The following is a 57,671-nucleotide window of genomic DNA, read 5'->3' as shown; positions in this document are numbered from 1 at the left end:
CCCTCTGAAACCGAGCAACGCTTGATGATTCGCTTATTAGCCTATGCACTAAATAGTTGTGATGGCTTAGAGTTTACCAAAGGCTTAAGTGCCGACGATGAACCTGAGCTTTGGCATGTAAACTACAGTGAAGAGATAGAGCTGTGGATTGAGCTGGGCCTGCCAGATGAAAAGCGTCTTAAAAAAGCCTGCAATAAAGCTAAAAAAGTGGTGCTTTATACCTATGGCGAAAACAACCAAGCTATTTGGTGGCAAAAACATCAACCTAAGTTGTACGATTTTAAAAACTTAAGTATTTTTAGCCTTGATTACGCCGCTACTCAGACACTTGCAGATTTAGCTGACCGCAATATAAAACTTACCATTACCGTTCAAGATGGTGATGTGTGGGTCAGTTCTGATACGGCTAATATCGAAATAAAACCACAACAGTTAATGTAAATTGTAGGTAAGGGCGTATGAAAATAAACCACGTTATTGTATTACACGGCCTTTATATGTCGGGCTTTGTTATGCGCCCGCTCTGCTCTCGTCTTGAACAGTCTGGAGTTAAAGTACTGAATCTCACTTACAATACGCTCGACCCTAACTTAAGCACCATATTTAAACAAATTGATGAGTTTATTGGTGATGAGCCCTCTGCATTAGTATGTCACTCTATGGGCGGATTAATTGCCCGCGCCTACTTAGAGGCAGGCACGCCAGCGAGTCACCATGTCACTAAAGTGATTACGCTTGGCACTCCCCATCAAGGCAGCCACATAGCGCAAAAGATGAAGCAAAAAGGGTTTGAAACCTTTTTAAAAAACAGCGTCGAGTTTTTACTCACTAAAAATGGTAACTGGCCGTTTAAGGCCAAGCTTTATAGTATTGCTGGCGATTTGCCCATTGGGTTAATGCCGTTAATTGTCAAAGGCAGTCAGTCCGATGGCACCGTTTTACTAGACGAAACCAAGCTTAAAGGCATGGCTGAGCATAAAGTGTTTCATTTAAGCCATACCAGTATGATTTATTCTCGCCAGGTGCTTGAATACATTATTAAGTGCCTTAACGAAGCGGCCTAGTCTTCGCCCGCCTCTGCTATTTTATAACTGATTAAAAATATCACCCCCAAAATAAGTGGCATGGGTGCGGCAATGTAGCCAAACGTGTCGGCATTGGCAAAACTTGCGCCTGCTAAATGCGCCACCAGCCCCAATACAAATGCTATAACGGCTATACCTACCACTATTAACTCTGCTTTATTTTGTTTTACTGTTTTTGCATCCATAATCGCTCTCCAATAAATTTAAGATATTTATTTTGCTTGAGTGAATTATGCGCTACAGCCATAAGCATTTACTGATTTAGATCAATACATCAAATAGCCAATATTCAACCTTGTAGAAAACTTGTTTTAGATCATAATTTATCCATGTTTTGTCTTTATTTTATTGTTAAGGGGTAGAATTTTAATAAATTCAACCCATCTATATTGTATGAGTGATTTATTGCGCTGCACGTTATTAATAGTTAAAACCTATTGCATTGACTGGTTTAAACAATTTTACTAATTAATAGCACTGAGCAATAATGATCATCAGTTCATAAATAAATGATTCATCAAGGAGCAAGGTATGTCACAGGTAAATGCAATTGGTTTAAACAGCGCAAAAAGCGAAGACATTGTTAAGTCACTCAATACATTATTGAGCAGCTACCAAATTCAATACATGAATGCGCGCGGTTTTCATTGGAATATTAAAGGCCGTAACTTTTTTGAATTACACATTAAATTTGAAGAGATTTATAATTTACTACTTGAAAAAGTAGATGAAATTGCTGAACGTATTTTAACGTTAGATGGCGCGCCACTACATGCGTTTTCTGATTACTTAGAAGTAAGTGAAATTAAAGAAGCTAAAAACATTAGCGATGGTACCGCAGCCGTAGAAAACCTATTAGCTGGCTACAGCACACTAATTAAAATGCAACGTGAAGTACTTACTCAAGCAGGTGATGCAGATGATGAAGGTACAGCGTCATTAATGGGTGATTATATTTCAGAGCAAGAAAAACTAGTATGGATGTTAAAAGCGTACTTAGACTAAGCTAAAAAATAAGCCCTCAAAAGGGGAGGGCTACAAATAGGGAGAATCGTAAATTTCTTTGCGATTCGGATACTATATTAGCGCCCCCTATTGACTAAACAACGCCACTGTTACCAGTGGCGTTGTTTTTGGTTTAAGCGGAGCATAAATAATTTTAAAGCAAACTAGCCCACCCTTTTCGCGCTGGCATTAAAAAGCCCCAGCAACGGCTGGGGCTTTTGTTAATACCAGCTCCTTAATTAAGTGAAGCTGGAAAAACTACAATTGTGCAGTATTAACTGCTTAAAATTTACTTCTAAAACCAATATAGAAGGTTTGTCCGATTGGGTCATACGTACCTGCGTCGGTTTCAGTACCTGTGCTTGAGCCACTTACACCTGAAAGTATACGCGGAGGCTCTTTATCAAATAAATTGTTAGCGCCGGCGTATAGCTCTACCGCGTCACTTATATGATAGCTTGCTTGTACATCGTGGTAGGTTACTGAGCCAATACCCACGCCGCCAGCAGGTATACCAAAGCCACTTAAGAATTGATCATCAAAGTCAGCAGCCCCTATGTAGGTCATGCTCCAGTTAAAATCAAAGTCATCAAGCTTATAGCCTAAGTTCCAGTTAGCTTTGTGTTCAGATGCGCCAATTTCACCAGCAAACTCATCTTTATCCGCACCCGGTAACGGAATAGTGTAACCGTCAATCAAGTAAGTGTATGCAAGGCGAGTTCTAAATGCGCCTGGGCCAATATCGGCAGAGTAAGTTAGTGTTAAATCAACACCTTCAGTTCCTAAACCACCACTATTTGATACACCACTGTCAATAAACTCAAGTGAACCTGCGCTATTATTACCAGAAGGGCCGCTACGACGAGTTATAAAGCTACAGAAGCTATCGTCACCACCGCCATAACATTGGTCTAAAATAAATTGGCGCGGTGTAGATACAATCGCATCTGTGATTTCTATATCAAAGTAATCAAGGGTAACGTCAAGGCCCGAAATTAGCTCCTCTGGGGTAAATACCACACCCACAGTCACAGAGTCGCCCACTTCTTCTTTTAAGTCTGGGTTACCACGGTTAAAACCACTAATACCCTGTAAATCAGACTGGTTAAGGGTAAACTCACCGTTTGATGCAATATTATTTGCAACACCCGCATCGGCACGACACGCATCACCTACAGCCCCACCGCCACTGTTTGTAACACCTATACATGGATCGTTTAAACCACTAGGGAATGTTTGCGAAGGCGGTGAAAATAACTCATCAATATTAGGCGCACGTGTAGAACGAGCACGGGTAGCACGAAGGCGTAAGCTATCCATCACTTCCCAATCAACACCTACGTTCCAGCTTTCTGTATTACCTACTGTTGAGTAGTCAGATAAACGGACTGCCGCGTTCATTGTTACCGCATCCAGCACAGGAATGTTAGCCTCAACATAGTATTCAGTTACATCAAAAGAACCTTCGGTTGCAGGAATTGCATTACCGGCATTTAAGCCCGCTTGCTGTAGGGCATCAAATTCACTGCGAGAAAACTCTTCGCGGTATTCAAAACCAGCCGCAATACCTACCATACCCGCAGGCAGCTCAAATAAATCACCTGAGACATTACCGCCAATAATTTCTTGCTCTACCGACGTAGAAAGCGTACTTGGTGCACTTACAAAATCAATTGCACCTTGCGATAGTGAATTAAATCCGTAAATGTTTACTGGCGCACAATTAAAGCCACGCGCTGTTGCATCAATACAAATCGCTTCATCGGTAATGCCATCCGCATCTAAATCTTGGCTATCAATTACCGCCTCTAAACCTTGGCGAAAGCTTTGTACATTTACTAAGCCACCTGATACTTGCGACTCTTTCGTTTTACCGTACACATAGTAGGTATCGTAAAACCAGCTGTCGTTAATCTCACCCTGAAAGCCCACAGCTAAGCGGAATGTATCACGCTCTGCACGGGCACCACGGTTACCTACATCACTTAAACGTTTTGCAAAAAAGATATCTCTAGCACCATCACCGTCGGTGTCTGTTGCTGCATTGTAGATATCATCTGGCACAAAGGCATTTCTGAGCATTTCGCCATTTACGTCAAACTCAATTGGCACGCGGCCATTGGCATAAATGTCATCTGAGGCAAACGGAAAAGGCTCTAACTCTGAAATAGTGGTACTAGATGCGTACGTCCCTTCAAAAAAGAAGCTGTGTTTATCTGTTAGCTCGTAACTACCATTTGAGGCAAATAAGTAGCGCTCTGTTGGTATAGCAATGGTACGTACGCCGCTTCGGTTAAAGCCGTTGGCATCTATACCGTCACCGCCATTGGTGCTAAACGAGTCTTGTAAGTTGTTGTTTGGATCGTAAGTAAAGCGTGTATCGCCTGCATCAAAACGCCCTTGCGGCGGAAATGATGAGAAAAACGGATTAACGGCTTCAAAAATAGAACCCGGGTTTGCCGCCGGATCGTCTTCAAAATAAATACCTGAAAATTGGTCTACTGCAGAGCGCTCACGATCGCGCGAAAACACAGCACCTTGGTCTGAGTAGCCTAAGTGGAACATGGCTTGACCTTTGCCATCACCCGTAGTTAAACCCGAGGTAAAAGAAAACTGGCGCGATTCATCATCGCCTTCGCTTGATTCGCCGTATTGGCCTTCAAACTCTACGCCTTCAAAGTCATCTTTTAGTACAAAGTTAACTACACCTGCAACCGCATCAGAGCCATATACTGATGATGCGCCACCGGTCATAATTTCCACGCGCTCAATAAATTGACTAGGAATGGTATTTAAATCAACTGCTGAGCTACCAGGTACACCCGATACATAACGGCGCCCATTCACAAGTACTAAAGTACGGTTTGAACCTAAGTTACGCAAATCAACAGTAGCTACCCCCGCGCTTGCCGTCGAAAAGTTAGAGTTAGTACGGCTAATAGCTGGAGAGCCAAATGCTGGGTTTTCTAGCAGTAGGTTTTGGATGTTTAAAGAACCCGATGCATCAATTGCCTCGCCACTTACAACCTGTATAGGTGCAGACGACATCGCCTCGGCTGAACGAATACGAGAACCCGTTACTTGCACGCGTTCTATTTTTTCTAGTTCGTCTTCTTCTGCGGCTATACCTTGAAAAGAAAAGCCAGCAAGCACTGTCGCACTAAGTGCTAAAGACAATGAAGATTTTTTAAATGTACGACTATCTAAGTTATTTATTTTTTTCATACTATAATGTCCCTGAAATGTTATTTTTGTAACTGGTTGGTTACAAACATTTCAACATTAAGTGGAATAATTTTAAGACACTATGCGCATTATTTAATAGGCACTTAGTCAGGTACAAGCAGCAGGATATATGGGATGAAGGTACTTATCCCAGATTGTTATAAATTAGATTAAATTTTTTTAACATTTTTTATTAAATACACGGTCTTTATAACTACACACTCTAGAGATGGATTTTTTATGATTACTTACTTTCATGCACTAATTAGAGTTAGCACGAGCAAATTTGCAACATTCTTAACTCAGCAGGTGCAAGCTCACCGTCACTTTGATTCGCAAACGCAACTGCCCGAGCAGCGTTTAGATCAAATAGATACCTCTCGTTTTAATGTGCTTTTTTACGAATTATCTAATTTAAATGATCCTACTCAAATAGTGCACCTAACTGAATTGGCTAAAACAATGAAAGTGGTGGTGATTGCTAGGTCGGCTGAATTTGCTAATTTTGCGTTTGAAGTCGGCGCAGTCGATTTTTTAACAGTCGATGCAACCGCTTCAAGGCTTGAAAAATGCTTCGATAAGCTTATTCATTTATGCCCATTAGCCACACAAGCCGAGCGCTTGTTTAAAGCCGCATCTGAAAACGAGCAACCCATTGCTGCACATATTGTTGTTAAAGATGTAGGAAAGGTACGTTTAATAGATATTAACGATATTGTATGGATAAACGGTGCGGGTAATTATGTAGAGCTGCACTTTAATGGTAACAGCGCCCCCGTTTTACACCGTGAAACCATGAAAAACATTGAGCAACAGCTAGAGCCTGAAGGTTTTATACGTATTCACCGCTCCACGCTAGTTAGAAAACATGCCATAAAAGAGCTTATGCCAACAGACAGCGGCGACTATAAAGTGAAGCTTAAAAACAATATCTCGTTAAATTTATCAAGAAGGTACAAAAACTGCCTAGAGAGCATTATAAGCCCCGTAGCATAGGGGCTTGTAATGACTATTTACCAGTAGGTTTTAATGTATTCATCGTCTGGGTGATGATGTAGGTAGCTTTCTGAGTCTTTATAAAAGTTAACTTCAATATCGCTGTTGCTCCAGACCTTCTCGAACATATTTTTAGCAATAATGTTTGCATATAAGTAATCTACGCGTTCGTAGCCACGCTCTTTTACGCTGGCAAAGTACGCCTCTAACGAGTCCATGCTATCTACAGTTATTAACTCAAATTCTTCTAGATTAACCACAACACACTTTACCGCGCCTTTGGGGTGCATACTTAGTTCGTTCACCACGCCATTCGTTAGTAAAGTAATTCCTTCATTATTAAAACTACCCATTAGCTTTAAATACATGGTGGGTGGCTGAGAGCAAATATAAAACTCTCCATGTGCTCCAAACATAAATAACCTTTTATATATCAGTGCTTCATTAAAGCTTAATACATTTTGCGTATTTTGCAGTTAATTTATAAGCGCAATAAAAAAGGCCATTTCGAGGGCTTTTTCTTCAAGGCTTTTAAAACGCCCAGATGCGCCGCCATGCCCTGCATCCATGTCGGTTTTGAATACCAGTATATTGTTATCGGTTTTGAGTTCTCGCATTTTTGCTACCCACTTCATAGGCTCCCAATACTGTACTTGAGAGTCGTGCAAGCCTGTGGTGACTAAAATGTGCGGGTAATCTTGGGCGCTAATATTATCGTACGGTGAGTACGCGGCTATTACATCATAAAAGTGCTCATCGTTTGGGTTGCCCCATTCATCATACTCGTTAGTGGTAAGTGGAATACTTTCATCTAGCATGGTGGTTAACACATCTAAAAATGGCACATGACACCCTACACCTAAGTAAAGCTCTGGCGCTTGGTTTAATACAGTGCCCATTAACAAACCACCTGCACTGCCGCCAGAGGCAAATACTTTATTTTTATCACCGTAGCCTTGCTCTACAAGAGCCTTTGTAATATCAATAAAGTCGCTAAAGCTATTTTGTTTATGCTCTTTTTTACCTTGCTCGTACCAATGGCGTCCTAGCATTTCGGAGCCTCTTACATGTGCAATCGCATACACAAAACCGCGATCTAGCAAACTCAATGAGGTACTCGAAAAGCTCGGATCTATCGTGTAACCATATGCACCATAGCCATATTGAAACAGCGGGTTAGTGCCATCTTTGGTAAAGGTGTCTTTTCTATAAACTAACGAAACAGGTACTTGCACGCCATCGCGTGCTGTCACGAATAAGCGCTCAGAGGCATAAAGTGCACTATCAAACCCGCCCAGTACTTGCTGCTGTTTTAACAATGTTTTTTTGCCCGTGGCTAAATCAACATCGTACAACGTTCCAGGCGTGGTTAGACTTGAATAATAAATACGTACCGAACGCGCCTGTGGCTCGGGGTTCATCGCCACAGCGGCATAGTAACATGGGTCGCTAAATTCAAGCGCCATGCGCTCTTGAGCATGGTTAATAACAACAAAGCGAGCTTGACCTTGCTCGCGCTCAGTTAATACTAAAAAGTCGTCAAATATCTCTACGCCTTCAAGCAACACATGCTCACGGTGCGCGGTGTGCTCTTGCCACTGCGTTTTATCTGCAATCGTTTCGCTTGTTGCCGTCATCAGTCTGAAATTTTTAGCTTGCCAGTTAGTTACTATGTAATAAGTATCGTCGTGTTTATCTATATCAAACTCATGCCCTTCTTCGCGCGGTAGTAATGCGTTAAATTCACCTTGCGGGTTATTGGCATCAAGCACCCAGGTATCGTTTGTTTCGGTGGTGGCCAAATCTATAATAATAAGGCTCTCGTCACGGCTTTTACCCAAGCCCATAAAAAAGCTTTTATCGTGCTCTTCATACACCATGACATCTTGGCTTTGCGCTGTGCCTAGTTCATGCCTAAACACCTGAAAACCCAGTAACGTTTGTAAGTCTTTTTTAACGTAAAATACGGTTTTATTGTCGTTAGCCCAAACAACTTGCCCTTCGGTGTTTTCTAAAACATCGCTGAGCATTTCACCTGTTTGCAGGTTTTTAAAATGTACGCTGTAAATTCTGCGCCCTTCGGTATCTTCGCTGTATGCCATTAATTGCTCGCATGGGCTTAGCGCGACTTCACCTAGTTCGTAAAATTCATGGTTTTGAGCTAAAGCATTTACATCAAGTAGTAACTGCTTGTTATCGGTGTTAATACTTGTGCTTCTATAATGACGCGAATACTCATCGTCACCACGTACCTCTGAGTGATACCAGTACTTGCCATCTTTAACCGGCACCGTGTTGTCATCTTTTACGATGCGCCCTTTTAGTTCTTCAAAAATACTGTTTTGAAGTGGCTTTATTGCGGCTAGTTGCTCATCGCAGTATGTATTTTCGGCCGCTAAATGGGCGAGTATTTCTGGGTTTTCGCGCTCATCATCGCGCATCCAGTAGTAGTTATCGGTGCGCGTTTTATTGTGCATAGTTAATTGATGAGGTTGCTTTTTAGCAACAGGAAAACGAGCTAATGATTGAGAAGAAAATTCACTTAAAGACACAACAAAACCGTATAAAAAATAACAATGCAGGCAGTTTATCATAAAAATAAAAAAGCCCACTCATAGAGAGTGGGCTTGAGGTATAAGTCCAAATTTTAAAATTACTGCAATTTTATTCTTGTCATTACACCCATGGGAAGATGGTTTTTATTTTAAAAGCGTTAAGAGACCTTAGTCCAGGCCATTGCCCAGCTTTTTCCGATACCAGGTTCAAAGCTTGGGTCTTTATCATTATTGGTTCTGCAAAATTGGCTAAATGGCCATGCCTTACATTGGTATATACAACCTGTTTTAGGCTGCAGTACGCGAGTACCCGCGTTGTATTGCTCGCCCCCATTAGGGTATACAAAATCATATGCTTGGTTGGTGCACTTAGCGGGGGTATCGCACTTTGCAATGCAATGAAAATCAACCTTTGCCTTATTAATACCGCTACTTTCTAGGGCAAATATTTCGTTATCTCGATAGCCAACCACTAACCCTTGCTTGGTCATTCTACCTGCACTTACCAGGGGCACATGCACGTTTATATACTCAGCAACTAAGCGTGGCCAAGCATGAGGCTCACCTTGTTCTAAAGAGGTGATTTTATAATCAAACGATAAATCAACAAGCACTCCTTGCATGTCTGAAAAGGTTACACTAACCACATCCCCAATGAACAATTGAGTATGATGGTTTAAACAACCTATAGTTGACCATTTTCCACAGGCCAACGACGTATGCATAAACACAGTAACACCTTAAGAGTCACAAAATTTTATCCATATCATATGGATACACAAAAACGACACTGAGGGCAAGCAATGCCGTATAAAAATTATGCAGCAGCCCCGCTATCGTAGTTTACACCTTAGACCGGAAACTTTGCGTCTTAGCCTTTCGACTAATTTGCCAACAGAAAAAAGTGATTATAAAACGTGCGCAAAGCTTATTCAAACAAAAGAATGTAACCGAGATTTTTATATAACCCTAAATAACTAAAAAGCCAACTTGTTAAAGTTGGCTTTTAATAGTTTAAGAGGTTTGGTTTATAGGGGCTTTTCGCCTAACTACTTTTCGAAAAGCCATTTTAAACACGCCGCCAATATCGCCTAAAATAATGTACAAGCACGGCACCAATATAAGGGTGATTAGTGTTGCAAACATTACCGCAAAGCCTAGCGCTACTGCCATAGGGATTACAAATTTAGCTTGTAAACTGGTTTCAAACATTATGGGCAGAACCCCAGCAAAGGTTGTAATAGAGGTTAATAATATTGCCCTAAAGCGTGCACAACCGGCTTCTATTACCGCGTTTTTAACGCTTACACCCTCTCGGCGTACTTGGTTTACGTAGTCGGTCATTACCAGCGAGTCGTTTATTACTACGCCGGCCGCGGCTATTAAACCAAAGCCCGACATTAAGCTAATGTCTAAATCAAACCAAAAGTGCCCCCAAATAGCCCCCGTTAAACTAAACGGAATAACCGACATAACAATAAGCGGCTGGGCATAACTTTTAAGTGGTACAGCAAGCAATATATAAACTAAAATCATGCCGCCTACAAAAAACAGCAGCTGCTCATTAGCTTGCGCTTGTTGCTCTTCTATTGCGCCACCTAGCTCTGATTTTACACTTGGGTATTCTTCTTTAAGTTGCGGCAGTAAGTTTTCTTTTACTTGCGAAACTACTTCGCCTGGCTCTATAACTTCTTCATCAATACTGCCGTACACATAAACAGTACGATAACCGCCCTCACGGCGAATATAGCTTATACCCGGCGTTTCGGTTAATTCAACCACATCGCCTAAAAGTACTTCACGCCCTTGCGGTGTAGTAACTACTGTGTGTTTTAGCGATGAAAACGCTTCGCGAGTCAGTTTAGGGTAACGTACCATTACTCTTACTTCTTCGCCGTTACGTATTACACGCTGTGCTTCACCACCATAAAAACTAGCGCCTACTTGGTTTGCAATGTTAGCAAGGTCGAGTCCTAAATCGTAAGCTACAGGTTTTAAGCTCATTTGCACTTCTTTGCTAGCAGGGTCAATGGTCGAGCTTATATCAAACAAGCCTTTTTGTTGCTGCAATAGCTGAATAAAACGACGGCCTGCCGCATTAAGTGTTTCTATATCAGAGCCAAACAGTAAATAACCAAATTCGCCTTCGCCAGTGCCGCCACCGCCGCCAACATCATCTTCAATAGTGAGTGATTTAATACCGGCAATGGTTGGCATAGCTTCTCGCCAGCGGCGCGAAAGTTCAAACGCGTTATAAGGGCGTAAGTCTTCATCAACCAACGGCGCAAGTAACTGAGACTCCGTTCTGCCTTGGTTAAATACCAGTACATCACGAATTATTTTTTGGCCAAATTCACGCTCTGTTTCTTCATCAACTCTTAACACCATGGCTTCTACTTCACGAATAGCTGCAATAGTTTGTAAATCAGACACATTGTCATTCATTTCTATTTGAATTTGCGGAAAATCATGCGGCACTTTAGGAGTGGGTACAGTGCGTACTTTATTTGATGTGATCAGCGCAATGCTTATAAAAAACATAGCAATAAAGCCAAACAATACTGTCCAACGCCAATCTACACAACGCGATATAAAACGCTTATAAGGGCCATTTACAAAACCAAAAAAGCGGGTATTAAACCTATCGCGCCAGCCCCCTTTTTTAATAGGTGAAAAGTGCGTGTGGGCAATGTGCGCCGGTAAAATAAGTTTTGATTCAACTAAGCTAAATACTAAACACAGCATAACTACTACGGCAATACCGTAAAAGAAGGCGCTTTCTGGCCCGCTTGAAAGTGTAAACGGGGCAAACACCGCAATGGTTGTCAGTACACCAAATGTAGCAGGGGTTGCTACACGGTTAGCACCACGGACGACGTTTTCAACTCCGCCTCCGCTTTTTTCAACCTCAGTATAGGCGGCCTCTCCTATTACTATGGCGTCATCTACCACAATCCCGAGCACCATAATAAAAGCAAACAACGAAATAATATTAATGCTTATACCAAATAAAGGCATTAGCATCATGGCGCCTAAAAAGCACACTGGTAAGCCAATCATTACCCAAAGCGCTAATTTAAAGCGCAAGAATAACGAAAGCATAATAGCGACTAATATTGCTCCTTGAAACAAGTTAGCTTTCATCATATCAAGGCGCGCATTTAGGTAGTATGTCATGTCCATTAATGGCTCTAACCTAACGCCCGGTGGCAGCTGGGTATTTTTTTGTTCAATAAATGCTTTAACCGAATCGGCAACGGGGATCATGTTTTGATCTTGCGTTGCCTTTACCGACATATACACTGCGTTTTCGCCATTAAATTTAAAGTAGCGCTCGCCTTCGGTAAATTGGTCTTTAATAACAGCAATGTCTTGAAGCAATACCTTAGCGCCGTAGTCGCCTATTTTTACCGGAATTTGCCTAAACTCATCGCCGGAGTAATACTGGTTTTCAACCCGAACAGAAATAATCCCTGCATCTGTTGTTAGTTGCCCCGCCGAAAAATTAGCAGAGTAATTACGCACAGCGGTCATTACATCGCTTAGGGTTAAGTTGTATTGGCGTAAAGTGTCTGGGTCGATTTCAATGGCTATTTCATCAAGCGGCACATCGTTTTCTACCAACGACACGTTAGATAGCTGTAATAACTCATCTTCAATTTGATTGGCAATTGGTTTGAGTTCTGTCAGCGGCAAATCGGCAACTAAGGTCATCCCTATAACATCTTGCCTAAACTCAATCTGACTTATGGTGACCGGTTCCATACCTGCAGGAAAGGTTGCAATACCATCAACACGCAGCTTTACCTTATCAAGTACATCGGTAAGCTCTGCATCGGTGTTAATTTCAAGGCTTGCTCTACCGCCATTTCTAAAGGCGCGGTACACGCCCTTTTTAATTTCGGTCACATCCTTTAGTGATTCTTCAATTTTTATAAGAATGCTTTCTTCAATTTCTTGTGGTGAGGCACCGGGGTAATTTGCCTCAACATTAATGTAGTTAATTTCTACATTAGGAAACATTTGGCGCTGAATGGTTAAGTAACTAATAATCCCCATGATGATAATAAAAACCATCATTAGGTTGGCTGCAACAGAGTTTTTAGCAAAATAAGCTATTAACCCTGTTTGTTTTTTTTCAATTGATTCGCTCATTAATTTACACCTTACAACTGTTGCGCATCAGCGCTACTTTCGGTGTTTGTATTAGCGTTACTTGGCTCGCCCATGCCAGCCACTTTAACCTGCATGCCTTTTTGTGGGTACTCAGGTAACGTGGTAACCAACTTATCATCGGCGTTAAGTCCGCTGCTAATATAAAAGTACTCGCCTTCTTCTCTCACTACGGTTACTTTGCGCGGTTCAAGCTCTTGGTTTTCGTTAACTATCCACACCGTTTGGTTATTAACTAATGATTGTGGCAAACGGTAAATATTATTAAGCATGGCGCCTGCAAAATTAACCTGCACGTAGCTGCCAAATTTAATAGCCGGTTGCTGTGTTTTTAAGCCGTATGGGTCTTCAATACGTACCACTAAGCTGCTCATGCGCGTCGCGTTATCTACAATACCTAGGTCGCGGTCAATCACGCCTTCACGTGTAAAACTGTTTAAGCCTTTTTGAATAATAGTGGCCTTAATGCCCTTAATTCGCTCCGGTAAAAATACGCTATCAAAACCAGCAATAGGAATAATAACCTCTGCTGTTTCTATATTATTTAAATCGGCCACTTGTGCGCCCATAGCCACAAACTGGCCTACCCCCACATTACGACTTATAACAAGCGCATCGTAAGGTGCTTTTATATCGCAGTTTTCTAAATCGCGTTGCGCTCTTTTTAATGCGGCTTGCGCCGATTTAACCGCTGCTTGGGCGCTTAGCACCTGCGGTTTACGTAAAAACAAGTCGGTACGTGCCTTACTCGGAAAACGCTTTGCTTCGTCTTCGGCTACTTTTGCCTGCGCTTGCTCTTCAATTAAGGCCGCTTTGGCACGCGCTAAATCGGCTTCGGCTACCAATACGGCTGCTTCGTAGTTGTCTTTTTCAATGCTAATAAGTGTATCGCCACGAGAAACCACGCCACCCGCTACAAAGTTAGGGTGCCAGCTAATTACTTCGCCCGACACCTGCGCCGCCAACTGCGTATTTTCTAATGGTTTTATTTCGCCATAGCTGTTTATTATTACTTGATGATTATTAGCTTCTACAGGCTCAACTTGCACGGTGGGGCGTGTATCTACTGCTGTTTTACTTTGATCTTCTTGTGCAATAGCGTTTATTCCCATAAAGCCCACTACACCAATGGCTAATGCTACAAATGGGAACACCCATCTCAGTGAATTTGATTGCATATCCTAATTACCTCATATTTCTACTAACACTATAATAACAGAGCGCAATAAAACATTAACCTGACATTTGTAAGCAACTGTTACAAATAAAATTGGGAACTAAATATAGCTGTGTACCCGTTAACAAACACCTGCTATTCATCGCATTTATTATATTTTGTTACAAACTTTTACCATTTAAAATCAAAAGATTACAGGTTTGGGCTATTATTTCATCGAGAAGATGTGCGAACAAATTTTAATTTACGTACAGTCACACTAAATAAATAACAGCGAAAAAGATTATTACAATGAAATTAACAACCCTTGCGCTAACACTTAGTGTAGCGCTTAGCGGCCACGCACTGGCTAGCGATAAAAAAGAAGACAAAAAACCACAAACCCTAAGCGAAATGGTCGAAGGACAAACCGAATTTTCAGGTATTTTTAATTTATACCAAGACCCAAAAACCGGTGAGCACTTAATGGTGATCAGCGAATCGCAGCTTAACACCCCTTTTGTATACTTTGCTCATACAGTGGACGGTGTCACTGATGCTGGGCATTATCGCGGTGCCTATAGAGAAACCAAGCTTATTGAGTTTAGAAAATACTTTGACCGCATAGATATAGTTAGCAAAACCCCTCGCTATAAATTTGATCAAAACAGTGCCATTGCCAAAGCAAGCAATGCCAATATTAGCGAAGCCGTTTTAGCCAGCATTAAAATAGAAAAAGAAGAGCAAGGAAAAATAGCCTTTATGGTCAACAAGCTATTTTTAAGTGAGGCGCTACACAAGGTATCGCCAACGCCAAACCCAGCCGATAAAAAAGCTAAAAAACGCTTTAAAGTGGGTAAATTAAACAGTAAAAAGTCGCGTATTGTTAAGCAGCGTCCTTACCCAAATAACTTAGATGTGGTTGTAGATTACGTATTTAGTAATGCCAGCCCCACCGTGCGTGGTACAAGCGCAGTAAGCGACCCGCGCAATGTCTCTGTAAAGGTGCAGCACTCTTTTGTTGCATTACCAAAAAACGACTATAAACCACGTAAAGATGACGCGCGCATAGGCTATTTCACCAATCAATTTGATCTAATGACCTCGACCGATTGGGCACCGTATGAAGATGTTATTAAACGCTGGGACCTACAAAAGAAAAACCCTAGTGCTGAGCTTTCTGAGCCAGTAAAGCCAATTACCTGGTGGATAGAAAATACCACCCCAGTAGAGTGGCGCGACACAATACGCGATGCCGTACTTACCTGGAATAGCGCTTTTGAAAAAGCCGGTTTTAAAAATGCACTAGAAGTTAAAGTACAACCCGATGACGCAACCTGGGATGCTGGTGATATTAACTACAACGTATTACGTTGGACATCATCACCTAAACCGCCATTTGGTGGCTACGGGCCAGCTCTTGCCAACCCGCTAACCGGTGAAATACTTGGCTCAGACATTATGCTTGAGTTTGTGTTTATGAAAAACCGCTGGATTTACGACACGCTTTACACACAAGGCACAATGAGCCACGGCGAAAACCTGCACACAAGTGGCGATTTAAATTGCTCACTAGGCCATGAAATTCAACAAAACCTATTACTTGCTAAAGGCTTAGCAACAGGTGCCTCCATTGATGACAATGAAATGATTCGCCAAGGTTTAACTCAGCTAATTCTTCATGAAGTAGGCCATACACTAGGCTTAAACCACAATATGAAATCGTCTATTTTGTGGGATGAAAAAGAGGTTCATGATAAAACCAAAACCCAAGGCATAGTTACAGGCTCAGTGATGGATTATGCGCCGGCCAACATAGCCCCCATTGGTGTACAGCAAGGCGATATTTTTCAAACCAAACCAGGCCCTTATGACGACTGGGCTATAAACTATGGCTACAGCACAGCCCTTGAAGATGAAGCCGCAGAGCGCGCACGCCTAAATACTATATTAGCGCGCTCTAGCGAGCATGCGCTTGCCTTTGGTAACGATGCCGACGACATGCGCGCACCGGGTCGCCATATAGACCCACGGGTAATGATAGGCGACCTTTCATCAAACCCTGCAGCCTATGGCGCCGACCGTATGGCGCTAATTAATAAGCTATTTACTGAGCTAAAAGATAAAGCCACAGTAAAAGGTGAGTCTTACCAACAACTGGTTACCTCAGCTAATAGTTTATTTGGCCAATACCGCTCGCAAGCGGGCATTGTTTCTCGCCAAATAGGTGGCGTATATGTTGAACGTGCCGTTGTGGGCGACCAGCATGCTGATAAACCTTTTACCCCCGTACCGCTTGAGCGCCAAACAGAAGCAATGAACATACTTGCTAAATATGTATTTGCGCCAGATGTACTCACTAGCATGCAACCACTGTATAACTATTTACAGCAACAGCGTCGTGGTTTTAGCCATTATGGTAAAAATGAAGACCCTAAAGCGCACAAAATGATTTTAGGCATGCAAAAAACAGTACTTGCGCAATTGCTGCACCCTGCTGTTATGCTGCGTATTTCAGACACCGCGTTGTACGGTAACGAATATAGCCTAACGCAATTTATGGACGACCTAACTGCCAGTATTTTTGTTGATAGCAAAGAGAGCACGTCTATTAGCCGCAATCTACAAATTGAGTATGTAAATCAGCTTATTGCTATTGCAGGCCTAGGCAAAGCCAGTAAACACGACAATTTGGCAAAAACTGCCGCGCTCTATCAGTTAACACAAATAGCTGATACAAGCGTAGGATGGGGAGCCGATACAGCAACTAAAGCGCATAAAAAGTATATTGATTACTTAATAGCTAAAGCGTTAGAAGCTTAACTAACTAAATCAAACAGGCCACGTAATACGTGGCCTGTTTATTTATAAATAAATTGTGCCTTTTAAATACCGCACAGCGTTACCGGTTAAGGTCACTGTATTTTCGCCTACTTCGCATTGTATAAAACCACCACGGCTTGAAGCCTGATACGCGTTTAATTTATTTTTACCTAACTGATGCGCCCAGTAAGGGGCAAGGCCGGTGTGAATAGAGCCCGTAACAAAGTCTTCTTCGCCACCACTTGCTGGCCAAAAATAACGAGACACAATATCGTACTCAGCAGAACTCGCTGTGGCGACCACATCTAGTGGATATAAGGTTTTTAACAAATCAGACTCAGTGGTTAAATCATGAATTTGTTGAGCATTTTCGTATATAGCAAAATATGCTTGGCGGTTTTTAAGCACCTTAATAGGTTGTATAGACAATCCTTTCAACAACGCATCAGGTATAGTTTGTACTTCATCTGGCGCTTGTTTAGGAAAGGTCATAGCAAAACTACCATCGCTATTTTTATTAACAATAAGCTCCCCTACAGCCGCGGCGTTAAAGCGCACTTGGCTAAGGTTGTACTGCTCGCATAAAACATACGCAGCAGCGAGCGTAGCGTGGCCGCAAAAATCTATTTCCATTAATGGCGAAAACCACCGTATTGCAAAACTGCCATCTGCCTGAGGGCAAGTAAACGCAGTTTCAGAAACATTATTTTCAGCGCCAATATTAAGCATTAACTCATCACTAAGCCACGACTCAAGCGGGATCACAGCCGCGTAATTGCCTTTGAATAACTCGCTGGTAAACGCATCAATTTGATGGATGGTGAGTTGCATAGGTTCCCCCCTAAATTAATTAGAGTTTAAACCTGCCACATAGCCATTAAATAATCACTATTAATTTTATAGTTAAGCCATTGCGGGGCGCATTTTATAATATTGCATACATGCAAATTGCACGGCATTTGTAAGTAGTAACATAACAAACATTAAAATATGCGAGGTGCTGGGCATAGCACTGCTTAGCTCTACAAATAAGCCACAGGTACCTGCTACAAACTGTAAGCTAAAGTAGCGGGCGCTTAAATTGCTAATATTGCCACTGCGTAAGGTTTTATACGTTTGCGGCATAACCCGCACTGAGCTCATTACCAGCCCTACGTATGTAAGGGCGTTGAGCACCGATGATGTTTCTAGGCTTTTATTTAACAGCAATAAAAAAGGTAATAACGAAAAGCCAAGCATAGCCACAAGCTGTATACGTTCAGCTTTTGCGGCGTTATAGCGTGCAAAGTAATATAAAATTAAACCACTTAGCGCTCCAGTTACAAAAAATGGTAAAGCAATAAAGTAGCGTTCAAAATAAATATTGTAGGTAATAAAGTAGAGGCTTTGCGCTAAACCAAAGGTCATCATTAATAGTGATAACCCCGACACACTGCGATTCTTTCTAATTTTGCTCAATAGCGGTAAAAAGCTAAAAACTAAAATAAAAGCCGACAAAATAGGTAGATAGTGCGCCAAAACAACCTCGCTCGTTACTTAAATGTTAATATAAAACCCGCCTGAAACAATAAATAAACATATGTTTTTAAAAGGGTTTTAAAGTGAGCGCGCATTGTAATGATGAATACATTTTACTCAACAAATTAGCGTAAACCTATATTAGGCACTGGCAAGATAGCTGTACAAAAAGCGTTACTTTAAGTGAACACCAGAGCCTCTTTGCATTTAAAAGTTACCAACCTTACACCACAGCTTAAACACATTTTACTCTAGAGATCGGCTCGCTCTAAAACAATTATTGTGCATTCATCGCACAACTATGAAATAGAACTGATAATTGTTATCATACGCAGGTCCGTGGCAATTACACAAAAAATAAACTATGAGAAAAACACTTTTTAAAATTCACAGCTGGGTAGCCCTTATAGCGCTTATTCCGCTGCTTGTTATCAGTATAACTGGTAGCGTTTTGGTATTTAAAAGCGAGATTGACGGCTTACTAATGCCAGACAGTCACTTTGTTGTACAACAACAAGCCAACCGCTTACCTATTGATACACTTATAACAAAAACTCAAAAAACCTACCCTGAGTATGTCGTAGGTAGCTGGGAAATATTTAACGATAATACTGCTGATCGGGTTTATTTAATTAAACGCGGTACAGAGGACTGGTATAAATTTCATTTAGATCAATACACGGGCAATATTTTATCGGAGCCAGTAGGTACTAGCCATTACTTTACCGACTGGTTTTTAGACTTACATTACACCTTTTTACTTAACGATTTAAAAAGCTTACCAGGGCAAACTGGCACTGTTTTAGGGTTCTTTTTTGCGGTGTTTTTTTTAGTACTGGGTATTACGGGTCTTATTATTTATCGTAAGTTTTGGCAGCGTTTATTTAGCGTACGCTGGCGTGCAACTCTGCAAATAGTGCTTAGCGACATTCATAAAATGACCGGCGTAATTGGCTCGCCAATTATTATAATTTTAGCCATCACCGGCGGCTACTTTAACGGCGCGGTGTGGTATCACGAAGTAATTGAACACGCAGAAGAAGAGCACTTTGTATTAACTAAAGATTTATACAATGAAGAGATTTCTTTTCAGCACGTACTTGATGACAGCCAAAAGCAAATACCCACCTTTAATGGTACGTTTTTAGTAATGCCGCTTGAGCCAGACGAAAACATAACGTTATTTGGTGAGGTTGATACCAGCAACCCGCTTGCCAGTGAATATGCCAATACCGTGACTTACAATAAGCTAACGGGCGAGCATATGGCTAACTGGGACATTCGCGAAGTGGGTGTAGGTTGGCAAGTAATTGATAGCTTTAGAAAACTACACTTTGGTTATTTTGCAGGGCTCATTAGTAAAATAATTTGGTGTGTTATTGGTTTAAGCCCAGTTTGGCTTGGCGGTACTGGCTTTTATTTATGGTTTACTCGCCGTAAGCGTAAAAAACAGTCTCAAAAAAACCGCTTAAGTAAACACCGCACTGTAAGTGCTTGATTAAAAAGTCACCTCACTGTAATGTTAAAAATCACAGTGAGGTGATATATGAAATATTTAGTTTTTACACTTAGTTTATTGCTAACTGCTTGCAGTAGCACCCCGCCCGAAGCGCCAATTAAAAAAGTACAACTTACCCATATAATAAATCACTCGCTGTTCGAGCAGGTTAAAACACCTAGCGAGCACAGTATTTTTGAGCTGTCGGAGCCTGAAAAAAGCGCATTTTTAGCCTACGCACACTCGCGTTTAAGCAATGTTCGCGCTGATGAAATTATTTTTAATTACCTGCAAAACCAGCTCACCAACTTTAAGTATGATGGCGCCACCCTCACAGCCCAACAAGCGATTGAACGCTCAGAAGGTAACTGCATTAGTTTAGCCATACTTACGCAAAGCTATGCGCAGCTTTTAAATCTCGAAACCAGCTTTCAAGAAATGACAAGCGAACCTGTGTATGCCAAAGAAGGCAATGTAATTTATGTTGCTAACCACTTTAGAACGAAAATTTACGCCCCAAAAAAAGAAACAGATGAAGATATTATTGTAATAATTCGCGCAGGCACGTTAATTGATTACTTCCCCACACGCGGCAGCTTTTATTCAGGCAGCGCTACGTATAACGATTTACTCTCTAATTTTTATAGCAACTTAGCCGCCACGGCACTAGCCGAAAACAATCTCAATAAGGCTTACTCTTTAATTATGCAAGCCAACCGCTTTACCCCAAACGATGCAGAGCTGTTTAATATAGCCGGCGTGCTGCACCGCCGTGCAGGCGATTTAAAAAGCGCTCACATGATTTACCAAACCGCGCTTGATAGAAACGATATAAGTATAAATTTAATTAATAACTATCGAATATTAGCAAAAGAGCTGGGAGATAAAACACTAGAAAAACGCCTAACAAGCCAGCTTGTTGATAAAGAAAAAGATCCCTACGAGCTACTCGTTATTGCTAAAAATAACTTACATCAGGGCAAGGTCACTCAAGCTAAAAAACAACTCGAACTCGCCATTGCAAAAGCCCCTTATATATCGGAGCTCTATTTAGAGCTGGCTAAAATTCGCTACCAACAAGGTAATACAGCGCAAACACAAAGCTTGCTTGAAAAAGCCATCCAGTATGAGCGCAATAAAGAAAGGTTAAACGTATATCAAGCTAAGCTTGCGTCGCTAAACAAGCACAATTAACCATAGGTATTTTAAATTAGTTTAAACGCGGCTTTTGCTAATGCACTTATTACACAAGTGCATTAGCGTGTTATAGCAATTTACTTAAAGCGAGTAGTAAAAGCTAAACCAGCCGCGCATTTCATCCTCAAAGCTATCGCCCTCTACGCGCGATAATCCCATATTAAAGGTTAAATCGTTCACACCGACTGGGCCTAATCCAAAGCTAAAATTGCCTTGATATTTTAAACCATAACTTTGTGCGTATACCACATCATCTACCTGATGCTGTTTGTAATAAAGCCAGGGCATGCCTTCTTTAAAGCTAAAACCACCGCCATAACCCATGTAGCGCTCAGCAGTTGTGCTATAAAATGGCAGCTCTGATGAAAGCACAAACTCACTATTTTGATGCTCGCTAATTAGGTTTGAGCTAAATCCGCCTAGCGCTAAGCTGCTATCTTCGCGCTGCTTTTGAGTAAAATTAATATAAAGCGGCACATCAAACGCTTTACCAAATACTTTGGCCGCTAAATCATAGCCATCCCAATTATTGTTTTTACTGCTGCCATCGTAATACTGGGCATTAACACTTTGCCCTATAGCAAATGCTTGGCGGTCGTACTGCCAGCTTTGTGTAATGCCTATGCGTGCCCATTTATTATAGTCTTGCTTATAATCGGTATAGTTATAAGCCAGCTCTGGCGTTATGCTAAACGCCGCGTATTTAATCGGGTAACTTAAGGCTGCAAAACCACCTCGTGCAGATACTTCTGCATTTTCGCTCGCTTGGTATTGTTTTGCGGTATTTAAATCATAATCAAATACACTCAATTTAAGCTTAACTGGCAGTGCATTATATTTTGCTTGGGCGTATCCACCGTGCAAAGCATCATCATTTAAATCAACACTATAGCCCGCTTGAAGGTCTAACTGTTTAAGTAAGTCACTACTTTTAATATTTATATTTAAAGCACTTGAAGCGGCCGAGTAATACTGTGCGCCTAGCGCTAGGCTCGCATGCTGATCAAGCACATCGTAGCTGCTTTGTTTACCTACATTTTCGCTATATATTTTTGCTTTAGGCAAAGTGTATTGATCAACCAAAAGCAGTGGCGCGCTATTATCAAGTGCTAAATCAGTGATTATTTCACCCTCTAGCGTACTCGGTAGTTGCTTTACATTAGGCCCATCAGCAGTGATAGATAAATAAAGTAATGCCCCTTCGTTTGTTTCTAGCGGGTGGGCAACGGCTTCTTGGCCCTGGGTAAGTTTAGTTAATGTGCTACTTGCAATATGGTAGCTATAAATATCAGTTGAGCCTTTTAATCCGGCTACAAAGTAAATTTTTTCTCCGTTTTTACTAAAGCTGGGTTGGCTTAGGTATTGATACCCGTTTGGCATAGGCACGGCTTGGCGAGTATTATTGGCAATATCTTGTATATACAATTGCCAATTCTCATTCAAATTGGCTGATACATAAGCTAACTGGGTTTCATCAGGGCTAAAAGTTGGGTAGTCGTAAGCTGTTGTTAAGCTTTTAGTAAATAAAGGGGTAATGGTTTGCGTTGTTAAGTCTACTTTTACTAATTCTGAGTAGCCACCACGTACTTGCTCGGCGTAAAGGGTTTCTCCATTGTTTGTAACACTAAAGCGGCGTAAGCCAGCAAGTTTAGTTAACTGCTCAACTTTTCCGGTTTCGGTGTTATAACTAAAAATATCAGACACTTTGTTATAAATACCCGTCTCTTCACGTGTATAAGCATTAAAGTAGAGTGTACTGTTATTTACCCATTGTGGATTAGCAATTCCCGCTCTGTTTATTTGATTTAATACATGCTTTTTCTCACGTTTAAATACACTCGGGGCGTTATCGGGTATATCCAATGCATCGTTTTCTAATAGCGCTTTTTGTGCTTTTGTAAATTCATCTTCAGCTTTAGTATTATCCTGCGTGCTATAAATAATAAGCTTGGTTTTTTTATCTTTATCGCGTTCAACAATCGCAAGTTTACTGCCATCTTTTGAAAGCGCAGGATTACTTGCGTATAAGTTAAGCTTTAACCACAGCTCGCTGTTAAGCGCAGGCTCTGACTGCTCTTTTGCCATAGCTTTATAGGTATATTGTGCAATAAAGCGGCCATATAACTTAGCTGCACTTTGGCCAAATATCCCAGTAAAGGCCTCGTTAAAATCGCGCTTTTTAACTGCCTGCATACGTGTCCAAACAGAATCGAGCATTTGCGCTGAATAAGTTTGCTCTAGCCAATTTAAAAACCGGCTGCCCATTAAATACGCCATAGAGCCAGCCATAAAACCGCCCTCTGTATCGCTTAGCTGGCTATAGCTAGGCAATGCCCCCTGCTGGGCAAACTCAATGAGTATTGACTCAGTGTAGTTATCAAATAGTCGCCCTCGGCCCGTCATTTTTGACTCAAGTAAGGTTGCATAACCTTCGGCTACCCAGCGCGGCATATCACTGTAAGTTAAGTCGTAAATATCCCACACACCCCGTATTTTTTGCTGCCACGTGTTGCGTGTTGGCTGCGCTAAATGCACTAAGTGAATATATTCGTGCAATATCAGTAATTGCTGCCAGCCACTAATATTAGAAACCACCGTATCTGATTGCGGGGGCGTGGTAAACAGGGCCATTAAAGGATTATTAGAAGTAGGTAAAGCAAAGCCGTTTGGCGCATTTAGGGGATCAAACACCACCACATCAACTACTTTATCAAGCGCTCGGTTTTGCTGCTCAAGCACTTTACTGCGTACTATTTCAAGTTCGACCGCTGTCGATTTAGCATAATCGGCGTTTTCGGTGCTGTAATGCACATTAAAGTGCTCGGTATGAATAGTTTGCCAATCAGCAGCTAAGGTAGGTGTGGCTAATAACAAAGAGGCAGCGATGAGTGATTTTTTCATAATAATCCTTTAAATGATTGATACCACTTAGAGTATTATTAAACCAACTAATGTTGCAGTAAAAAAATGTAACAAAGCTTATGAAAGTGTATAATTTATAAGCTTTTAAATTAAGCAATGCCTTGTTTTACATGCAAAATCAATAACGCCGTTAACGCTTTATTTGGCAACCTAAAAAGTCTAAATATGTAAGTCGATTGGTATAATTACATCCAGTTACGCTGCGTTGACTCCGCCTGATAAAGAGTAAAATCAATTATATAATCAGCATCTTGCTGCTTTATATAGGGCATAAAGGCAAATCCTGATGCAAGTTGTATATACAGGCTTTTAAGCCCTGCGCGGCGCATAAAGTAGGTACTAATACTGCGTGCACTTTGTGCTTTATACAGTTCAAACACACGATAATGCACCCCTATCATACCTTTGCGTACCACCATGTAAAAACGGCCGTTGTCTTCATGCAAATAATAGCCATAACGCTGATAAGCAAGCGTTACTAATCCCGCTAAAACAAGTAATACTCCCAAGCTAAGCCAGACATTAAAGTCACCTAAGTAACAGCCTAACAGTACAATAGCGCTTGGAATTAAGGCATAAAAGCTCAAGTTTTTATAAAGTAAGGCACGTTCTGCGCCGTTAAACTGCAATTTTTTGCTATTAAACCACGGGTAAATCCATTGGCAAATGCTGTCTACTTGCTCGCTATTTAAAACGGGTAACACTAAGGTTTGTTTATTTTTTTTAGCAGCCACGCCCGCCGCTATACCGCCGCTACTTGCTTGTAAGCACTCAACGGTAAAACGCTTTAGTAACCGCCCCATTAGGTTTTGTTTTATAACTATAGATTGCACTTTATCCATGCTCATAGACAACTGATGACGCTCTAATAAGCCAGCAATACGTTTAAATTTTTGACCTTTAAAGTAAAGCTCAAAGTTATAAAAACGAATAAGCGACATACCTACCGACAACATCACAGCCGTTAAAACAAGCAAAGCAATAAGCGTTATCATGGCAAAGGTTGCAGCACTTGCCAGTAAACCAAGCTCTTGCTGATAAAACCCTTCTACCTTAGCAATAATTTGCTGCTCTAAAAAATCTACCAACACATTTATAAAAGGCGCAATAGCGGCCATTGCTAATATAGCCATATTAGACATTAAGCCAAATTTAGCGATTTCTTTATTACTGATACGTAAGCTATTTTCTGCTTCAAAATGCTCGCTGGAGGGTGTTTGCTCGTCGGGTTGCTGCTGCGCTTTAAAGGCAAAAATTTGTTTACGCATTTGCTGTGCATAGGCTTTGGTAACACCTGGCAATACCGCCTCTTGGGTTACGCTGCCTGCGGCATCAAAAATACAATTAACCAAATTAACGGGCGTAAAATAAAAGGGCTCAGCAATATTTACGTTTTGCACGCGCGAAAATTTTAGCGTTAGGCGCTCTTTTTTAAACACCCCTTTGTTAAGCAAAATTTCGTGATCGTCGCTAATGCAAAACTTAAAATTTATGTAATATAAAATTGAATATATTAGCAGTGCCACTATCGCAATAGCACCTACAACTTGCGCCCAAAACAGCTTGTTTTCTACTTGTGTTACAAACACCACAAGCATAGGCAGCAGGTTTAAAAGCCCGTCTTTTACAAAGCGCACACTAAAATACACCACAAAATACAACACCGCCCAAGGCGATACTTTTTGCCAATGTAGTGAGCTACTTTGCTCCTCGCTAATGGTATTACTCATTTGCTAATTCAACCTGCGCGGGTGTGCCGTCTTGGCGATAATTTTGTACAAATTGGCGTATGTTTTTGCACTGCTCGTGGGTTAAACCACTTATTTGTAAATCAGCACTGACCCCGCCGGCACTAAATAGCTTTAAACTGGCTAATTTTAGTTTTCGCTCAATGGGGCCTTGGTGAATTTCCATATGCTGTACGCGCGCGAGGGGCAAAATCGTTATTTGCTGCCAAATAACCCCTTTTTTAAAGGCAATATCGTGATTGCGCAGCGCAAAGCCCTGCAGCTTAATACTCAGGGCGTTATAAAGCATTGAAATCAATATTAAAATAGGTACACCTATCAGCAAGTAGGTTTGTGCTTTGTTAGCAAACGCTTCGTTAAAGTAACAAACAGCAAACAGTACCGCGCAAAAAGGAATGTAAAACGCCAGCCAATTAAGTTGCACGTGCAGTAACGCTTTATCGGCCAAGGGGTTGAGCTGTATTTCGCTATGCTTAGGTAAATCCATTACTTGCTGATTATCAAACACGATTTTAGTACCTTTCCTATTTACTGACTGTTAAGCCCAGCTGATTGTAGTAACTAACGTATGGCTTTGTTTAGGCTCAAGTGTCACGTTATCTTCTAACACATTGGCGGCTTCTAAACACACCATGCTCAGGTATTCATCGTCAGCAAAATTAGATAAACGCTTAGATTTTTCTATCCATGGGTTCCACAGCACACACGAGCTTGAGTTCTCGCGGCTTACATTAATAATCCCATCTGGGGTGTGAATGTGTTGCTGCTTAGCGGCCTGGGTATAAACCATATCGGTTTCGCGGGTAAACTCCACTGGCGCATTTTGCGCAAACGGCCCTTCGCCAAATTCTATATATTGCGCGCCTTGTAAACCTTCTACATGGGTGTGTTTTATATCTGAGGTAGGAAAATAGCTGTGCAAAGCCTGCGTATAACTAAAAGAGCTATTACTTAAATTAGTGGTTGTTAAACGCACCTGTAATTGCTCGCTCAATACAAACTCAACCTTTAACGCCGAGTTGTGCGGCCAATACGTTGGGTTAACTAATTTCATGGGTAAGTTTAAGCTAATTGTAATGTGCTCATCATCTTCATGCACAGCATCAGCTTGCCATAAACTGGTACGTGCAAAGCCATGCGCTGGCCAATCTTGATTTTCATGATTACCAAACCAAGGCCAACAAATAGGAATACCACCGCGAATGCTCACCCCTTCTTGAAACGTCTCATTTTTAGAGACCCAAATAAGTGGCTTGTTATTTTTTGGGATGAACTCGGTAATTTGCCCGCCTTGCAAAAATATTTTTGCATCACACTTTGAGCTCGCAACTTTTATAAACTCTAGGCCGGTTTCGCTTTGTTCAATGCTAACTGATGGCGATAATTTCATGTTTTTCCCTACAATGCTGATATTAAAGATTTTTAACATGTGCATATAAACAATAATGCATGTGCAAAGTATACGCTATACTCACTAAACATTGCGTGCATAATTTGTTCATTGGCGATTAATACATACACAGCTAACTTACAAACAATTACCAATTAATAACAGCTGTTATAAATAACACTAATGCGTATAAATAATGGCCATGCTTTAGGGCAGTAAAACCGCAGCTAAGGTTAGGCAAACGCATGTTAAATTTATTAAGGTATTAATGCAGGTGGGTATAATACTAAAGTCTAAACCATAAGACTTGCCAATTATTCACAACATACGTAGTGTGCGCACCACAATGCAAACAATATGCTAATAACATTTAATAAGTTTTAAACAAAATTATACTATTTTAGTTTCTGCTCAAACTAATAAAAACCAATAAACATGGGCTCAAGCTTAATTTATTATTTGAATTCAATTTATTTGATGTGTAACATTTCGCGATTACGGCACACCTTTGGCCCATCGACGAGATAAGCAAATGCAAAAATATGACGAATTATTAGTTTCTTTACGTAAAGTAATCCGCGCGATTGACTTACATTCTAAGCAGCTAAATAAAACATCAGGTTTAACAGGCCCACAATTGCTTATAATGCAAGAAGTAGCGCACACCGATGGAATAACAGCAAGCCGTATCGCTCAGAATGTTAACTTAAGCCCGGCTACTGTAACTAATATTCTTGATAGAATAGAAAGCAGAAACCTTGTAACACGCGTTCGTAGTCAAATGGATAAACGCCGAGTGAGCTTATACCTCACCGAGCAAGGGAAAGAGTTACTAGAAAAAGCACCTCAGCCACTGCAAGAACACTTTATTGAAAAGTTTTCTGCACTTGCAGAGTGGGAGCAAAGTTTATTGCTTTCATCTATGCAACGCGTTGCAGCAATGATGGATGCTGATAAGTTAGACGCATCACCTCTGTTAGAGGTAGGCGCGTTAACTCAAACACCAAATAAATAAAAAAAATAAAAAATAAATTTAAATTAGTTCTTACATCATTCGTAAGGGGCTTTTGGGCACCTTGAATTTTTTTATTTTTTAATCAAAACCTGAGCATCAACAATGACTAAACTCTCAAAATTAACGCTAGCACTAATGCTTGGCGGTGCAGCAAGCACTGCTCATGCAGCCGATCTCGACACACTGCAAAGCCAATTAAAGCAGCTTAAGCAACAAATGCAGTTGCTTGAACAGCAGCTTGCTGATGAAAAATCAAAGCAAAGCCAAATCAACAAGCAACACGAACAACAAGTTGCCGAGATCAGTAAAAAGGCCGACAACAAAGAAGTTGTTGTTGCCGCCGCTGCGCCTGAACAAGAAGATGAAGGCATTAAAATTGGCGGTGCCGTACGTTTTAACTACAGCACAAACACCTACGATGAAGACACGCAAGACCGTGGCGGCGATTTAGACTTTGAAGTATTTCGCCTTAACTTATCGGGTGAAATTAGCGATATTTCTGTAAATGGTGATTTTCGTTTTTACGATTACATGACCATTGTTAAGTATGCATACTTAGGTTACGAATTTACAGATGGCTGGGAAGCGCAAGCTGGTATTGCACCTGTACCGTTTGGTAACGGCCCATACAACTCACACAGCTACTTTTTTAGCACCAACTACTACGTTGGCCTAGAAGATGACTTTGATTTAGGTGTAACAGTAAACCGTAAACTTAAAGACAACTGGAAACTAGACCTCGGCTTTTTCAAAAATGATGAAGTAGGCGGCGTTGATGGCAGCTCAGAAGTTAACGAACGTTACTCTTACGATATTGTTGGTAGCCGTGCAACAACCGAAGGCACCTACGACGCACCAGGTTCACGCCTTGGTGAGTACAATACCTTTGCTGGTCGTACAGTGTATCAAATTGAGCACAGTGAAAACGCTAAAACCGATATTGGCGTATCACTACTAAGCGGTGGTTTGCACGACGGTAACGACCGTGCAGGTAACTACGGCGCGTGGGCGTTTCATGTAAATAGCCAAATTAATAACTGGAATATTCAATTTCAGCACGGCGAGTACGACTACGACCTAGACGACAACAGCAACCGCTTTGTAGTTGGCGCGTTTGATTACTACGATACCGTATCAAGCGAAGCAACCATGACCAACTTTAACGTAGCTTACGACCTATCGCTTGATTGGGGCCCAGTAACAGGCGTTCAATTTTACAACGATTACGGCATTATTTACGACAAGTCTGACGACAGCCCAGATACGTGGATGAACGTTACAGGCATGAGCGTATCGGCCGGTGCATTATTTACTTACTTTGACTTTATTCAAGCACGTAACCAGCCATTTATTGGTGGCTCTGTTGCAGGTGATGGCGACACAGAACGTCGCTTTAACATCAACGTAGGTTACTACTTCTAAATAAGTAAAACATATTTAGTATTTTAAAAGGGCAGACTTAGTTTGCCCTTTTTTGCGTTTATAGGGTTCGATTTTATAACTATTTGGCCTACAATCCTAACTAACAGCCATTACTTAAAAGAGCCTAAGTGAATATAAAAGCAGTATTTATTTGTTATAAAAACTTATGGCTTAAAGCACTTGGGTTATTGTTAGTGGCTCTTGGCATTATTGGTATTGTGCTGCCGGTTATGCCTACCACCATTTTTTTTATTCTTGCGCTTACCTGCTTTACTCGCTCATCACCGGCGCTTGAACACTGGCTACTTAACCACCCTCGCTACGGCGTTACCTTACAACAATGGCAAGCGCATAAAGTAGTGCCTGTAAAAGCAAAATGCTACGCCGCGATTGGTATGCTTATTGGTTTTGTATTTTTGCTTTACTCAAACGCCCCTGTTTGGGTTATTTACCTTGTTGGCGTAATTGAAATAGCCGTTATGATTTACCTAATTTTAAGGCCCTCGCACCCACCAAGTGCTAAATAACCGCCCTTTTTTGCATGCACACACCGTTTAGCCAAAAATTTAATGTAAAGTTAAGTAAGTAAATTTGTAATAGTTAATGCAAATGATTATCATGTTCTAAATTTAATTTAATTACTGTTTTTATGGCGTTTATTAATAAGCGGGCTTTGTACAGCACAAGCCGTGCGCTCCATATTTATATTTCTACAGCTTTGTTTTTTTTGCTTATTTTATTTTGCGTTAGCGGCATTGTACTTAACCATGTTGATTGGCTTAAAAACGACAAAAGCAACGGCCAAGTAAGTACCGCTATTCCTCAAGCGTTAATGGCTAAAGCAAATACTCAACTAGATACATTACCCACCCTCTACCCAGACATAGAAGCGTTTTTTGCCGAGCAATACGCGCTCACTAAAGTTAAAAGCATTGAGTGGGAAAAAGAAGACGCGCTGGTTATGCTCGACTACCCACTACCGGCAGGTTTTGCTTACGCAGAGCTTGATTTTACAACCGGTGAGCTAAACCTAGATTACCAAACCGGTGGCTTTTTAAGCCTGATTGGCGATTTACACAAAGGCCGCCACAGTGGCGCCGTGTGGAGCTGGGTTATTGATATTTCAGCGGTATTGATGATTATTTTTTCAATCACCGGGATGATTATTTTATTTCAAAACAGAAAAAAACGCTTAGCAGGAATATGGATAACCGTTTTAGGCATAGCAACGCCTTTGGTTATTTATTTATGTTGGGTGCCACAAATTAAAGGAGTGTCTTAATGTTAAAAGTAAGTACGGTACTAAGTGCAGCACTATTAATGGTTGCCGCATTATTTCAAACAACTGCGCAGGCACAAACGCCACAGCTAGAGATTGAATTAACCCTACCCGATCTTGATGTACAACCTTACCACCGCCCATACGTAGCTGTTTGGCTAGAAACGCCAAAGCGTAAACACGTAACGACGCTTGCGCTATGGGTTCAAAAAGCAGAATGGTTTAAAGATCTGCGCCAATGGTGGCGTAAAGCAGGTAAAACCGACATTAACTTTGACGGCATAAGCGGCGCCACTAAGCGCGCAGGTACTTACACCATTGACTGGCAAGGTAAAGATTTAGACGGCAATGCCGTAAAGCCTGGCAAATACCTTTTAAACATTGAGGTTGTGCGCGAAGAAGGCGGCCGTGATTACAGCCGCGTAGAGCTTGATTTATCGCAAGCTGGCAAAGTGACCATTGAAGGTAAAAAAGAATTTTCTACAAGTTTTGTAACCGTAAGCACTAAGTAGCTGCTACTTAATCATTTGAATTTAAGGAAATACAATGAAAATTAATTTATTAAAAACGGCTTTAATTGGCGCACTTAGCTTATCGGCGCTGGTATCTACATCGGCAAGTGCACATGGGCGCTGGTTATTACCTTCGCACACGTCATTATCTGGCGACAAAGCGCACTACGTAATGATTGACGCGAGTATTTCTAACGAAATATTTGCACCCGACAAAGCCTTTAAACCAAAAGAAAAAGGCGCAGAGTACGACGACACTCTACTTATGGCCCTTGCACCAAACGGCGAAGAAGTATCTGAGACCATTCGTGCTTATTACCTAAAGCGTAAAAGCTCAGCGGCGGTAAGCCTAAAAGAAGAAGGCACTTACCACATTGCCATGACGCAAAAGCCAATGTACATGACCTTCTACAAAAACGAAGAAGGTAAGCGCAAGCGCGTATTTGGTAAAAAGTCAGAAGCTAAATTACCAAGCAATGCAAAAGATGTAACCACAACTAAAGTTATATCTACAGTAGATACATTTGTAAGCCGTAACGGTACTTCTAAGCCTGCACAACTTGGTTTAGGCCTTGAGCTTAGCGGCCCAACGCATCCAAACGATTTATTTGTTGGCGAGCAAGCACGTTTTCAGTTACTACAAGATGGCAAGCCAGCGGGCGAAGGCATTGAAGTAAGCATTTTAAAAGGCGATACACGCTACCGTAACGAACGTGGCGAAATAAAAGTAACAACCGACAAAAACGGCATGTTTAGCACAACCTGGAAAGAGCCAGGCCTATACCTAATCGAAACCTCTAACAAAGTTAAAGTAAACGAAGAAGGCGTAGATGCCGGTCGTTATGCTTTATTCACGACGTTAGAAGTAGCGCCTGAATAATTTTTTGCGTAATTTATAAAATAAATAAAGGCCAAGCACTCGCGTGGCCTTTTTACTTTTTAATAACTTTTACTCACACTTCCCTTGAATTCGCAACCATTCGACACAAGATTGCAACTCGAGCGATCTAAACGTCTATAGCGGGCGTAAACTGTCATTTTAGTTGTTAACAACTTAGAATAACTTAGACAGTTTTTATCTTTGCACACAGGTAGTGCCTTCTATATTATGCGCTCCTTTGAAAAATCAATAGTCAGCAGCCCTTAAGGGAATCAACATCATGTTAAAGCAATTATCAGCCAAAAAAGTAGCACTTAGCCTGGCCGTTACCTCTGCGCTTGGCGCGTCTTATTCTCCTGCATTTGCTGCAGAACAAGACACTCAAGCACAAGAAAGTATTGAAGTGATTTCGGTTACCGGTACCCGCAGAAGCCTGCGCAGTATTGCCGAAAGTACCGTACCTGTAGATATTATTACCAGTGGTGATATGCAAAGCACGGGTCAGCTAGAAATTAGCCAAATACTGGCCAACCAAGTACCTAGCTTTAACTACCCAAGCGCCACCATGGGTGATGGTACAGACCACGCTAAACCTGCTGTATTACGTGGTTTAGCACCCGATCACACCCTAGTGCTTATTAATGGCAAACGCCGCCACGCTGGCGCGCTATTAAACTTAGCGGGTGTTGTTGGCCGTGGTTCTACCGCTGTTGACTTAAACATGATCCCAACTTCAGCCATTAAACGCGTAGAAGTACTACGTGATGGCGCAGCAGCGCAGTATGGCTCAGACGCCATTGCCGGTGTAATTAATATTGTACTTAAAGATGCCTCAGAAGGCGGCAGCGTAAGCGTAACCTACGGCGAGTACGACACCCAAATGGCTGGCGTACCTCAGCTAGAGAGCACCTACGCAGATGCCGATGGCAACCTTGCCTTTAATACCGGCGCCGACCGCGAAGTAAACGACGGCGCAAGTCGTACAATCAGCGCAAACTCTGGTTTTGAGCTTTTAGATAACGGCTTTGTAAACGTATCAATTGAGTATCGCGATAACGACTCTACGCAACGCTCAGGCTTTGACCCACGCGAGCAATACGACCGCCTAGAAGATGGCAGCCTAGACCCACGCGAATTTACCATCGACCGTTACAACCACCGCTTTGGTAAAGCCGACCTTGAAGACTACGCACTGTTTTATAACATGGGTTACGACTTTGATAACGGCTATAACCTTTACTCATTTGGTAGTTACTCAAAACGCGAAGGTAATTCAGGTGGTTTTTACCGCCGTGCAAAAGACAGCCGCAACGTGTTAGAAGTTTACCCAGACGGCTTTTTACCGCAAATTGAAACCGACGTACAAGATTACTCATTTGCACTAGGTTTAAAAGGCGAAACAGGCGAGTGGACGTGGGATGTAAGTACCAACTACGGCCGTAACGACTTTGGCTTTGGCGTTGTAAATAGCATTAATACATCGCTAGGTGCCGACAGCCCAACCGAATTTGACAACGGCGCACTTGTTTACGATCAGTTTTTAGTTAACGCTACGGCAAATACAGTTCTAGATTTTGGCTTGCCAGATGACGTATTTTTTACTGTAGGTACAGAGTACCGCCACGAAAGTTACAAAATAGAGCAAGGCGAAGAAGCCTCTTACATTACCGCTCTTGATAGCGACGGTAACCCAATTGCAGCCGGTGGCGCACAAGTATTAGCTGGTTTTGGACCAGAAAGCGTAACCGACGAAAGCCGCCACAACGTAGCCGTGTTTGTTGAGTTTGATACTTACCTAACAGAAAACTGGAACCTTGTTTTAGCAGGTCGCTACGAAGATTACAGCGACTTTGGCGATACGTTTACCTCTAAACTTGCCTCGCGTTACAGCATTAACGAAAAATTATCTCTGCGTGGTGCAATTAGCACAGGTTTCCGTGCGCCATCACTTGCTCAAAGCTCGTACCGCCAAATCTCTACCGTGCTTGAGAACAACGAACCGTTTGAAGTGGGTTTATTCCCAACCGATTCAGCAGCAGCGCAAGCACTAGGTGCACAGCCGCTTGATGCAGAAGAATCTGTAAACGTAACAGCGGGCTTTATGTACACGCAAGGCAGCTTTAGCCTAACAGTAGATGCCTACCGCATTGATATTGATGACCGTATTGTTTTGTCTGAAAACCTAGAAGGCGATGCCGTAGTAGAAATACTGCAAAATGCTGGTGAGTTAAATACAGAAAGCGTACGTTACTTTACTAACGCTATCGACTCGCGCACGCAAGGTGTTGATATTGTTGCTACTTACAACTTAGATTTAAGCGATTTAGGTGACTTACGCTTAAACGTAGCGGCTAACTTTAACGATACCGAAGTAACGCACGTAAACGACAACCCAAGCGAGCTAAACTCACTAGGTGACGACTACGTGGTATTTGCACGCCGTGAAGTAGGCCGCTTTGAAGAAGGCACGCCAGATAGCAAATGGAACCTATCAGCAGTGTGGAACTTTAACGAATGGCAAACCACCCTTCGTGCAACGCGCTACGGTGAAGTAGCTGATATTTCAACTACCGCCGATCGCGATGAGTACATAGATCCTAAATGGATAACCGACCTAGAAGTTGCCTACCGCCCAGACGAATACTGGAAGTTTGCAGTAGGTGCAAACAACTTGTTCGATCAGTACCCACAAGCAACGGTAGATAACATTGGTTACTCTGACTTTGGCCAAATATTCCCGTACACGCCATATGCACCGTACGGATTAGACGGGCGCTTCCTATACGGTAATATTACTTACAGCTTTTAATAAATAACCTAAAAGCCAACACTTAAAAAGGATGCCATGTGCATCCTTTTTTAATTACTTCTTAGTGTATTTAACCACTTATTAGTAAATCCACTTTTCATAAACATATGCCACCCTAATAAAATCAATAACTTAAAGTTGGTCTCGCTTTTGCTCTACTATGCTTATACAAAACAAGCATAAATAACAAACACAAAGGACTAAACATGAGTTCATCAACTGTATCTAACATTACAAAACCACTTTCACTTATTGGCGGCATTTTATTATTAAGCGGCTGTGTGTTTCATATATCGCCAAGCGTTGCCTCAGTAAAACAAACTCAGCAGTTATCACTGCCAAGTAATAACCTAGAATACTTAAACGTATTAAGCGGTGCAGGCTCTCTTGAAATAAAAGGCTCGTCCAATGCCACCAGCATAAGTGTAGATGCCACAATTTTTACCGCCGACATTGAAGACGAATACACACTTACCCTTGAGCAAAATGGCAAACAAGCTACCTTAGTTGCTAACAATAATACTGCCAGCGGTATGCGTTTTTACAGCGGCCAATCGCCACACATTGATTTAGTGGTTACCGTGCCAAGTAATTTAATGCTCGATATTGATGATGGCTCTGGCGACATTGCAATAAGCGCCATGCAAAATAATATAGATATAGAAGACGGCTCAGGTAGCTTATCTATCAACAGCGCTAAAAACCTCACCATTGAAGATGGCTCAGGCGATATAACCCTTGAAAACATCACTGGTAACTTAGCGCTTACCGATGGCTCTGGCAGCGTAAATATTAATAATGTTAGCGGCAACGCCGAAGTTGATGATGGCTCGGGCGATATGCGTATTAGTAATGTGCGCGGCACCTTAACTGTTGAAGACGGCTCAGGCAGCATTGCCATTAATAATATTAATGGTGCGGTTGATGTAGACGATAACTCTGGCGATTTAGTCATTGAGCACGTGCAAGCAAGCGTAACCATTGAAGATGGCTCGGGCAATATTCGTGTAAACCACGCTATGGGGCTTACCATTACCGAATCGGGCTCAGGCGATGTAAGCATTGATAACATTAACGGCCCTGTAAAAGTAGCCGATTAATTATGACTAAATGATCCATTTTCAGCCACTTGACCCATTGTATTTTTAAAGCCACTAAGCCATGCTAAAAGCCTTGATACTATTAGGATATACGCGTGTTAGAAATAGCTTTAATTTACTTAGCGGCGGCCATAGTGGCTGTACCTATTGCCAAGCGAGTGGGACTTGGCTCGGTACTTGGTTATTTAATTGCGGGCATACTAATTGGCCCTTACGCCCTGGGTATTGTGGGCGATCAAACAGATGTAATGCACTTTGCCGAGTTTGGCGTAGTAATGATGCTGTTTTTGGTTGGCCTTGAGCTACAACCAGCCCGTTTATGGAAGCTTCGCCATTCAATATTAGGGCTTGGCGGCTTACAGGTCGTACTTACCGCCGCGGCTATTTTTGCGTTTTGTTATTGGGTTTTTACCATGCACTGGCAAACCGCTTTGGCTATTGGCTTAATGCTGGCGCTGTCATCAACCGCTATTGTACTGCAAAGCCTTGAAGAAAAAGGCTGGCTAAAGCAAGAAGCCGGGCAAAATGCATTCTCGGTTTTATTATTTCAAGACATCGCCATTATTCCTATTTTAGCGCTCCTACCACTACTGGCTTTTGCGCCGCAAAGTAGCTCAAAAGACATTAGCGACTCCATTATTGCAAGCTGGCCGGTATGGCAACAAGTTGGCGTATCGGTAGCGGTTATCGCCGCTATTATTGCCGGCGGTAAATATGTGTCGGCCCCGTTATTTAGATACATAGCTCAAACCCACATGCGTGAAATATTTACTATTTTTGCGCTATTTTTAGTGGTGGCTATTGCCCTTGTAATGCAAAGTATTGGCTTATCACCGGCACTCGGTACATTTTTAGCCGGTGTAGTCCTTGCCGAAAGCGAGTTTAGACACGAGCTAGAAGCCGATATAGAACCCTTTAAAGGCCTACTGTTAGGGCTGTTTTTTATCACTGTTGGCGCATCAATCAACTTTGAATTATTAGCGGATGAATTTACAACCGTTATTGCACTCGTTGCGCTGCTTATTGTAGTAAAAGCCTGTATTTTATTTGTCCTTGCTATCACCTTTAATATTAGTAAAAAGCAGCGTTTGCTGTTTGCACTAGCGCTGGCACAAGGCGGCGAATTTGCTTTTGTACTTTTAAGTGTAACCACTACATTAAGCATATTAACGCCAGAGCAAACAAGCCTAGTGACGTTAGTGGTGGCTGTTTCAATGTTGGTTGCGCCACTGCTATTAATGGCTTACGAGCAGCTACAAAAACGCACCAGTAACAGTGCGCCCGAGTTTGATAAGCCCGAGCAAATTAGCAGTGCTAAACACGTTATAATTGCAGGCTACGGGCGCTTTGGGCAAATTATGGGGCGCTTATTACACGCCCAAGGCTACGACATTACTGTACTTGATCACAGCCCAAGCCAAATAGAACTCCTACGCCGCTTTGGCAATACCGTATTTTATGGTGATGCTGCCCGCCAAGAGCTGCTAGAAGCCGCAGGCGCGCACACAGCGCAAATGCTAATTGTGGCAATAGACGATGCAGACAAAACCCTCGAAATTATTAAGCTTGCGCATAAAAACTACCCGCAGCTTAAAATTGTTGCCCGCGCTATCGACCGCCGCCACGCGTATCAATTACTTAATTTAAAAGTAGATGCCTTTAACCGCGAAACGGTCGACTCAGCCATTAACCTAGCGGTAGATGCATTAGAGCTATTAGGTAACAATAAAGAAGATGCCCAGCGCGCCGGAAAACTATTTAGAGACCACGACCGCGCTGCTGTATTGCAACTTGCCGAACTGTGGGGCGACGACGCCAGCTACGGTGTAGCCGTGCGCCAACGTATGGAAGATTTAAAACAAGTACTGCAACAAGACAAGCAGGCACAAAGTGATTTAAATACCTGCGACAGCGGCGACTGTGAAGACGGCCTAACAGAGCTAGCTGATAGACCCAAAAAGCCTGATGATTCTCATATTGAGTAGTGTCAGGCGATAGTGTTTGTATTTTATTTATAAGATTACGTTTACTTAAATGTCTTTTTGAACATTTTTTCAATTTCTTCTTTTGCATGTTTTTCAGCGAGCTCTTTGCCTTCATCAATTGCAACGTCAACCAATGCATCGTAATCATTTAGCTCACCACATTCTTTGCACTCAAGCATATCGCCAGAACTGAACTCTATTTCAGAATCATTCTGAAGCTCGCTGTCACAAAACAAACATTTCAAAGAGATCGTAAATTTTTTATTATTCATTACTTATCTCCGAAGATTTTCAGTGCGAATGTAGCGAGTGTTAATAAGAAACCGAAGACAATAAATAATCCTTTGTGCTCTTCAATATAATCAGAAGTTTTTTTCAGAAAAGAACGAGATTTTTTTAATTCCTCAGACCTTTGTTTTGACCTCGCAGCTCCAATGCCTTTTGGTGTTATATATAAGTGAGTATATTTATCCCCACCCTCACCTCTACGTTTGAGCCATTCATGAGCAAAACACTTATCTGCCGCCTTTTGTAATTCTTCTAAAGTGTGGGAGCTTTTATTTATAGTATTTACTTCCTCAACAAGTTCCTCATTAATAGTGACTACTACACTCTTATATGTAAGCCCCTTAGATTCCATATAATCAAGGATGTTGTTTAAGATTTTGAATTCTGGCATAAACTTCCCTTAGCAATTAAATGTCCCTATTGTGTGAACTTCTATTAGTATCAAATAGTATAAATTATTACCAACTATAAATCTTATGCGGCAGGCGGTGTGCGTTTTATAAAAATGGGAAACTGTTTGCAGTATTACTTGGGCGGGAATGGCTAAAATTAATCTACTTTTAAATACCTACTTGTAGCTCATAACTGTCATTCTTTCAGCTATGAGCTACTACATTTAAAAACGCTAAAACCTAGTGGTGGTGCCCACCTTGAATCGCTTTACCTTGCTGATTATAAAACCCCGTTGCGCCGTGTTCTATAAAGCCTAGGTTGATCATTTTTGCTAAAAACGGGTCGTTTTCGTTATCGCCTATGTCGGCGTAGTCGGTGGTTTGAAAGCGATCCCACTTGGCAAACTGTGCGGTTATTTCTGCTTTATTGCTGCTTACATCATTTAGGTTAAGCTCAGTGTGAGTGTGGCTTTTTTTATTGGTTACGCTAAAGCTTTTAACTAAGTTCGATTTGGTAAATAAAGCGAGTTTAAATTGATTGTCGCCCTCAGAAAGTGTGTAGTTTTTTACTTCATCGCAGCCGTTGCCTTGGGTGTTAACTAGGGTCATTTTTTCGATTAAATGCGTATCCACCAGCTGATTTTTAGCGCTCCAACTTTGTACACCGCGTACCTCAGATGGCTGATACTCAATACCGCGTTGCTGAGCATTAAAATAACGAATTGGGCGAATTTGCTTGTTAGCTAAGTGCTGCCAAAGCTCGGTAATAACCTCACGTTGGTGCGCAACTTGTGAGTTGTTTCGCCAAAGCGTAAGTGACTGCGTGCTTTGCTCGTTTTTATGAGTATTGGTAATTTTATAGTCGGCTTTTAAATGCGCGCTATCAATATTACATTGCTGCGCTAGGGTGCTGGTACTGGCAAGTGTTGCCATTAAAAATAATGCTAGTTTCATTAAATTATCTCTTATTTAAACGTCACTGTAATAGGCATTACCATACCCATTTACAGTGGCATTTTTATGACATAAAAAAACAACTCGCACAGCGTACGAGTTGTTTTTAAATACCTCATTTTTAATACGTACTTTATGTGCTGAGCGTACGTATTAAATTACTTATGGCGTTACTTTTTCATCAGCGGTAGTTACTAAGTCTGCTGCAAAGTCCATTACATGGAATAAAAAGCTTTGCTCGTTAGTGCCTGTAACTAAGTGAGCGCCTGGGCCCATTGCGTATACGCCAACATCTTCACCTGCGTGAGTTTCTGAGCCAAGTGGTACAAGTGCCTCTTGGTGAAAGCCCGCTGAAGTTGTATCAACATCGGTTAAATCTACACGCCCTGTAACAGGTGCAAATGCATAACCTGCATCGGCATCGGTTTCATCGCCTAAATCTCTAAAGCCGCCACCGTTGGTGTAGCCAACTGTGGTGTATGGCATATCGTCGGCAGCTAGGCTTGGCTCGGTTTCGCCTACGGCAACAACTTTACCTAATATTGGGTTACCACGTTTAGGGTAGCCTGCAATAGTAAATACGTGGCTGTGATCGGCAGTTACTACTATTAGCGTTTCTTCTGGGTTAGTGTTTTCCATTGCCACTTGCACAGCTTTTGCAAATTCTACTGTGTCGTTTAGGGCATTATAGGCATTACCCGCATGGTGCGCGTGGTCAATACGACCTGCTTCTACCGATAAGAAAAAGCCATTGTCGTTGTTATCTAGTACGTTAATTGCTTTTTCGGTCATTTCGCTAAGCGAAGGCTCGCCCGCTACATCGTTTGCGCGGTCGGCTTCGTATTGCATGTGTGATTCGTTAAATAAACCAAATACTTTAGTGGCATCGTCGCTAATTGCATCAAAACCAGTTTGGTCCATAACGTAAGTGCCGCTTGGGTAAGTTGTTTGCCACTCAGTTACTAGGTTGCGGCCATCAGTACGGTCGCCTTCTACTGCGCTTACTGCATCGGCTGAATTTGCTGCTTCATCTTTTGGTAAAAAGTGACGACGTCCGCCACCCATTACAACATCAATGCCATCAACATCAATACCCGCATAACGCGACTCTAAGTTGGCTTCAAAGTTAACAAGTTGCGATGCAATATCTTCACAGGCTTCAGTGCCCTCTGGCATATCTGAGTTATCTTCCCAGTTACGGTCAGCCGATTTAGCATACGTTGCTGCAGGTGTTGCATGGGTAATACGTGCTGTTGAAATAAGGCCGGTTGCTTTACCTGCTATTTCAGCAAGCTCTAACGAGGTAACTAGTTCGTTGCCTGTTACCGTGGCACAGTCGCCGCGTTCAATGTCTTCATCTACGCCAATTACGCCCACATCGGTTTTAACACCTGATACCATTGCCGTCATTGTGCCTGCAGAATCCGGCGTTTGTGCATCTACGTTGTAAGTTTTAACAAAACCTGAGTACGGCATTTTTTCAAAGCTTAATTGGTAGTCTTCACCTAAACCGCCTTCAAGCTGGCCTGCTAAAATACGTGCAGCTGTTACGGTAGAAATACCCATGCCGTCGCCAACAAATAATATAACGTTTTTCGCTTTGCCAGACTCAGTAACCACTTCGCTATTAGCTTGCTGTGTTGCCGCAAGCTTTGTTTGTGCATCGCCATACCATGCGTTAGTCGTTAGGGTGGCAAGTTGCTCGCTGGTAAGTGACGTAGCAGGTGCATTACACACTAAGTTAGAAGAGGTAACTTCGTCACTATCTAGCACACCGTTGCCGTTTGTATCTACGCCAGTTTGGGTTTCTACGCCGCCATTAACACATTGCTCAGAGCCTACTGCAATGGTGTTATCTACCGCGAGAATATTATTTTCGTCTTTGTCGTCGTCACTACAACCTGCTAGCGCGACCATTACTGCTAAAGAAAGTACTGTTAATTTGTTCATGTTAGCCGCCATTATTGCTGAGTTAGTTCAAGAGCTTGATTAATTAAATGAAATACTACGTTTTGCTCAATTACGCCTTGAGCTAGCTGTGCGCCTGGGCCTTTTGCATGCAGCGAAATATCTTCACCGGCATGGGTTTCTGAGCCAAGAGGGACAGTGGTTTCTTGGTGAAAGCCAACATTGGTAGTATCAACGCCAGTAAGCTCTACACGCCCAGCAACTGGGCCAGTTGTATATGCTGCATCGGCATCTGTTTCATCAACTAAGTTTCTAAACCCTAAACCATTTGCATAGCCTACTGTGGTGTAAGGCATATCGTCGGCAGCAAGGCTTGGTGTGGTTTCACCTACCGCAACTACTTGGCCTAAAATTGGGTTACCGCGTTTAGGGTAGCCAGCAATAGTAAATACGTGGCTGTGATCGGCGGTTACTAAAATAAGGGTTTCTTCTGGGTTGGTATTATCTACCGCAGCTTGCACAGCTTTAGCAAATTCAATGGTGTCGTTAAGTGCGTTGTAGGCATTACCCGCGTGGTGTGCGTGGTCAATACGGCCCGACTCAACGGTTAAGAAAAAGCCGTTTTCGTTTTTACCTAATACATCAATTGCTTTGCTGGTCATTTCGCTCAGCGATGGCTCACCGGCAATATCGTTTGCGCGGTCTGCTTCGTATTGCATGTGCGATTCGTTAAATAAGCCAAACACTTTAGTGGCATCGTCAGCAATGGCATCAAAGCCTGCTTGGTCCATAACATAAGTACCTTGTGGGTATTGTGTTTGCCACTCAGTAACTAAGTTACGCTCATCAGTACGATCGCCCTCTACAGCGCTAAGTGCATCTGCTGAGTTAGCTGCTTCATCTTTTGGTAAAAAGTGACGACGTCCGCCACCCATTACGAAATCAAGGCCGTCTACGTCGGTACCTACAAAACGTGCTTCTAGGTTTTTTTCAAAATTAACTAATTGCGATGCAATGTCTTCACATGCAGTTTCGGTTTCTGGCATGTCTGAGATATCTTCCCAGTTACGGTCTGCCGATTTTGCATAGGTTGCCGCTGGCGTTGCATGGGTAATACGCGCTGTTGAAATAACACCGGTTGCTAGGCCTTTAATTTCAGCAAGTTCTGTTGCTGTTAAAAGCTCATTACCCGATACAGTTGAACACACACCGCGCTCTATGTCTTCGTCTACACCAATAACGCCTACATCGGTTTTAACCCCTGAGATCATCGCGGTCATTGTGCCTGCAGAATCTGGTGTTTGTGCATCTACGTTGTATGTTTTTACTTGTGCTGAGTACGGGAACTCTTCAAAGCTTAAATAACCTTCTTCACCTAAATCGCCCGCTCTTTGTCCTTTTAAGATACGTGCTGCGGTAAGGGTAGATACACCCATGCCGTCGCCTACAAACAAAATAACGTTTTTAGCTTTTGTTGTTTGCTGGCTTTGTGCAAGCGCAGTTTTTGTGGCGAGTGTAGTTTGGGCATTTGTATACCAGTCATTATCTGTTTGGCTTTGTGGTAATACATCGGCATGACTTGCAGCACTTAACATAAACGTTAAGCCAACTGCCGCAGCAACTTTTTTAATTTTCATCCTTTATTATTCCCATTGTGTAGTGGTTATTTTTTGCTTGAAGCGTAAACCTCAAATAAGTAACCGCTGCACTATAGAAAATAGATGTGACCTCTAAGAGTACTTTTAATTAAAAAACAATGACTAAACCATGACAAAATTAAGACACAAAAAAGCGCAGCGGGTTAAACGCTGCGCTTAGCACAATTTTCACAAGGATATATTTATAAAATTAAAAACGTGCCTTAAACGATACACCAAAGTAGCGCTCTGCATCACGCGGAATTTGGTAACGGAAGTTGTCGCCACTGTAGGTGGTTACGTAGCTTTCATCGGTTAAGTTTTTAGCAATAAGCGATACTCTAAATGCATCATCTTTAAACGATAAACCCACACTTGCGTTTAAAATACCGTAATCTGGCAGTAACGCTGCTGGGTTAAACTCGCCTACATTGTTTGGTAGGTCTGAGTATTGCTCGTCGGTGTAAATGTAAGAGCCGTTTATATGAATATTAAAGTCGTGCTCGGTTTCAATAAAGTAATCAGCACTTAGTGAGTATTTTAAATCTGGCGAAAACGGGACATCTAAGCCAGAGCGGTCAGTACATGAGCCTGCTTCTACTTCTGCCGGACAATTAAACTCGTCAATTTCGGCCTGAATGTACGCAATACCACCGGTTAAAGTAAGTGAGTCGGTAGCCGCCCACATAAAGTCAACCTCAGCACCTTGTGTACTTACATCACCAGCATTGGTTAAACGGGTAATACAGGTGCCGTCTGAACAGTCAAAGTTATTGGCTTGAAAGCCTTCAATTTCGGTTCTAAACACGGCAAAGTTAAATACAAAGTCGCGGCTTGCGTATTTGTAGCCTAACTCGTACGCGTCTGACTCTTCTGGCGATATTTCGCGGCTATCGTTATCTGGATTAAAGTTGTAGTACACGTTAAAACCAGGGCCTTTATAGCCTTGCGAGTAAGTACCGTAAACCATTTGGCCATCACCTAGATCGTATTGCATACCTAAACGACCCGACACGTTGGTTTCTTCTGCACTGCCTGATTCGTCAGTATTTAGTGCTGCTGAGCGTACACCTACACCGGTGCGACCAAATTCGTCATTGCTTACACGGCGGTGTGTGTACGACACTTCATCGTCGGTATAACGAATACCAAACAGTACACGTAAGTCTTCAGATAAATCGTAAGTACCATCGGCAAAGGCTGCCCAGTTGTTAAACTCGGTGCTCATGTACGCGGTTGCCGATACAATATCGTTAGCATTACAGCTTACACCTAAGCTTTGTGTGTAGGCGTCTAAGTCGGCCAATGCGGCATCAAGCTCTGCACCGGTTAAGTTATTTTGTGCGTAATACGCCATTGCAGCGTCTAGTTGGCCACCGTTATTTTGACAACTTGCGTCACGGGTAAAGTTACGTTGCGAGTCCATGTTCCAGTAAAATAAGCCAGCCACATAGTTAAACGGACCCGCTAGGTTTGAAGTAACTCTAAATTCTTGCGAAAACTGATCCCACTGCTGAGCACCTAAATCGTGTAATTGAAAGGGCGCGCCAAATACCGGTTCGTTACTGTCGCCAGCTATTGAGGTAAAGTCGCCTTCGCGGTATTCGGTGTTATCCCACGAGCGCTGCGCAGTAATAGAGGTGTATGTGTAGTCGCCAATGGTTTTATCAACCTGTACCGAAAACGCGCTGTGTTCGTCAATAGTGCGCGACTCATAGTCGTGATCAACTTTGCGCTGGTCTAGGTCAATATCGGCCACACCATCAACAATACCGTTGCTGTTAGGGGCTGCGTCTGAATCTGGGTTACGGCCACTTGGCAGGGCTTCTAAATCGGCACAACAGTCGTCGTCGGCGTTATAAAATTCGGCAATAAATTTTACGTTTAAATCATCGCTTGGCTCGTATTTAAATACAGCACGTGCGCCTTCACGGTCGTAGCCGTTTACTTTTTCGTTGTTGTAAACGTTATCAATGTAGCCATCAAACTTACCTTTAAACACGGTTAAGCTTGCTGCTAAGTCGTCGGTTAAGCCGCCGCTTACCACGCCTTTAAAGCGGTATTCGTTGTCTTGATAAAACGAGGTTTCTACGCTGCCGGTGGTGTCGTACGAAGGATCTTTGGTTGTAATGTTTACCACACCCGCCGAGGCATTTTTACCAAATAAGGTACCCTGTGGGCCGCGCAGTACTTCAATGCGAGATACATCGTATAAATCGGCAAAGGCTTGGCCAGAGCGACCTAGCACCACGCCATCAACCACGGTTGCCACACTTGGCTCAGCAGCAATACTAAACGAAATAGTACCAATACCTCGCACTGTTAGCGCTGAGTTACGGGTTGTGGTGCCTTTTCTAAAACTGACCGAAGGCACAAGTGACTGCAGGCCTTCCATGTTATTAGCAAACGCCGAATCAATCTGGTCGCTATTAAGCACAGACACCGCAAGCGGTACTTCGTTTAGGCTTTGTGTTCGTTTTTGTGAGGTAACAACAATTTTTTCAAACTGGTCGTTATTGTTTTGCTCTGCTTGTTGTTCAGTTTGCTCTTGCTGCGCATGTGCTTGCGTGCTTAGTGCTAAACCCGTTGTCATTGCTAACGTGACTGCCAAGCTTAAGACGGACTTTTTAGCTCTCATGTCATTCTCCAAATTGTGCGTGTGTGCTGTTAAATTACCGCGCTAGCAAGTGTGTGGGTTGCTAAAAAGCGGTGCCAGAGTGTTGTAGTTATTTTCCTTATACCTCTTATGTCTTATATAAGAGATATAAACTTAAACAAACTTATGTTCTATTGCAAACATTATGTGAATAAAATGTGATTTAAAATTTGTATAAAGAATATAACGCCGCGTTATATACCAACTGGCTGGAAAAACGTGTTGATAGCTAGGCAAAAAATTCGCTATTTAGTTATTCTAAATGAGAATTTTTTAACGCAGGTAGCGACACGTTTAGCCCCGCAAAATGATTAAGTATTATTGCGAATTGGTATTATGTACCTTAGCAACGCCAATATGCGCCAAGCTACTTGTATAGCGTGTATGCCATCGGCGTACGCTCCACCAGCTAAGCACAAAGGCGCTAGTCCAAACAGCAATTAAGCTTGGTACAAAGTACACGCTGGTGCCACCCACCAATCCAAGCGGAGAAAACAGTATGTACAAGCTTATAATTAAGCTCACTAATACAATCGCGCAAGGCAGTGCGTATTTCCACGGGCTTAGGTTTACCTCGGCTTTGCGGGTAAAGTTCCATGGTGTGGCAAGAGGTTTGTAGTAGCCAATACCTAACATAATGGCCAGCTCAATAAAGAATAATATGGCGTAAATATGGATAAAGTTAATATCTACATCCCACACAAATTTAAGCAAAGTGTAGGCAATAACATGAAAAACAATAGCCACTTTAGCGCCCAGTGCAGGCACTTTGCGAGTAAATAACCCCACGAGCACAATTGTGATGACCGGAATGTTGTAAAATCCGGTAAATACACGAATGATGTGCCATAAACCTTCTGGCGCAAACATCAGTAATGGCGCGGTAATAAACGATAAAACAGCAATTACAATACTGGTAATTTTGGCCACTTTAATCAGCTTTTCGTCGCTTACTTTGTCTTTTTTCATGGGTTTGTATACATCTAAACAAAACAACGTGGCGGCACTATTTAACAGTGAATTAAACGAGCTAAATACCGCACCTAGTAGCACCGCTAAAAAGAACCCAGATAAGTACTGAGGCAGTACATCTTTAACTAAATGTGGGTAAGCTAAATCTATGGTTTGTAAGCTTTCGTGCTTATAAAGGTGATACGCAATTACGCCTGGGATCATCATCATAAAGGGTACTAGCACTTTAAAGTACCCTGAAAACAACACGCCCTTTTGGCCTTCTACTAAGTTTTTAGCGCCTAGTGTACGCTGGATCACGTACTGATTGGTACCCCAATAAAATAAATTAGCGAGGATCATACCGGTAAAAATGGTGCCAAATGGCACGGGATCGTCACTGCTACCAATGGCGTTAAGCTTTTCGGTATCGGTGTTTACCAGTGTGCTTAGGCCATCGGCAAAGTTGCCATCGCCAAGGGCAATAAGGCCAAGGGTAGGCACTAAAATACCAATAATTAATAACCCAACACCGTTAATGGTATCTGATACTGCAACCGCCTTTAAACCGCCGAATACCGCGTAAATAGCGCCTACGGAGCCCACAATAATAATGGTGACAATTAAGCTTGCTTGATAGCTTAAGTTTAATAAGGTGGGCACATCAAACAGCCTAAGAACGGCGATTGATCCTGAGTACAAAACAGAAGGGATCGTTATAAAACAATACCCTACCATAAATAAGATCACCGTCATGCGGCGTACGGTATCGTCAAAACGATCTCGTAAAAATTCAGGCAGGGTAGAAAACGCGCCGGCTAAATACCGTGGTAAAAAGATCAGCGCCATTATAATGGTTGATATCCCAGCTGTTACTTCCCACGCCATTGAGCTTAGGTTGTAACCATACGCTGAGCCATTTAGGCCAATAAGTTGCTCGGCCGATAAGTTAGTGAGGATCATCGACCCCGCTATAAATGTACCCGTTAAACCACGCCCCGCTAAAAAGTAGCCGTCTTGGGTGTTAACTTCCCCTTTGGTTTTTTGGTACGAAATATATCCTACCAGCGCCATAAACGCCAAGCACGATAGCAGTGTCATGGTAATGTTCATACCTTCCATCTTGCGCCCCTTTTAGCTTACTTTACTCGGTAAAAAGTAAGCTAATATCTTTATTATTGTGTGTGTTACGTGTGTTGTGTGTGTTTGCTATTAACCGAGTTTTATTTTGGCCATGCTGTAAGCTGGCTCATGTCTTGCTCTGTGTGTTGAACCTCTGGGCCTAGCATGAGCGTATCGCCTTTACGAACAAATACGGCCATTTGTGTAAGCTCAAGTGTTTCTTCGTAATACTTGCCGCCTTGGTACGCCTGCCCATCAGGGAATCGCACCCATTCCCCTTGCGGTAAGTAAAACTTAACTTTACCGTTTGGTACAACACATGGCACCACAAGGAGTTTTTCGCCGCACATAAATTGCTGGTCAAAACTATGTGCCAGCACGTCATCAGGAAACGCCAATGCCATAGCACGCTGAACAGGCAGCCCAGTTTGCTGCGCTTGCTCTGCACATTCTTGTAAGTACGGAATTAACTGATAGCGTAATTTAAGCGCTGCAAATACCGCGTCACTTGCTTGCTCGGTGTATGACCACGGTTCGCGTGGGCCAATGCCATGTAAACGCATGTGTGCACTAAATACCGACGCTTGCGCCCAGCGAACATAAAGCTCTGCATCGCGCGTATCTTTATAAAAACCACCAATGTCGGTTGCAAAAAATGGCCCGCCCGACATGCCCCACGCTAAGCTGCCGCGAATACTCGCCGCTAAACCTTGCCAATCGGCCTGTGGGTCGCCGCCCCATTGTGCTGGGAAGCGTTGGCTACCAGTCCATGCAGATCGGCTAAACAAAAATGGCCCTGTTTTACAGTATTTTTCGGCGGCTTCATAAACGCAGCGGTTGTACAGCATGCTATAAACATTATGCAGTCTAATACCGCTGTCGCCACTGTGCGATACCATGTTTTCGTCTTCTAACTGTTCGCCAAAGTCTGCTTTTATCATATCTACGCCAAGCTCAAACAATGGCTTGTGCGACTCCAGCCAGTATTCGTAAGCATCGGGATGAGTAAAATCTAAAATACCCGACTCTGGTAATGGCGTAAGTACTTCGCCAAAGGGGCTTAAATCCCACTCGTATTGATACGCTTTACCTGTGCGTTTGTCTTTTATTAGCCAACCGTTTTCGGCCGCTTTAGCAAATAATGGGTTGTTCACCGAGATCATTGGGTATTCCCACACGCAAATTTTAAAATCCATGGCTTTTAATTCATCAAGCACAGGTTTTGGGTCGGCGTAACGTGTTGGGTCCCATTCAAAGGCAAAGCGGGTGTCGGTGTCTTGCCATGCGCGGCCATCAAGGGTAATTACATCGCACGGCATGTTTTTAGCGCGTACTTCGCGGGCGACACTTAATAGCTCGTCGGCATCTTTGTAGTACGCTTTTGATAAAATAACCCCAAAACTCCACTGCGGTGGCACCGGTGCAAAACCAGTTAGCTCGCAGTAGCGATTAATACTTTGTGCAGGCGTTTGCTCTTGGTATAAAAATACATCTAGCGCGTCATCTTCTACTAAACACACGTAAGCACGTTGCGACCAAAGCGCGTAACCTACGCCATGTGTAACGGGCGCTGGCGTGTGTACAAATAAATTCCAGCCCTCTGGGCTCCATGCATACGGTGTGTTTTTATAAGACTTTTCGGCGTTGACGCCTAGCGCATCGTGGTTGTATGAGCGAATAAGCTGGCCGCGTTTATCAAGCTTGCCCCATTTTTCGCCAAGGCCGTAAACGGCTTCGTCGTAATTAAGCTCTAGGCTTAAAATCCAGCCGTTATCAGTTTTCGCCAGTGGCGGTAAACGATGCTGGCGCACAAAGTGGCCATCGGTTGCTGATTGCTGTACTAATTTATCGTTTTTATAAAGCTTAAAGTAAAAAGGGTCACTGTAAAATTCTAAGCGGTACTCACCGGCGGTGGCTGCAAAGCCTTGGTCTAATTTATTAAGTGATAGCGGTAAGTTTGAAGGGGTGGTGGTTAATATTTTAAACGTCTCGTCATGCGTGGAGCCTGCATTTAAACGTAAACCAAACTGGCTTATGGTAACGCTGACCTCGCCAAATTGAGTTGGTAAAACTAGCACATGGCCTTGTAATTTAGGCTCTGCAGTTAAGCGTGCTGGCTCTATTGCGTTCCAGTCTGGCTCACGTAATTCAAATGCATTCATGGGAGTTCCTTAACCAATTATTAGTCTTGTATAAGACACAAGTTAAATAATTGTAATCCCCATGTCAATGTAAATAACCCTAAGATGAATTATTTACATCGTTACTTTTAAAATATGCCCGGTGCCGATGTTGCCACCAGCGAAACGCCGCTTAGGCCAAGCAATGCAATTGCTATTATACGAATCCATTTTGCATCAACGTAAGGCGTTAATTTACGAGCAAATTGCGTTACTAATAATACCAGCGGTATGGCCGCTGCAATTAAAAACATAATGTCGAGTTCGGGTAAGGTGCCAAATAAGGCAATACCAACACGGACTAGGCCACCAATGGTAAATACCGCAAGTAAGGTGCTACGAATGGCCTCAATAGACCAAGCTTGTTTATAGCACTGAAACACCAGCGGCGGCCCCGACGTTGAAAACAGCCCACCCAGCAAGCCACTTACGCCGCCGGCAATTAAAAACGAGCCACGCCCGCTTTGCTTATTTGCTCTATCACGGCCAATTAGCATTAAGCCACAACATAGCAAAATACTAATGCCTAAAATAAAGTTTAAGAACTGCGTTAAATGCGCCGACATATATTCAAGCAATATAAAACCTAACAGCATTAGCGGAATACCGGTATACAACATAAGTTTAAGCTCGGGCACTTTTACTGTACTGCGATTTTTAACCACCACAGTGGTTGAGTTAACTAAACCCAATAAACTCACTAAAAAGGTGGTGGCAGTGAGCGGTAAAACATCTAGCAACGTAAAGCTTGCAACCACCAGCAACCCAAAGCCAAACCCGCTAAGCGTTTGCATTATGGTGGCAAGGCTTAGGCACAACGCCATAAGCAAGATGAGTTCTAACGAAATACTGAGCACTTTAAATATCCTACGTGTGCGCTATTGTAGTGTAACGATTTGTTTTTAGGCATAATGTAAAAACAAACTGTATTTCAATAGTTCACAATTAATTGAGCTTGCGCAAAACTGCGCAAAAAGTTTCACCTATGATATAAATACAGGTGGATTAAATTTAATGGTAAATAACAATGAGTAACTCTATGTTTGATCACAAATTAAGTGGCCCAAGCTTGGCTTTTCAACCACTTTACTTACAAGTGGCTGATTATATTAAACAGCTCATTGTTGAAAGACGCTGGGTACCTGGCGAAGTATTACCGAGCGAGTTTCGCCTTGCTGAAGAGTTTAACGTAAGCCAAGGCACTGTGCGTAAAGCGCTTAATTTATTAACCGACGATAAAATAGTTACTCGCCGCCAAGGTGTTGGTACGTTTGTATCTGAGCATACCGCGCAAGATGCCCTGTTTAGGTTTTTTCCGCTACAGGCTGACGGTAAAGGCGCCGACCTACCTAAAGCCGAGCTATTGTCGGTTGAGCTTTGCCCTGCACCACAAGATGTTATTGATGCGCTGCAACTTAATAAAAAAGACAAAGTTACTAAGCTTGTACGCAGACGCATTCTCGATAACGAATTTTGTATGAGCGAAACTATATATCTACCACAAAGCTTCTTTCCTGATATACATCAAAGTAGTGATATTCCGCACACATTGTATCATTACTACCAAACCAAATTTAACCAAACCGTGCATAAAACCCAAGACAGCATTAAAGCCGTTTTAGCAGATGAAACCGACGCTAAAATGCTCGCTATTAAAGCCGGTAACCCTTTATTGTTGGTATCGCGCATTACCGAATCAATCGAAGGTAAACGCATTGAATACCGTTTAAGCAAATGCCGTAGCGATCATTACCACTACCAAATAGAACTTGATTAATTAACCGCGCTTTAGCCGCGAGTAAGTTATATTAGCGCATACTTATTAAATATTTTTTAAAGGCAGCAAACGCTGCCTTTTTGCTGCCTGTAGGTTTTTTAACACCTTTCATTTATTGCCTTGCGGTTAACACAGTGTTGACACTGTTAGATTCGTATAATAACTTATGTCTTATACAAGACCAAAGTCATTATGCAATTTTAACAGGAATTCCCAATGAGTTCATTAAATAACATCCCGCCAGTCGGGTTCGGTTTATGGAAAGTAGCACAAGAAGATTGCGCGCAAACGGTGTACCAAGCTATTAAAGCAGGTTACCGCCATCTTGACTGCGCATCAGACTACGGTAACGAAGAACAAGTAGGCGATGGCATTGCTCAAGCAATAAAAGACGGCCTATGTACCCGCGAAGAGTTATGGGTAACATCAAAACTATGGAATACCTTTCATGCGCCTGAGCATGTAGAGCTTGCCATTGATAAAACCTTGAGCGATTTAAAGCTCGACTACCTCGACTTATACTTAATTCACTTTCCGATTGCGCAAACGTTTGTACCAATCGAAACGCGCTACCCACCAGAGTGGTTTGTAGACCCAGATGCACAAAACCCACAAATGGAGCTGGCAAAAGTGCCGCTGCATTTAACGTGGCAAGCAATGGAAGAGCAAGTACATAACAACAAAGCAAAACGCATTGGGGTGTGTAACTACTCAAGCGCGCTTATTCACGATTTAATGACCTACGCCACAATTAAACCCGCCATGCTGCAAATTGAGTCGCACCCTTATTTAACCCAAGAGCGACTAGTAAGGCTTGCCAAACAGTACGATATTCCGGTTACGGCGTTTTCACCACTGGGTGCGCTTTCGTACCTTGAGCTTGAAATGGCCGATCAAACTGAGTCAGTACTTGAGCAAACCGTAGTAAAAGCTGCGGCGCAAAATCATGGCAAAACCCCAGCACAGGTTGTGTTGCGCTGGGGTGTGCAACGCGGCACCGCCATTATTCCTAAAACCTCTAAATTTGAACGCATGAAAGAAAACCTCGCGCTGTTCGACTTTGAATTAACAGAGCAAGAAATGGCGCAAATTTCTGCGCTTAATAGCAACCGCCGTTTTAACGACCCTGGGCACTTTTGTGAAGCTGCCTTTAACCGTTTTCACCCTATTTACGATTAGGATAATAAAATGTCAGCTACCGAACTTAACTATGCCCAAGTGCCTACTCAATTAACGTTTGATGACTCGGTTTTTCCGTGCATTGTAGTTAATAACAATAACGCCAGCACCGTTGAAGAAGCGGTAGCTTTTATTCGCGCTAACAAAAGCGAGTTGGCTAAAAAACTACGCAGCTCAGGCGCTGTATTGTTTAGAGGCTTTCCTGTTGATAGCGCCGAAACCTTTGATACGTTTTCAGCGGGGTTTGATTACGACAACTTTACGTACCAAGAGTCGCTATCTAACGCGGTACGTATTAATTTTACCGAGCGTGTATTTACCGCTAACGAAGCCCCCAAAGATGTAGAAATTTACCTTCATCACGAAATGGCACAAACACCTATTTCGCCAAGTAAGCTGTTCTTTTTTTGTAAATCTGCAGCTGAGGAAGGCGGCGCGACACCGCTTTGTCGCTCAGATAAATTATTTAGCGCTTTAAAGCAATTTGATAGCCAATTAGCCGATGACTTTGAACAAAAAGGCTTAAAGTACACCACTTACATGCCCGCAGCCGACGATGCTACATCGGGTCAAGGTCGCAGCTGGAAAAGCACCCTAAGTGTTGAAACCAAAGAAGAAGCACACAGCAAACTTACCGAGCTAGGTTACAAGTGGGAGTGGCTAGAAGATGGCTCTTTAAAAGCAATTACTCCGGTTTTACCTGCGGTAGTTACCCTTGAAAACGGCGTACAGGTTTTTTATAACCAACTTATCGCCGCTTACATGGGCTGGAAAGGCGTTCGCGAAAACCCATCGGTTGCTATTACCTTTGGCGATGGCAGCGCCATTCCTAAACAAGGGCTTGAAAAAATTGTTGAGCTATCAAAAGAATTTACCTTTGATTTAGCGTGGCAAGATGGCGATGTAGCCTTAGTGGATAACGAAATGGCTATGCATGGCCGCCGCCCATTTACTGGCGAGCGTAAACGCCAAGTGCTTGTTGCACTGACAGCAGCTAACGCCTAATGCAAAGCTTAACCGGTGCACTAAAGGTAAAAGTTTCCCCGTTATGGCAAGGGGCCAGCATTGCTGCAATGACTGGCCTTGCTGCCTTATTTTTAAGTGAACACTATGGCGCACCCGCTATGTTGTTTGCTTTATTATTGGGGATGGCGGTGTCGTTTTTATATCAAAGCGACAGCCCGTGCGCTAAAGGCATAGACTTTACCGGTACCACGGTTTTACGTGTAGGCATTGTTTTACTTGGCACCCGTATAGCACTGGGCGATTTAATTACACTGGGCTGGCAAACAGCGCTAATGTTAGCTGGCGCTATATTTACCACCATTATTTTAGGGGTTGTACTTGCCCGGGTATTTGGTTTGCAAAAACGCTTTGGCGCACTAACCGGTGGCTCAGTCGCTATTTGTGGCGCATCGGCAGCACTGGCTATTTCATCTATTATGCCCAACAGCGAGCATAAAGAGCGCGATACCTTACTTACCGTAATTGGCGTAACAGCCATGTCGACCATTGCAATGATTTTATACCCTATTGTGGTTAACTACCTTGAATTTGATGCACATAACGCCGGGGTATTTTTAGGTGGCACCATACACGATGTAGCCCAAGTAGTGGGTGCCGGTTATTCGGTATCGCCCGAAACTGGCGATATAGCAACACTTACCAAACTAGTACGCGTGGCTATGCTATTGCCTGTAGTACTTATTATGATGGTGGTTATTAATAGCTCAAATAAAGGTAACCATGGCGAGCTGCCAAAAGTACCGGGGTTTTTAATTGGCTTTGTAATTTTAATGATTATAAACAGCACCTTTAACCTACCCGCTATTGTGCTTGAAACCACAAATGAGCTTTCTCGGTTCTTTTTAATTGCCGCCATAGCCGCCATTGGTATGAAAACAAACCTAGGCAAACTCACCGAGGTAGGCTTAAAACCAATAATTATGATTGTTGCCGAAACCATTTGGATAGCACTGTTAATACTTGGCTTTGTATTGTGTAGCTAAGTTGAGTAGCTAAGCATTAAACCTTGAGCGTATTGAGTGGATTGCCTACAATAGCGCATCACTTTTTAATAAAGATTAAAACCATGACCGATTCAACAAAACCAGCATTACCTGATCAGCTTTCTATTAACCCACGTAGCAAGCATTACGTAGAAGAAGTGTTTGAACACGAAATTGGCGTAAGCTTAAATGGCAAAGAACGCTTTGACGTAGAAGAGTACTGCATTAGCGAAGGTTGGATTAAAATTGCCGCGCCTAAAGCGCTAGACCGCCGCGGCCAGCCTTTACTTATGAAAGTAAAAGGTACGGTAGACGTATTTTATAAGTAAGGTTTAGACTGCTTAAATAAGCGACTCTCTTGCGAGATGTCGCTTTTTTTATGCCTGTAAAAAAGCATTGAGCTTTTTTCATGTTAAAGGTGACGAAGTTTCATTATGAATCTAAAAAAATTATGGTTGAATAGCGCCATATTGTTTAGTTGTATAGAAATCCTTTATGAATAAAGTAACTATTTTAGATGGCGGCATGGGACGCGAGCTTAAACGCATTGGCGCGCCATTTACACAGCCACTGTGGAGTGCACAAGCACTAATAGAAGCTCCACATTTTGTAACGCAGGCTCACCAAGGTTTTATAGATGCAGGCGCTGAAATAATTACCGTTAATAGTTATGCCTGTGTGCCCTTTCATTTAGGTGAAGCGCTATACCAAGCTCAAGGCTCAGCCCTTGCGCAGCAAGCAGCTGTTATTGCAAAAGACGTAGCTCAAAACGCTAAACAAAATGTATTAGTAGCAGGCTCATTACCACCCGCCTTTGGCTCTTACCGCCCAGAGCTATTTGAGAGCGAACGCGCTTTTACTATTTTAGATACGTTATATAAAGCGCAAGACGAGCACGTAGATGTATGGATTGGCGAAACCATATCGAGCATTGAAGAAGCGCACGTTATGGCAAATGTACTTAAAGGCTCAAACAAGCCATGTTATTACGCATTTACCTTAAATGATGTGGTAAGCGAGCAAGCGACACTTCGCTCTGGTGAGCTGGTAAGTGACGCTGTAGCGGCTTTGCTTGAACAAAATGTTACTGGTATTTTCTTTAACTGCTCAATACCTGAGGTTATAGAGCAAGCCTTTAGCGATACCAACGCTGTATTAGCTAAACAAAATAAAAGCGTTGTTTTAGGCGCGTTTGCTAATGGCTTTACACCTATCGCAAGCGATTACAAAGCCAACGAAGGCTCACAAGCGTATCGTGATATTTCACCTGCAGAATACCTAGATTTTGCAAAAACGTGGTACAGCCAAGGCGCAAGCATTATTGGCGGCTGCTGTGGCATAGGCCCAGAATTTATTGAAGTATTAGTAAACTGGAAACAGGAACTTGAAAGCGCTTAAGCTTTTAGTGCTTTTATAAATATTAGGGCTTATTTGCTGTTACCCAATCAAGCCCTTGTATTGCTGTAGTAGGAAATGCCGTTGCATGGCTCGCCCCTTCAACAACAACGCTTTTTAATTCAATATTTTCACTGCTAAGTGCATTAATTTTTTGCGTTAATTGCTTTGCTCCTGCCACCATATTTTGCCCTTCACCAAAGCTTGGGGTTTCCTTTGCCCCTACCGATATATAAACCTTTGTAGGCACTTTAGGCTTATGTGCTTGTAGCGCTAAAATCGCATTGTTATTAAACCAAACTGATGGGCTGCCAATTATATAATTGTTAAATAAATCGGGCATCGTAAATAAAATAGTCACGCCAAATAAACCGCCTAAAGAATTACCTATATAAGTTTTTTGAGTGCTACTTGCTCGGTAGTTACTTTGTATAAACGGCAATACAGTATTTTTTAAAAACAGCGCGTGGTTTTGCGCGTTACCGGTTTGCTTTTTCCAGCTTTTAGCCTTACTTGGGGTGTAGTCTCTAATTCTGCTATTAGACCCTCTAGAGCCTTTTTCGTAGCTAATGGCCACTATAATAGCCTGCTGCATTTTTCCGGTATTCATAGGAAACCGTGTAGCACCTGCCACTATAGGAAACGTATACGGTGCATCGGTTAAATAAATAACTGGATATATTTTTTCAGGGTGCTTTTTATATGACTTAGGGAGCTGAATAAAAACAGGATATACCCGATTGGTCATAGGCTCAGTGAGTTCAATAACACTACTTCTAGGGATTTGGTAGGGGGTATTTGCGCTTAATTTAAAACACATAAAAGCGCAAAGTAACAGCAAGTTTTTTAAAGCAGTATTCATTAGGGCGTGTTGATCCTTGATGGTTGAATTTGCAGCAGTATGTTTGGTTTTTAGGCAAGGCAGAGCCT

General features: G+C 42.4%; 45 protein-coding genes and 1 riboswitch (1 of these 46 only partly in view). Of the genes, 22 read left to right on the top strand and 23 right to left on the bottom strand.

Features of this window, described 5'->3' with window-relative positions:
* On the top strand, positions 1-441 hold the 3' portion of the coding sequence (locus AN390_RS16835) for a YaeQ family protein (RefSeq protein WP_055255466.1). The gene continues 96 nt to the left of window position 1, outside the view; the window shows 441 of its 537 coding nt (coding positions 97-537); its start codon lies beyond the left edge, outside the window; it ends in the stop codon at positions 439-441.
* A 17-nt stretch (positions 442-458) separates the two neighbouring features.
* Positions 459-1,064 (top strand): alpha/beta hydrolase, encoded by a 606-nt coding sequence (locus tag AN390_RS16830; RefSeq protein WP_004585990.1) that lies wholly within the window; start codon positions 459-461, stop codon positions 1,062-1,064.
* On the opposite strand, the gene AN390_RS16825 is transcribed toward AN390_RS16830, so the two are convergent.
* Entirely contained in the window at positions 1,061-1,270 is a 210-nt protein-coding gene (locus AN390_RS16825) for a hypothetical protein (RefSeq protein WP_024033977.1), read from the bottom strand. The two genes, AN390_RS16830 and AN390_RS16825, sit on opposite strands and share 4 nt — an antisense overlap.
* A 346-nt stretch (positions 1,271-1,616) precedes the next feature.
* Here AN390_RS16825 and AN390_RS16820 point away from each other — a divergent pair, with 346 nt between their 5' ends.
* On the top strand, positions 1,617-2,090 hold the full coding sequence (locus tag AN390_RS16820) for a Dps family protein (RefSeq protein ID WP_004585992.1): 474 nt from the start codon (positions 1,617-1,619) through the stop codon (positions 2,088-2,090).
* A gap of 282 nt (positions 2,091-2,372) precedes the next feature.
* On the opposite strand, the gene AN390_RS16815 is transcribed toward AN390_RS16820, so the two are convergent.
* Positions 2,373-5,315 (bottom strand): TonB-dependent receptor domain-containing protein, encoded by a 2,943-nt coding sequence (locus tag AN390_RS16815; protein WP_029772910.1) that lies wholly within the window; start codon positions 5,313-5,315, stop codon positions 2,373-2,375.
* 240 nt (positions 5,316-5,555) lie between these two features.
* Between AN390_RS16815 and AN390_RS16810 the strand changes: the two genes are divergently transcribed.
* A complete protein-coding gene (locus tag AN390_RS16810; protein WP_024033980.1) occupies positions 5,556-6,311 on the top strand; it encodes a LytTR family DNA-binding domain-containing protein in 756 nt (251 codons plus the stop codon).
* Between the two features lie 17 nt (positions 6,312-6,328).
* Here AN390_RS16810 and AN390_RS16805 read toward each other — a convergent pair whose 3' ends face one another.
* The 5 genes from AN390_RS16805 to AN390_RS16785 form a co-directional block, all read right to left on the bottom strand.
* Positions 6,329-6,727 carry a hypothetical protein gene (locus AN390_RS16805; protein WP_055255445.1) on the bottom strand — a complete coding sequence of 133 codons (399 nt, stop codon included), beginning with the start codon at positions 6,725-6,727 and terminating at the stop codon, positions 6,329-6,331.
* A 60-nt stretch (positions 6,728-6,787) separates the two neighbouring features.
* Positions 6,788-8,905, bottom strand: coding sequence for a S9 family peptidase (locus tag AN390_RS16800; protein ID WP_408003182.1), 2,118 nt, complete (start codon positions 8,903-8,905; stop codon positions 6,788-6,790).
* A 119-nt stretch (positions 8,906-9,024) separates the two neighbouring features.
* On the bottom strand, positions 9,025-9,591 hold the full coding sequence (locus AN390_RS16795; protein WP_055255464.1) for a hypothetical protein: 567 nt from the start codon (positions 9,589-9,591) through the stop codon (positions 9,025-9,027).
* 95 nt (positions 9,592-9,686) lie between these two features.
* Positions 9,687-9,769, bottom strand: a riboswitch (cyclic di-GMP riboswitch).
* A 111-nt stretch (positions 9,770-9,880) separates the two neighbouring features.
* Positions 9,881-13,021 (bottom strand): efflux RND transporter permease subunit, encoded by a 3,141-nt coding sequence (locus AN390_RS16790; protein WP_055255444.1) that lies wholly within the window; start codon positions 13,019-13,021, stop codon positions 9,881-9,883.
* Positions 13,022-13,032: 11 nt separating this feature from the next.
* On the bottom strand, positions 13,033-14,217 hold the full coding sequence (locus tag AN390_RS16785) for an efflux RND transporter periplasmic adaptor subunit (protein ID WP_054983590.1): 1,185 nt from the start codon (positions 14,215-14,217) through the stop codon (positions 13,033-13,035).
* Positions 14,218-14,507: 290 nt separating this feature from the next.
* Here AN390_RS16785 and AN390_RS16780 point away from each other — a divergent pair, with 290 nt between their 5' ends.
* Positions 14,508-17,018, top strand: a complete 2,511-nt coding sequence (locus AN390_RS16780) for a zinc-dependent metalloprotease (RefSeq protein ID WP_055255443.1) — start codon at positions 14,508-14,510, stop codon at positions 17,016-17,018.
* A gap of 42 nt (positions 17,019-17,060) precedes the next feature.
* On the opposite strand, the gene AN390_RS16775 is transcribed toward AN390_RS16780, so the two are convergent.
* Positions 17,061-17,849 carry a PhzF family phenazine biosynthesis protein gene (locus AN390_RS16775; protein WP_055255442.1) on the bottom strand — a complete coding sequence of 263 codons (789 nt, stop codon included), beginning with the start codon at positions 17,847-17,849 and terminating at the stop codon, positions 17,061-17,063.
* Positions 17,850-17,921: 72 nt separating this feature from the next.
* Positions 17,922-18,536 (bottom strand): PQ-loop domain-containing transporter, encoded by a 615-nt coding sequence (locus tag AN390_RS16770; protein WP_029773076.1) that lies wholly within the window; start codon positions 18,534-18,536, stop codon positions 17,922-17,924.
* A 364-nt stretch (positions 18,537-18,900) separates the two neighbouring features.
* Here AN390_RS16770 and AN390_RS16765 point away from each other — a divergent pair, with 364 nt between their 5' ends.
* Both AN390_RS16765 and AN390_RS16760 read left to right on the top strand, forming a co-directional pair.
* Entirely contained in the window at positions 18,901-20,034 is a 1,134-nt protein-coding gene (locus tag AN390_RS16765) for a PepSY domain-containing protein (RefSeq protein ID WP_055255441.1), read from the top strand.
* Between the two features lie 48 nt (positions 20,035-20,082).
* Positions 20,083-21,228, top strand: coding sequence for a lipopolysaccharide assembly protein LapB (locus AN390_RS16760; protein WP_055255440.1), 1,146 nt, complete (start codon positions 20,083-20,085; stop codon positions 21,226-21,228).
* Between the two features lie 84 nt (positions 21,229-21,312).
* On the opposite strand, the gene AN390_RS16755 is transcribed toward AN390_RS16760, so the two are convergent.
* From AN390_RS16755 to AN390_RS16740, 4 genes are all read right to left on the bottom strand, one after another.
* Positions 21,313-24,132 (bottom strand): PD40 domain-containing protein, encoded by a 2,820-nt coding sequence (locus tag AN390_RS16755; RefSeq protein ID WP_055255439.1) that lies wholly within the window; start codon positions 24,130-24,132, stop codon positions 21,313-21,315.
* A gap of 206 nt (positions 24,133-24,338) precedes the next feature.
* Positions 24,339-25,883, bottom strand: coding sequence for a PH domain-containing protein (locus AN390_RS16750; RefSeq protein ID WP_055255438.1), 1,545 nt, complete (start codon positions 25,881-25,883; stop codon positions 24,339-24,341).
* Positions 25,876-26,409, bottom strand: a complete 534-nt coding sequence (locus tag AN390_RS16745) for a PH domain-containing protein (protein WP_055255437.1) — start codon at positions 26,407-26,409, stop codon at positions 25,876-25,878. Before AN390_RS16745 ends, AN390_RS16750 begins: the two co-directional genes overlap by 8 nt.
* A gap of 30 nt (positions 26,410-26,439) precedes the next feature.
* Positions 26,440-27,291: a D-hexose-6-phosphate mutarotase gene (locus AN390_RS16740; RefSeq protein WP_055255463.1), complete on the bottom strand. Its 852-nt coding sequence runs from the start codon at positions 27,289-27,291 to the stop codon at positions 26,440-26,442.
* A 532-nt stretch (positions 27,292-27,823) separates the two neighbouring features.
* Here AN390_RS16740 and AN390_RS16735 point away from each other — a divergent pair.
* The 9 genes from AN390_RS16735 to AN390_RS16695 all read left to right on the top strand — a co-directional run bounded on the left by AN390_RS16735 (position 27,824) and on the right by AN390_RS16695 (position 38,293).
* Positions 27,824-28,306 (top strand): MarR family winged helix-turn-helix transcriptional regulator, encoded by a 483-nt coding sequence (locus tag AN390_RS16735; RefSeq protein ID WP_004586011.1) that lies wholly within the window; start codon positions 27,824-27,826, stop codon positions 28,304-28,306.
* A gap of 102 nt (positions 28,307-28,408) precedes the next feature.
* Positions 28,409-29,728 (top strand): hypothetical protein, encoded by a 1,320-nt coding sequence (locus tag AN390_RS16730; protein ID WP_024033996.1) that lies wholly within the window; start codon positions 28,409-28,411, stop codon positions 29,726-29,728.
* A gap of 128 nt (positions 29,729-29,856) precedes the next feature.
* Positions 29,857-30,255: a YbaN family protein gene (locus AN390_RS16725; RefSeq protein WP_024033997.1), complete on the top strand. Its 399-nt coding sequence runs from the start codon at positions 29,857-29,859 to the stop codon at positions 30,253-30,255.
* Between the two features lie 122 nt (positions 30,256-30,377).
* Positions 30,378-31,010 (top strand): PepSY-associated TM helix domain-containing protein, encoded by a 633-nt coding sequence (locus AN390_RS16720; RefSeq protein WP_004586014.1) that lies wholly within the window; start codon positions 30,378-30,380, stop codon positions 31,008-31,010.
* Entirely contained in the window at positions 31,010-31,519 is a 510-nt protein-coding gene (locus AN390_RS16715) for a DUF2271 domain-containing protein (RefSeq protein ID WP_004586015.1), read from the top strand. The genes AN390_RS16720 and AN390_RS16715 overlap by 1 nt, the downstream gene beginning before the upstream one ends.
* A gap of 34 nt (positions 31,520-31,553) precedes the next feature.
* Complete coding sequence (locus tag AN390_RS16710; RefSeq protein ID WP_024033999.1) at positions 31,554-32,399, top strand: DUF4198 domain-containing protein; 846 nt, start codon at positions 31,554-31,556, stop codon at positions 32,397-32,399.
* Positions 32,400-32,679: 280 nt separating this feature from the next.
* A complete protein-coding gene (locus tag AN390_RS16705) occupies positions 32,680-35,208 on the top strand; it encodes a TonB-dependent siderophore receptor (protein ID WP_055255436.1) in 2,529 nt (842 codons plus the stop codon).
* A gap of 206 nt (positions 35,209-35,414) precedes the next feature.
* Positions 35,415-36,308 carry a DUF4097 family beta strand repeat-containing protein gene (locus AN390_RS16700; RefSeq protein WP_055255435.1) on the top strand — a complete coding sequence of 298 codons (894 nt, stop codon included), beginning with the start codon at positions 35,415-35,417 and terminating at the stop codon, positions 36,306-36,308.
* Between the two features lie 95 nt (positions 36,309-36,403).
* The gene (locus AN390_RS16695; protein ID WP_055255434.1) at positions 36,404-38,293 is read left to right on the top strand and encodes a monovalent cation:proton antiporter-2 (CPA2) family protein; all 1,890 of its coding nucleotides are present in this window, start codon (positions 36,404-36,406) and stop codon (positions 38,291-38,293) included.
* Between the two features lie 41 nt (positions 38,294-38,334).
* Here AN390_RS16695 and AN390_RS16690 read toward each other — a convergent pair whose 3' ends face one another.
* The 9 genes from AN390_RS16690 to AN390_RS16650 all read right to left on the bottom strand — a co-directional run bounded on the left by AN390_RS16690 (position 38,335) and on the right by AN390_RS16650 (position 51,238).
* Entirely contained in the window at positions 38,335-38,565 is a 231-nt protein-coding gene (locus tag AN390_RS16690; protein WP_004586020.1) for a hypothetical protein, read from the bottom strand.
* Positions 38,565-38,972, bottom strand: a complete 408-nt coding sequence (locus AN390_RS16685) for a hypothetical protein (protein WP_004586021.1) — start codon at positions 38,970-38,972, stop codon at positions 38,565-38,567. Before AN390_RS16685 ends, AN390_RS16690 begins: the two co-directional genes overlap by 1 nt.
* Before the next feature lie 241 nt (positions 38,973-39,213).
* Positions 39,214-39,927 (bottom strand): hypothetical protein, encoded by a 714-nt coding sequence (locus AN390_RS16680; RefSeq protein WP_054983877.1) that lies wholly within the window; start codon positions 39,925-39,927, stop codon positions 39,214-39,216.
* 162 nt (positions 39,928-40,089) lie between these two features.
* Positions 40,090-41,877, bottom strand: coding sequence for an alkaline phosphatase (locus AN390_RS16675; protein ID WP_024034005.1), 1,788 nt, complete (start codon positions 41,875-41,877; stop codon positions 40,090-40,092).
* Positions 41,878-41,888: 11 nt separating this feature from the next.
* Positions 41,889-43,472 carry an alkaline phosphatase gene (locus tag AN390_RS16670; protein WP_055255433.1) on the bottom strand — a complete coding sequence of 528 codons (1,584 nt, stop codon included), beginning with the start codon at positions 43,470-43,472 and terminating at the stop codon, positions 41,889-41,891.
* A gap of 211 nt (positions 43,473-43,683) precedes the next feature.
* On the bottom strand, positions 43,684-46,110 hold the full coding sequence (locus AN390_RS16665) for a TonB-dependent receptor (protein ID WP_055255432.1): 2,427 nt from the start codon (positions 46,108-46,110) through the stop codon (positions 43,684-43,686).
* A 336-nt stretch (positions 46,111-46,446) separates the two neighbouring features.
* Complete coding sequence (locus AN390_RS16660) at positions 46,447-48,201, bottom strand: solute:sodium symporter family transporter (RefSeq protein WP_173644042.1); 1,755 nt, start codon at positions 48,199-48,201, stop codon at positions 46,447-46,449.
* A gap of 101 nt (positions 48,202-48,302) precedes the next feature.
* Complete coding sequence (locus AN390_RS16655) at positions 48,303-50,363, bottom strand: alpha-xylosidase (protein ID WP_055255431.1); 2,061 nt, start codon at positions 50,361-50,363, stop codon at positions 48,303-48,305.
* A 107-nt stretch (positions 50,364-50,470) separates the two neighbouring features.
* Positions 50,471-51,238, bottom strand: a complete 768-nt coding sequence (locus AN390_RS16650) for a sulfite exporter TauE/SafE family protein (protein WP_004586028.1) — start codon at positions 51,236-51,238, stop codon at positions 50,471-50,473.
* 170 nt (positions 51,239-51,408) lie between these two features.
* Here AN390_RS16650 and AN390_RS16645 point away from each other — a divergent pair, with 170 nt between their 5' ends.
* The 6 genes from AN390_RS16645 (at position 51,409) to AN390_RS16620 (ending at position 56,744) form a co-directional block, all read left to right on the top strand.
* On the top strand, positions 51,409-52,158 hold the full coding sequence (locus AN390_RS16645; protein WP_055255430.1) for a GntR family transcriptional regulator: 750 nt from the start codon (positions 51,409-51,411) through the stop codon (positions 52,156-52,158).
* A 216-nt stretch (positions 52,159-52,374) separates the two neighbouring features.
* Positions 52,375-53,337 carry an aldo/keto reductase gene (locus AN390_RS16640; protein ID WP_055255429.1) on the top strand — a complete coding sequence of 321 codons (963 nt, stop codon included), beginning with the start codon at positions 52,375-52,377 and terminating at the stop codon, positions 53,335-53,337.
* Positions 53,338-53,346: 9 nt separating this feature from the next.
* Positions 53,347-54,342, top strand: a complete 996-nt coding sequence (locus tag AN390_RS16635) for a TauD/TfdA family dioxygenase (RefSeq protein ID WP_055255428.1) — start codon at positions 53,347-53,349, stop codon at positions 54,340-54,342.
* Positions 54,342-55,346: a YeiH family protein gene (locus AN390_RS16630; protein WP_055255427.1), complete on the top strand. Its 1,005-nt coding sequence runs from the start codon at positions 54,342-54,344 to the stop codon at positions 55,344-55,346. The genes AN390_RS16635 and AN390_RS16630 overlap by 1 nt, the downstream gene beginning before the upstream one ends.
* A gap of 83 nt (positions 55,347-55,429) precedes the next feature.
* Positions 55,430-55,675, top strand: a complete 246-nt coding sequence (locus AN390_RS16625; protein ID WP_024034014.1) for a DUF3297 family protein — start codon at positions 55,430-55,432, stop codon at positions 55,673-55,675.
* Between the two features lie 166 nt (positions 55,676-55,841).
* A complete protein-coding gene (locus AN390_RS16620; protein WP_055255426.1) occupies positions 55,842-56,744 on the top strand; it encodes a homocysteine S-methyltransferase family protein in 903 nt (300 codons plus the stop codon).
* Positions 56,745-56,766: 22 nt separating this feature from the next.
* Here AN390_RS16620 and AN390_RS16615 read toward each other — a convergent pair whose 3' ends face one another.
* Positions 56,767-57,603 (bottom strand): alpha/beta hydrolase, encoded by an 837-nt coding sequence (locus tag AN390_RS16615; protein WP_055255425.1) that lies wholly within the window; start codon positions 57,601-57,603, stop codon positions 56,767-56,769.
* Positions 57,604-57,671: the final 68 nt, after the last annotated feature.

This window comes from Pseudoalteromonas sp. P1-11 (genome assembly GCF_001399995.1).
Classification (GTDB): domain Bacteria; phylum Pseudomonadota; class Gammaproteobacteria; order Enterobacterales; family Alteromonadaceae; genus Pseudoalteromonas; species Pseudoalteromonas atlantica.
This window is presented reverse-complemented; position numbering and strand designations above follow the sequence as displayed.

Coding starts and splice junctions, on each gene's coding strand:
- AN390_RS16825 (WP_024033977.1), bottom strand. CDS start 1,270: ATGGATGCAAAAACAGTAAAACAAAATAAAGCAGAGTTAATAGTGGTA.
- AN390_RS16640 (WP_055255429.1), top strand. CDS start 52,375: ATGAGTTCATTAAATAACATCCCGCCAGTCGGGTTCGGTTTATGGAAA.
- AN390_RS16660 (WP_173644042.1), bottom strand. CDS start 48,201: ATGGAAGGTATGAACATTACCATGACACTGCTATCGTGCTTGGCGTTT.
- AN390_RS16665 (WP_055255432.1), bottom strand. CDS start 46,110: ATGAGAGCTAAAAAGTCCGTCTTAAGCTTGGCAGTCACGTTAGCAATG.
- AN390_RS16780 (WP_055255443.1), top strand. CDS start 14,508: ATGAAATTAACAACCCTTGCGCTAACACTTAGTGTAGCGCTTAGCGGC.
- AN390_RS16805 (WP_055255445.1), bottom strand. CDS start 6,727: ATGTTTGGAGCACATGGAGAGTTTTATATTTGCTCTCAGCCACCCACC.
- AN390_RS16625 (WP_024034014.1), top strand. CDS start 55,430: ATGACCGATTCAACAAAACCAGCATTACCTGATCAGCTTTCTATTAAC.
- AN390_RS16720 (WP_004586014.1), top strand. CDS start 30,378: ATGGCGTTTATTAATAAGCGGGCTTTGTACAGCACAAGCCGTGCGCTC.
- AN390_RS16710 (WP_024033999.1), top strand. CDS start 31,554: ATGAAAATTAATTTATTAAAAACGGCTTTAATTGGCGCACTTAGCTTA.
- AN390_RS16645 (WP_055255430.1), top strand. CDS start 51,409: ATGAGTAACTCTATGTTTGATCACAAATTAAGTGGCCCAAGCTTGGCT.
- AN390_RS16715 (WP_004586015.1), top strand. CDS start 31,010: ATGTTAAAAGTAAGTACGGTACTAAGTGCAGCACTATTAATGGTTGCC.
- AN390_RS16785 (WP_054983590.1), bottom strand. CDS start 14,217: ATGCAATCAAATTCACTGAGATGGGTGTTCCCATTTGTAGCATTAGCC.
- AN390_RS16700 (WP_055255435.1), top strand. CDS start 35,415: ATGAGTTCATCAACTGTATCTAACATTACAAAACCACTTTCACTTATT.
- AN390_RS16620 (WP_055255426.1), top strand. CDS start 55,842: ATGAATAAAGTAACTATTTTAGATGGCGGCATGGGACGCGAGCTTAAA.
- AN390_RS16655 (WP_055255431.1), bottom strand. CDS start 50,363: ATGAATGCATTTGAATTACGTGAGCCAGACTGGAACGCAATAGAGCCA.
- AN390_RS16705 (WP_055255436.1), top strand. CDS start 32,680: ATGTTAAAGCAATTATCAGCCAAAAAAGTAGCACTTAGCCTGGCCGTT.
- AN390_RS16675 (WP_024034005.1), bottom strand. CDS start 41,877: ATGAACAAATTAACAGTACTTTCTTTAGCAGTAATGGTCGCGCTAGCA.
- AN390_RS16820 (WP_004585992.1), top strand. CDS start 1,617: ATGTCACAGGTAAATGCAATTGGTTTAAACAGCGCAAAAAGCGAAGAC.
- AN390_RS16670 (WP_055255433.1), bottom strand. CDS start 43,472: ATGAAAATTAAAAAAGTTGCTGCGGCAGTTGGCTTAACGTTTATGTTA.
- AN390_RS16690 (WP_004586020.1), bottom strand. CDS start 38,565: ATGAATAATAAAAAATTTACGATCTCTTTGAAATGTTTGTTTTGTGAC.
- AN390_RS16775 (WP_055255442.1), bottom strand. CDS start 17,849: ATGCAACTCACCATCCATCAAATTGATGCGTTTACCAGCGAGTTATTC.
- AN390_RS16750 (WP_055255438.1), bottom strand. CDS start 25,883: ATGAGTAATACCATTAGCGAGGAGCAAAGTAGCTCACTACATTGGCAA.
- AN390_RS16815 (WP_029772910.1), bottom strand. CDS start 5,315: ATGAAAAAAATAAATAACTTAGATAGTCGTACATTTAAAAAATCTTCA.
- AN390_RS16615 (WP_055255425.1), bottom strand. CDS start 57,603: ATGAATACTGCTTTAAAAAACTTGCTGTTACTTTGCGCTTTTATGTGT.
- AN390_RS16800 (WP_408003182.1), bottom strand. CDS start 8,905: ATGATAAACTGCCTGCATTGTTATTTTTTATACGGTTTTGTTGTGTCT.
- AN390_RS16740 (WP_055255463.1), bottom strand. CDS start 27,291: ATGAAATTATCGCCATCAGTTAGCATTGAACAAAGCGAAACCGGCCTA.
- AN390_RS16765 (WP_055255441.1), top strand. CDS start 18,901: ATGAGAAAAACACTTTTTAAAATTCACAGCTGGGTAGCCCTTATAGCG.
- AN390_RS16630 (WP_055255427.1), top strand. CDS start 54,342: ATGCAAAGCTTAACCGGTGCACTAAAGGTAAAAGTTTCCCCGTTATGG.
- AN390_RS16755 (WP_055255439.1), bottom strand. CDS start 24,132: ATGAAAAAATCACTCATCGCTGCCTCTTTGTTATTAGCCACACCTACC.
- AN390_RS16760 (WP_055255440.1), top strand. CDS start 20,083: ATGAAATATTTAGTTTTTACACTTAGTTTATTGCTAACTGCTTGCAGT.
- AN390_RS16795 (WP_055255464.1), bottom strand. CDS start 9,591: ATGCATACGTCGTTGGCCTGTGGAAAATGGTCAACTATAGGTTGTTTA.
- AN390_RS16635 (WP_055255428.1), top strand. CDS start 53,347: ATGTCAGCTACCGAACTTAACTATGCCCAAGTGCCTACTCAATTAACG.
- AN390_RS16790 (WP_055255444.1), bottom strand. CDS start 13,021: ATGAGCGAATCAATTGAAAAAAAACAAACAGGGTTAATAGCTTATTTT.
- AN390_RS16730 (WP_024033996.1), top strand. CDS start 28,409: ATGACTAAACTCTCAAAATTAACGCTAGCACTAATGCTTGGCGGTGCA.
- AN390_RS16735 (WP_004586011.1), top strand. CDS start 27,824: ATGCAAAAATATGACGAATTATTAGTTTCTTTACGTAAAGTAATCCGC.
- AN390_RS16680 (WP_054983877.1), bottom strand. CDS start 39,927: ATGAAACTAGCATTATTTTTAATGGCAACACTTGCCAGTACCAGCACC.
- AN390_RS16685 (WP_004586021.1), bottom strand. CDS start 38,972: ATGCCAGAATTCAAAATCTTAAACAACATCCTTGATTATATGGAATCT.
- AN390_RS16810 (WP_024033980.1), top strand. CDS start 5,556: ATGATTACTTACTTTCATGCACTAATTAGAGTTAGCACGAGCAAATTT.
- AN390_RS16830 (WP_004585990.1), top strand. CDS start 459: ATGAAAATAAACCACGTTATTGTATTACACGGCCTTTATATGTCGGGC.